Source organism: Amycolatopsis acididurans (assembly GCF_012328925.1).
In the GTDB taxonomy this organism is placed as follows: Bacteria; Actinomycetota; Actinomycetes; order Mycobacteriales; family Pseudonocardiaceae; genus Amycolatopsis_E; species Amycolatopsis_E acididurans.
The window spans coordinates 1-56,049 of record NZ_JAAXLS010000018.1 but is presented as its reverse complement, the minus strand read 5'-3'; the positions used below and the strand labels follow the sequence as shown (position 1 = coordinate 56,049).

Genomic DNA, 56,049 nt, shown 5'->3' with positions numbered 1-56,049 from the left:
TGCACCCGCAGGACGCGCGACGCCTCGGCCTCACCGACGGCGGGCTCGCGGTGGTCAACTCCAAGACCGGGAAACTGGAGGTGCCGGTCGAGGTGAGCGACGAGATCCGGCCCGGCGTGGTGAGCATTCCGCACGGGTGGGGCCACGACCAGCCGGGCACGAAAGCCGCCGTCGCCGCCGCGCACGCGGGGGTCAACAGCAACCTGGTCGCCGACGAAACGCTGCTCGACGCGCTGTCGGGCACCGCGGTGCTCAACGGAATCCCGGTGGAGGTGTCACCAGGCCTTGGCTAGATCGGCGTGCTGCCGGATCCAGGTGTGCATCACGATGCCGGCCGCGACACCGGCGTTGATCGACCGCGTGGTCCCGAACTGCGCGATGGACACCACGAGCGAGGCCGCCTCCTGCGCCTCCGCCGACAGGCCCGGCCCCTCCTGCCCGAACAGCAGGACGCAGTCGCGCGGCAGTTCCGCGGTTTCGACGGGCCGAGCGCCCGGGGTGTTGTCCACGGCGACGATCGCGAGGTCCCGCGCGGCCGCGAACGTCAGCAGGCCGGCGACGTCCGGATGGTGCTCCAGATGCTGGTACCGGTCGGTGACCATCGCGCCGCGCCGGTTCCAGCGCCGCCGACCGACGATGTGGACGGCGGCCGCGGCGAACGCGTTCGCGGTACGGACCACCGTGCCGATGTTGTGGTCGTGCTGGAAGTTCTCGATCGCCACGTGGAAGGGATGCCGCCGCGTGTCCACATCGGCGACGATCGCCTCGCGCCGCCAGTAGCGGTAGGCGTCCACCACGTTGCGGCGGTCGCCGTTCGCGAGCAGTTCCGGGTCGTACCGGTCCTCAGCGGGCCATTCGCCGGTCCAGGGCCCGACGCCGACCTCTTCGCGTCCGGTCCACTCGGTAGGTCCGGCCTCATCCAACTCCACCGGACGATTTTCGCTCAGTGTCACGCGAGGTGCCGCACCCGGCCGGTCGCGCCGTTCCCCGAGGTGCTCAGACCTGACGGACCCGGTGCGCCGGAGCCCCGTCACGGTGGCGCCAGCGGTGGTAGGCGCCGACGTAGGAGAAGACCAGTATCGCCAACGCGGCGGCCGCGACCAGCGGCAACATCGACTGCGGGAAGATCGTGCCGTAGATGTAGTAGGCGTTGAACCCGCCCGGGAGCGGCCCCAGCCCCTGCACACTGCGGAAGTAGTCCTCCAGCGCGGTCAGCGGGCACTGAATGGGGAAGACGTTCACCGCGACGCCCCACACCGCGAAGAAGATGTGCACGAAAATGCTTTTCGGCCATCGCCACGCAAGAAAACCACCAAGGCCGATGTACAGCAGCGCCAGTATGTGTACGCCGACCGTGACATCGGCCAGCACTCTCGCGATGGACACCCCAGCCCGCCCCCTTTCACAAACCCCTTACATCCGACGTTACTCCGGATTCCCTGAGACACGTCGATAAATTGATCTGGGGTCCACTCCAGGGGGTGGTGTTGATCACCCGGGATATGGGTTTACTTCAGTCCGAGATCGTCCAGATCCAGAAGGTAGCGATAGGCCAGGCCTTCCTTCTCGATGGCCTCGCGCGCACCGGTGTCGCGGTCGACCACGGTGGCCACGCCGACGACGGTCGCGCCCGCCTCGCGCAGCGCCTCGACCGCGGTGAGCACGCTGCCGCCGGTCGTGGAGGTGTCCTCGACCGCCAGTACCCGCTGCCCGGCGACCTCCATGCCCTCGATCCTGCGCTGCATCCCGTGCTCCTTGGCGCTTTTGCGGACCACGAACGCGTCCAGCACCATGCCGTCGGCCGCGGCGGAATGCAGCATCGCGGTGGCGACCGGGTCCGCGCCGAGGGTGAGCCCACCGACGGCGACGTAGTTCCAGTCGGCCGTCAGCTGGCGCAGCAGCTTGCCGATGAGGGGCGCCGCCGCGTGGTGCAGCGTCGCGCGCCGCAGATCGATGTAGTAGTCGGCTTCCTTGCCCGAGGACAGCGTGACCTTGCCGTGCACCACCGAAAGCTCGGTGACGAGCCTGGCCAGTTCGAGTTTTGCCGCTTGATCCAACCCGGGAGTCTGCACACCGCGAGTCTTGCACGAACCGGGTCTAGGTCCGGTCGCGACCCGCGACCAACCCGCTGATGCGCCGCAGCAGTGTCCTCGGCAGCAGGCCGCCGACGAAGACGACGACCTTGTACTGGACGCTCGGGATCGAGATGACCTTGCCGCGCCGCAGATCCGCGAGCGCGTCGGCGACCACGCGGTCCGCCTTGAGCCAGAACCACTTCGGGCCCGCCTTTTCCAGCCCGGCCCGGTCGTGGAACTCGGTGCTGACGAAGCCCGGGCACAGTGCCATCATCCGCAGTCCCGGCGGCAGCGCGGCCGCGATGCCCTCGGTGAACGCGGTGACCCAGTTCTTGCTCGCGGTGTAGGTGGAGCCGCGGCCGGAGAAGAACCCGGCCACGCTGGAGACGTTGATGATGTCGCCGCTGCCGCGTTCGATCATGCCCGGTAGCACCGCCCGCGTCAGCTGCTGCACGGCGGTCACGTTGATGTCCAGCTGGCGTTGCAGGTCTTCCTGCGAAGCGGTCCAGAACTCGCCCGCGAGCCCGATCCCGGCGTTGTTCACGAGCAGGTCCACCGGGTCCTTCGCGAGCCGGTCGGCGACCAGCGCGCGCCCCTCGGCGGTGGCGAGGTCGGCGGGCAGCACGGTCGCGTTGACGCGGTAGCGCTCGGACAGTTCGTTCGCCAGCGCTTCCAGCCGCTGCTTGTCGCGCGCCACGAGCACGAGGTCACTGCCCTCGCGCGCGAGTTTGCGGGCGAACTCGGCGCCGAGCCCGGAGCTCGCGCCGGTGACCAGCGAGGCGGTCACGCCGGACCCTGCTGGTGGTCCTGGGGGTTTTGCGGGGGCTGGTGCGCGGTGGCGGAAGAGGGCGCCGGGGCCTGCTGCCAGTGCCGGCCGCTGCCCTCATCGTCGAAAGGGTCGACGATGTCGGCGATCTCGCCGAGGTCGCGCAGCAACCGCTCCAACCTGGACGGTCCGGCCTGCGGGGCGACGCTCGCGAGCACCCACTCGTTCTCCAGCCACGCCACGCCGACGTCACCGCCGAGCGCGTCCGCGGCGTCCACGAGCTCCTGCGTGATCACGCGGCGGGCGCCCTCGGGGTCGTCGGCGAACGCGTACCGCTGGCCGACGGGTCCGAGCAACTCCGGCATGTCGGCACGCTGGAACGGCACGCTCGCCAGCCACAGCTCCACGAGCACCGGGTGCACGCGGTTGCAGCGCACGGCGACCACGACGGCGGGTATCTGGCCGTCGGCCTCGATGTCGAACACGAACACCGGACGGCGGCCGTCGGAGGTGAAGGTCGAACCGGCGACGACGTTGACCGCCGTCTCGGCGCCGAAGTACCCGATCGCGCCACCGGACCACTGCCTGGCGAGCCGCTCGTCCTCCTCGACGAACTGCCATCCGCGCAGGTCGGCCCAGCGCTGGCGCTCGCGGTTACGCGAACCCTCTCTGGTCCGGTCGGCGGCGAGCAGCACCAGCCCGGCCACCAGTGCGACGGCGGCGATGACGAACCAGACCCACGCTGGAATACCCACGCGCCCAGGGTATCGCCACGGCCCGCTGAACCAAGATCAGCGGGCCGTGTCGTCACCACTCGTTAGTGTGCCGGCCTGACCGGCCGAACGAACTGCCGCGCAGACTGATTCGTCACCTTTGCTCGATGCGGTAAGTCTGGCGACTGCTGCGTTCCGGACGAGTGGGTGCGATTACCCCCCGGCGGGTCAGCTCGGCCAAGCGGCGTGCCAGGGTTCGCTGGCTGATCCCCAGCCGTTCGCGTAAAGCTGCCGGCGTAACGTCGCCGGCACGAATGGCCTGGACCACGGCATCAAGCTCGGCCTCGATGCCGACGGCGGTGGCCCGGCCGTCCGATGCGCCCGCCGTCGTGAGGGAATCGAAGAGCGTGGGCAGGTCTTCCACCAAGTGGTAGCTGGCGTAACGGCGTCCCCCGCTGCGCACCGCGATACCGCGCGAGACAAGATCGTGAACCGCCCGTCCGGCGGCGAGTACGTCAACACCCCAGGCTTGCAGCATCGCGTTCGTGACCCGGCCGGTGTTGCGCATCATCGCGAGTGCGAGGTGCTGCTCGTCGGTAAGCCCGGCCAACCCCAGCGAACCGATCCACTCAATGGTTTCGGGAGCGAGTAGGGCGTGTTGAGGGAGCTTCACGGTCACCTGGCCGGGACCAATATCGAACTCCGGGGGGCTCATGCCTACTCGCCGGAGCTCAGCCATGACGCTCGGTAGGCCAGAGCCGCGGTTCTCACATAGTGACTCTCCGCGAGATCCGGGCAAGGTGATATCCACAAGCAACGCGGCCAGGGTCTGATTACGCGAGGTGTTCACCTGGTCGTCGGTGCCGAGTTGTTCGGGGGTGATGGGCCCGTACAGGCCACCCGGGCTCTTGACCACAAGGCGGTCGGGATAGAGCTCGATCTGAACCTGAGCGCCTCGTGCTTCCGGACTGTAGTCACGGTGCATCAACGCGTTCACCAGGAGCTCACGGATTACATCGAGGGGGTAGTCGTACCGGTCCTCCCGGCCGATGCCCCGGATGACCGCCGCCTTGCGCATGTTCTGGATCGCGGCTGCGATGCCATCGGCCACCATGGTCGGGATCGGGCCGGTGATGGTCCGGTTGTCCAGGAACCGGGCTCCGTCAGGCGACGTCTCGCCCATGGTCGATCCCGGCAGTACGACGAACGAGAGGAACAGTTGCGGGAAGAACTCCTGTGGGTACTCGCCAAGGCAGAGCAGTCCCGCGACGGTCGGGCGCAGTACGCCGTCGACATCGCGACGCAGCACACCCAGGCGACGCAGCAGTGTCTCGTCCTCGATCTCGCGGAAGGCCGGAGATCCCTTGCGCACGCGCGCCAGATATTCGGCTAGGAGATCGGTGTCCAGGTCTTGGGTGGTTGCCTCGGCAACGGGCTCGCGATCGTGCGTTGGCTGGCTCTTATTGGACAGCAGCTGAGTTGTTTCATAATGCGTGAGCCGACGATCCCCGTCGCCGGAACGGATGAACGAGCCACCGTAGACTCCGCGCGTTTTGACGAACGACGGTTTTTCGACCGGATCCAGTTCGGCTACGTCGAGCCGAACGATCGTGCCGCCCTCGAACTCCTCCACCTCGATCGGTGCTCGTACCGGCGGCTCGAGCTTGTCCGCGCATGCGCCGGCGAGCGCGTCTCGGATGGCCCTCGCGTCGAACCCTGGAGCCGGGTGGAACCCTTTCTCCTCGTCAATACCGAGAAGAAGGGTGCCGCCCGACCCGTTCGCGAATGCGCTCACCGTCTCGGGCACCGTAGCCGGTAACCCGCCCACCGCGGCTTTCACCTCGACATCGGCCAGCTCGGCGTCAACCCGCCGCATGCGTGCGATCAGCGTCGCGGTATCCAAGGGTCACCTCTTGGTCACTCTTCACACTGTGGCCATGTGTGTCTGAGTGTGGCCAAGTGTGGCCAAGTGTGGCCAAGGTTGGCAGATCGCCTCGGCGACGACGGAACCTCCCGGGTTTACGCGCGAACCACCGTCAGCGTGTCGCTCGCCTCCAGGGCGGGGACGTCCACCCGGACGGTGTCGCCGTCGCGGATCTCGCCCGCGAGCAGCTTCTTCGCCAGCTGGTCGCCGATCGCCGACTGCACCAGCCGCCGCAGCGGACGAGCGCCGTAGATCGGGTCGAAGCCGTTGAGCGCGAGCCATTCGCGTGCACCGTCGGTGACGTCCAGAGTGAGCCGCCGCTGCGCGAGGCGCTGGGCGAGCCGCCGCACCTGGATGTCCACAATAGACGTCAGCTGCTCGGTGTCGAGCGCGTGGAACACCACGATGTCGTCCAGCCGGTTCAGGAACTCCGGCTTGAAGTGCCGCTGCACCACCGAGAGCACCGCGTCCCTGCGCTGCCGCTCGTCCATCGCCGCGTCGGCGATCGCCTGCGAGCCGAGGTTCGAGGTCAGCACCAGGATCGTGTTGCGGAAGTCGACCGTGCGGCCCTGACCGTCGGTCAGCCGGCCGTCGTCGAGCACCTGCAACAGCACGTCGAACACGTCCGGATGCGCCTTCTCGACCTCGTCCAGCAGCACGACCGAGTACGGGCGCCGGCGCACGGCCTCGGTGAGCTGGCCGCCCTGGTCGTAGCCGACGTAGCCGGGCGGCGCGCCGACCAGCCGCGCGACGCTGTGCTTCTCGGAGTACTCGCTCATGTCGATGCGGGTCATCGCCCGCTCGTCGTCGAACAGGAACTCCGCGAGCGCCTTCGCCAGCTCGGTCTTGCCGACACCGGTCGGGCCGAGGAACAGGAACGAACCGGTCGGCCGGTCCGGGTCGGCCACGCCGGCACGAGTGCGGCGCACCGCGTCCGAAACCGCGGTCACCGCCTCCCGCTGCCCGACGACCCGCTTGCCCAGCTCCTCCTCCATCCGGAGCAGCTTGCCGGTCTCGCCTTCGAGCAACCGTCCGGCGGGGATGCCGGTCCACGCGCTCACCACGTCGGCGACGTCGTCCGCGCCGACCTCTTCCTTGAGCATCACGTCGGCGCGTTCGGCCGTCGAAGCCTGCGCGAGTTCGAGGTCCTTCTCCAGCGCCGGGATCTTGCCGTAGCGCAGTTCGGCCGCCCGGCCGAGATCCGCATCGCGCTCTGCGCGGTCCGCCTCGCCGCGCAGCTGCTCCAGCTGCTCCTTGAGGTCGCGGACCTTCTCGATCGAGCCCTTCTCGTTCTGCCAGCGCGCGGTCAGCGCGGACAGTTGCTCGCGCTTCTCCGCCAGCTCGGCACGCAGCGCGTCCAGCCGTTCCTTCGAAACGACGTCCTCTTCCTTTTCCAGCGCCATCTCTTCGATTTCGAGCCTGCGCACGGCACGCTCGACCTCGTCGATCTCGACGGGCCGGGAGTCGATCTCCATGCGCAACCGGGACGCGGCCTCGTCGACGAGGTCGATCGCCTTGTCCGGCAGGAAACGCGCGGTGATGTAGCGGTCGGACAGCGTCGCCGCCGACACCAGCGCGGCGTCGGTGATCCGGACACCGTGGTGCACCTCGTAGCGCTCCTTGAGGCCACGCAGGATGCCGATGGTGTCCTCGACCGACGGCTCACCGACCAGCACCTGCTGGAAGCGCCGTTCCAGCGCCGCGTCCTTCTCGATGTGCTTGCGGTACTCGTCCAGCGTGGTCGCGCCGACCATCCGCAGCTCACCGCGGGCGAGCATCGGCTTGATCATGTTGCCCGCGTCCATCGCACCGCCCTCGCCGGTCGCGCCGGCGCCGACGATCGTGTGCAGCTCGTCGATGAACGTGATGACCTGGCCGGCCGATTCGGTGATCTCCTTGAGCACGGCCTTGAGCCGCTCCTCGAACTCACCGCGGTACTTCGCGCCGGCCACCATCGAACCGAGGTCCAGCGCGACGACCTTCTTGCCCCGCAGCGATTCCGGCACGTCGCCGGCGACGACCCGCTGGGCGAGGCCCTCCACGATCGCGGTCTTGCCGACACCGGGTTCACCGATCAGCACCGGGTTGTTCTTCGTGCGGCGCGACAGCACCTGCACCACGCGCCGGATCTCGGTGTCGCGCCCGATGACCGGGTCCAGCTCGCCCTTGCGGGCGCGCTCGGTGAGGTCGACGCCGTACTTCTCCAGCGCCTTGAACGTGCCCTCCGGGTCGGGGCTGGTGATGCGGGCCGAGCCGCGCACCTTGGTGAACGCCTCGCGCAGCGCGTCGGCCGTGGCACCGTGCCGGTTGAGCAGGTCGGCGACCTGGCCACCCTCGGCGGCGAGGCCGACCATGAGGTGCTCGGTGGAGACGTACTCGTCGCCCATCTCCGTGGCGAGCTTCTGCGCGTAGGTCAGTGACTTGAGCGCGTAGGTGTCGAACTGGGGGGTGGACACGGTCGCGCCGGTGGCCGAGGGCAGTCCGTTCGTGATCGGTTCGAGCTCCTTGTGCACCTGAGCCGGATCGGCGCCGACCGCTGTCAGCAGCGGTCCGGCGATCCCGTCGCTCTGCGCGAGCAGCGCGCCGAGCAGGTGCGCCGGTGCGATGCTCGGGTTGCCCGCCACGGTCGCCGCCTGTGCCGCCGACGAGATCGCCTGCTGGGTCTTCGTCGTCGGGTTGAAAGCGTCCATCCCCACACTCCATGTCGAAGTCTTGCCTGCTGACAGCCTGCAACACCGGCCGTCGCTATGCATAACGTCAGAAAAGTTGAGTGTGTTCCGCTCAAGTCTGCCGATATCGCAGAAAGACCACCCCATTCGCGAACCGGTGCTGGTCGAGCAGTTCCAGCTCCCGGTGCATGCCGCTGGGCAGGTACGGCTTGCCGCCGCCGACGACGACCGGGTTGAGGAACAGGTGGTACTCGTCCACGAGGCCGGCGCGTACGGCGTGGGCCGCCAGTTCCGGACCGCCGATCTCGATGTCGTGGCCGGTCCGCTCCTTCAGTTCGCGGACCGTGTCCGGCTCGAACGTGCGCTCGATCCGGGTCCGTTTCGTCAGCGGCTCGAGCAGCGTGCCGGAGTAGACGATCTTCTCGGCGGCCTGCCAGATCTGCGCGAAGTCGCGCATCACGGGCGGGCCTTCGGCGAGCGAGGGGTCGGTCTCCCAGACCGCCACCGTCTCATACATCCGGCGCCCGTAGAGGTAGGTGCCGATCGGGCGCTCGAGGTCGTTGATGAACGCGTGCACCTCCTCGTCGGGCGCACTCCAGTCGAACTCGCCGTCGCGGTCGGTGGTGTACCCGTCCAGCGACATGATCCCGCTGTAGATGAGTCGGCCCATGGACTCCATCTTGGCGCAGAACGGAAGTGCGGCGCCCGCCACTTTCTGTTGCCACGAAATAATTGCTCATGACAACATTTGCCGTCGTGAAGACCAGAGATGATGTGGCGGCGTTCGAGGTCCTGACCCGTGCACTGGTCGGGATCTCGCTGGAGAGTCTCGACGTGCTGGACGGGCAGGTGAGCCTGCCCCAGTTCCGTCTGCTGCTCACCCTTGCCGGTCTCGGCCGGGTCCCGTCCACGAAGCTGGCCGGTGAGCTGCGGCAGGGCGCCTCCGCCGTGACCCGCACCGTCGACCGGCTGGCCAAGGCCGGCCTGGTGGAGCGGGGAACCGACGAGCGCAACCGCAGTGTGGTGACCCTCGACGTGACCGAGCGCGGCAGGCGGCTGGTCACCGACGTGCTGGACCGACGGCACGAAATGCTCGCCGCGGTGCTCGACCGGATGTCGCCGGAGCACCACGCGGCGGCCGTCGAAACGGCCGTCGAGTTCTGCCGCAACAGCGACCACGTCCCGGCCGTCGGTGCCGCCGGGCCCCTGCCGCTGTGAGCGCCGTACCGAACCGGGCCGCCCACCTCGGGGACTTCACCCTGCGGCCACGGGTACTGCTGATCACCGCCATCGCCTTCGGCATCGGCGCCGCCTCGGCGGGTGCGGCCTGGACGCTGCTGCACCTCATCGGCCTGGTCACCAACCTCGTCTTCTACCAGCGCGTCGCGTTCGGGCTGGTCTCGCCCGCCGACGCGCATGCGCCGCCGTGGCTCGTACTGCTGGCCCCCGTCGCCGGTGGCCTCGTGGTCGGGCTGATGGCCCGGTTCGGTTCGGAGAAGATTCGCGGCCACGGAATGCCCGAGGCCATCGAGGCGATCCTGGTCGGCGGCAGCCGGGTCTCGCCGCGTGTCGCGGTGCTCAAGCCGGTGTCCGCGGCGATCAGCATCGGCTCGGGTGGCCCGTTCGGTGCCGAGGGACCGATCATCATGACCGGCGGCGCGGTCGGCTCGATCCTCGCCCAGCTGCTCAAGCTGTCCGCGGACGAGCGGAAAACCCTGCTGGTGGCCGGTGCGGCCGGCGGGATGGCCGCGACGTTCAACGCGCCGCTGGCCTCCGTGTTGCTCGCGGTCGAGCTGCTGCTGTTCGAGTGGCGTCCGCGCAGCCTGATCCCGGTCGCCGCCGCCGTGTCGGTCTCCACGGTGTGCCGCGGCTGGCTCCTCGGCGGCAACCCGGTCTTCCCGGTTTCGGCCACCGTGCACCCCGGCGCGCTGCCGACCGCGCTGACGGTGGTGGTCGGGCTGACCGGCGGTGTGCTGGCCATCGGCGCCACCGCGCTGGTCTACCTGGCCGAGGACACGTTCGCCAAGCTGCGGCTGCACTGGATGTGGTGGCCGATGATCGGCGGCGCGGTCATCGGGCTGGGCGGCCTGTTCGAACCCCGCGCGCTCGGCGTCGGCTACGACGTCATCGACACCCTGCTCACCGGCCGCGCGACCATGGGCCTGATCGTCGGCATCCTCACGGTCAAGACGCTGATCTGGGCACTGTCACTGGGCTCCGGCACCTCGGGCGGCGTGCTCGCGCCGGTGTTCATGATCGGCGGGGCGCTGGGTGCGCTCGAAGGAATGGTGCTGCCGCAGGTCTTCCCCGGCTTCTGGGCGCTGGCCGGCCTGGCCGCGGTCGTCGGCGGGGTCATGCGCTCGCCGCTGACCGGGGTCGTGTTCACGCTGGAGCTGACCCACGCGTGGAGCGATCTGCTGCCGTTGCTGATCGCCTCGGTGTCGGCCTACCTGGTGTCGGCGCTGGTGCTCAAACGGTCCGTGCTCACCGAGAAGATCGCGCGCCGTGGCCTGCACCTGACCCGCGAGTACAGCACGGACCCGCTGGAGACGTTCTTCGCGCACGAGGTCATGACCGAGGGCGCGGGGCGGCCGGCCGAGGGCGAGACGGTGGTGTTCCCCGAGAACACGCTGCGCGAGGTGGCGAACATCTTCGCCGAGCATTCGATCACCGAGGCACCCGTCGTCGATCCCGCCGAACCGGGCCGGACGCTGGGCGTCATCACGCTCGATCAGCTCCTGCACGCGCGGCGGCACGACCTCGAAGAGGAACGGCGTCGTGAGCGCCTGCTGCCCGCCGCGACCGGGTGAGCGGCGGGTTCAGGCCATCCCGCCGACGGGGCGGACGGCGGCGCGCAGCGCCTCGTTCATCAGCTCCAGCCGCTGCGTCAGCGCGGTGACCTCGTCATCGGTCCAGTCGTGCAGGGCGCCGCGGACGAAGTCGATGTGCTGCTGACGCCAGCGCTTCATCATGGCCTCGCCGGCCGCCGAGACACTTACCAGTGCGGCGCGGCCGTCCTCCGGGGCGGGGCGCCGGTCGATCAGGCCGGCGGCGGCAAGCTGCGCGATCTGCCTGCTCACCACCGAGATGTCGACCATCTTGCGTTTCGCCAGCTCGGACGGCCTGGATTCGCCGTGCTGCATGAGATCGCTCAGCAGCATCGCGGCCGCGGGATGCAGCCCGCCCTCCTCGCTCTGCCAGGACTGGCTGATCCAGGCGTGCTGGAGCTGTCCGGCGACGCGCAGTTGCCGCATCAGTTCGAGGCTCGCGTCCTCGCTGAGGGTCATCCGGGCCTCCGCTGAAGCATTATTGGTTGTCACATACAACTATACTGCTGCTAACAGGATAAAGCGGGCATCGTATAGGTGAGGCGGGTCACCCAGTCGATATTGTTCTGCCACCCGGACGGAGCAACTCTGCGGGCAAAACGCCCAGGTGCGGTTACTCTGCGACCTAAACCCTTCCCACTTTCAGGCAGATTATTGACTGATGAGGGTGGAATATTCGTGATCGTTTCACGCAGTAGTCGCCCTCCTGGCCTGCTGCTGCGCTGCGAACCGCTGCTATTGCGCGTTCGTGAATAATCGAGCCCGAGCATGAACGCGCACCCCGGAGCACTACGACAGCCATGACCGCCGAACCCGTCAGTCCCGTCCCCCGGTCCGTACACCGGGTGGCGCCGCCGGCCGTTACCGCAATGGTCCGGCTCATTCGGGATTCCTGGGCGAAGGCCGAGCCGTACCTGCCGGAAGTGACGCAGTTCTTCTACGGGATGCTGTTCACCCTCGCCCCGGCCACGCGCGACTTCTTCCCCATCAACATGGAAGTGCAGCGCAACCGGATGGTGCGCGCACTGGTGCACGTGGTGCAGATGGTCGACCAGCCCGACGATCTGGTGCCGTTCCTGCGCCAGCTCGGCCGCGACCACCGCAAGTTCGGCGTCATCCCCAAGCACTACGAGGCGATCGGCACGGCGCTGCTCGCCGCGATGAAGACCCAGCTGGGCCCGGACTGGACGCCCGACGTCGAACGGGCGTGGGCCGAGGCGTTCACGATCATCGCGCGGCAGATGCAGGAGGCCGCCGCCTCCGACACCAACCCGCCGAACTGGTCCGGGCTGGTCGCCGATCACCGCAGGCTGAGCTGGGACCTGGCGATGGTGCGCGTGGAACCGGAGGCGGAGATCCCGTTCTTCGCCGGGCAGTACCTGAGCGTCGAGGTGCCGCAGCGGCCGCGGCTGTGGCGCTACCTGTCGCCGGCGAACGCGCCGCGGCCCGACGGCTCGCTGGAGTTCCACGTCCGCGCGGTCGACGGCGGCTGGGTGTCGCGTGCGATCGTGAGCCACACCCAGAAGGGCGACGTCTGGCGGATCGGGCCGCCGGTGGGACGGCTCTCGATCGACCGGGAGTCCGGCCGGGACGTGCTGATGGTGGCGGGCGGCACCGGGATCGCGCCCATGCAGTCGCTGCTCGACGGGCTGGCCCAGTGGGGCGAGAACCCGAAGGTGCGGTTGTTCTACGGCGGCCGCACGCGCGACGACCTGTACGCGCTGGAGGGCCTTCGCATGATGGCCTCGTGCAATCCGTGGCTGACGATCACGCCCGTGGTCGAGAGCGGCCCGGCGCCGGCCGGGGGCGAGCAGGGCATGCTGGCCGACGTCGTCACGAAGTTCGGCGCCTGGCCGGGATGCGACGTACTGGTGTCGGGTTCTCCCGCGATGATCAGGGCGACGGTCTCGCGAATGCTCGTCGCGGGCACCGCGCTGGACCAGATCCGCTACGACCCGTTCACGATCGACTGACGACCTGCTTCGCTCATTCGAGCACCAGTTGGTGAATCACTTTCAGGTGAAGATCAAGAACCGCTACGATCCGGTTGAACACGGTTCGTAGTAGTTCTGCCCTCATCTGGAGGACCCTGTATGCGTTTGCGCGCCGCGCTGTCCGCCGCTCTGCTCACCGCCGGTGTCGTGCTGGCCACCGCCGCGCCCGCCGGCGCCGTCGCGAACGGCGCGGACGTGCCGGAGGGCAGGTACGAGTTCGCCGCGAAGCTCACCATGCCCGAGATCCCGAACGCCGACGGCACGACGTACGCCAGTGCCTGCTCGGCCGCGCTGATCGCGCCGCAGTGGATCATCACCGCCGGGCACTGCTTCCACGACGTCGACCGCAACCCGGTCTCCGGGCCGGTGCCGTACGCGACCTCCGTGCTGCTCGGCACGACGGCGCAGGAAGACGGCGCCGGCGAGACCCGCAACGTCACCGAGGTGCGGCAGTCCGGCAAGAACGACGTCGCGCTCGCGAAACTCGACAAGCCCGTCACCGATATCGAGCCGCTGTCGGTCGACGGCTCGGCGCCGACCGTCGGCCAGCGGGTCACCCTCGCCGGATGGGGCAGCCTGACCTCGACCAACCCCGCCCCGTCGACCAAGCTGCAGCAGGGCATCATGCGCGTGTCCGAGGTCGCCGCGACGTCCGTGGGCGTGGTGGGCCTCGCCCCGCGGCGCACCACGAGCGCCTGCCCCTACGACTCGGGCGCGCCCTATTTCGTGCCGGACGGCGACGGCGGCAAACTCGTCTCGGTCGAGTCCACCGGCCCGGACTGCCCGCACGCGGACGCCGAGACCACCTCGCGCGTCGACGTCATCGCGGACTGGATCGCCTCCTACACCGAGTGAGAGTCTCTGGCCATGGACATTCCCGTGAAGGACGGCACCATCCGTGGTTACCTCGCCCAGCCCGTCAAGGAGGCGGCGGGTGATCCGCCGTGGCCGGGCGTGGTGGTCGTGCACGACGCACTCGGGCTGACCGACGACGCGCGCAACATCACCGACCGGTTCGCCACGGCCGGGTTTCTGGCGCTGAGCCCGGACCTGTACTCCCGCGGCGGATTCGTGCGGTGCGTCAAATCGGTGTTCAGCGAAATGGCCGCGGGCAAGGGACGTGCGTTCGACGACCTCGACGCCGCGCGCGGAGCGCTGGCCGGCAGGCCGGACTGCACCGGCAAGGTCGGTGTGGTGGGGTTCTGCATGGGCGGCGGCTTCGCGCTCGTCGGCGCGACCCGCGGCTTCGACGCCTCCGCGCCCTACTACGGGCAGCTGCCCAAGGATCTGTCCATTCTGGACGGTGCGTGCCCGGTGGTGGCGAACTTCGGGAAGAAGGACCCATCGTTGCGGGGCGCCGCCGCGAAACTGGAACGCGAGCTGTCCGACCGCGGGATTCCGCATGATGTCAAGGAATATCCCGACGCCGGGCACAGCTTCGCCAACCAGTTCCATCTCGGCCCGCTCAACGTGCTCGGGAAGATCGTCGGCTTCAGCTACCACCGCGAATCCAGCGAGGACTCCTGGCGCCGGGTCCTCGCCTTCTTCGCCGAGCACCTGCGTTAGCGCCTGCGGCGGCCCGGCTTCCAGACGACGAGTGCCGTCTCCTGCCGCACCGGGACCAGGTCCTTGCGGTAGGAGGCGTGCACCGCGGCGGCGGCCTGTTCGGCCGCCGCGTACGCGGCCGCCAGTTCTTCGGTGAGCTCACCGATCCGGGCGCGCAGCGCATCGACCTGGTTCTCCAGCTCGATGATGCGTTTGACCCCGGCGAGGTTCACCCCGTCCTCTTGGGACAGTCGCTGCACCTCGCGAAGCAACGCGATGTCCCGCATCGAGTAGCGGCGGCCGCCACCGGCGCTGCGGCCCGGCGAGACCAGCCCGAGCCGGTCGTAGGACCGCAGCGTCTGCGCGTGCAAGCCGGACAGCTGTGCCGCCACCGAGATCACGAAAACCGGAGTGTCCTCGTCGGCCCCGTGGGGCAGCCCACCGAACGTCATCACCGCTCCCCGAGCATCTTCGTGATTTCCGGCCTCGGATCGTGCTTGGCCGCGGCCTCAGCGAACTTCTCGAGCGCTTCCTGCTCGGCCGCGTCCAGCCGCGACGGCACCGCGACCTGAAGCGTCACCAGCAGGTCGCCCTGCGAACCGTCGCGCTTGTGGATGCCCTTGCCGCGCACCCGCAGCACCCGGCCGTTGCCGGTACCGGCGGGCACCTTCAGCGACACCCTCCCGTCCAGCGTCGGCACGGTCACCGTGGCGCCCAGCGTCAGCTCCGGGAAGCTGACCGGCAGGGTGATCGTCAGGTCGTTGCCCGACCGGCCGAACACCGGATGCGGGGCGACGTGCACGCGGACGTAGAGGTCACCGGCGGCCGCGCCGCCGCGGCCCGGCTCGCCCTGACCGGCCAGCCGGATCCGCTGGTTGTCGTCCACACCGGCGGGCACCCGGACGGTGAGCGTCCTGGTCTGCGTGCTGATGCCCTCGCCGCCGCACTCCGGGCACGGGTCGTCGATGATCTTGCCGCGGCCACGGCAGTCGCGGCACGGCTCGGAGAACGCGAACGCGCCCTGGCTCCGGCTCACCAGCCCCGAACCACCGCAGGTCGGGCAGGTCCTCGGCGTGGTGCCCGGCCGCGCGCCGTTGCCGTGGCACGTGCCGCAGGTGGCCGGGCTCGACAGCCGCAGCGGCAGGGTCGCGCCCTTGACCGCCTCGGCGAAGTCGATCCGGACGTCGGTCTCGACGTCCGCGCCCCGCTGGCCCCTGGCCGCGGTACCGGCCGCACCCGCCGAACCCCGGCGCCCGAACAGGCCGCCGAGGATGTCGCCGAGCCCGCCGAACCCACCGCCGCCGGCACCACCGGCCGCCTGGCCGAACAGGTCGCTCATGTCGAACGTGCCCGAACCGCCGCCGCCGGGGAAGTTGAACGTGCCCGTGCCGGCACCCGCGCCGAACAGGCGGCGTGCCTCGTCGTACTCCTTGCGCTTGGCAGGGTCCGACAGCACGCCGTAGGCCTCGGACACCGCCTTGAACTTCTGCTCTGCCTCCGCGTTACCCGGGTTGGCGTCGGGGTGGTTCTCCCGCGCCAGCTTGCGGTAGGCCTTCTTGATCTCGTCCTGAGACGCGTCGGAGGAGACGCCCAGCTCTCGGTAGAAGTCCTTACCGATCCACTCACGAGCACTCACCGGACGTCTCCTCCTTTCCGCTATTGCTGGTTGTTCTCATTCGACAGTTGCTCCACCGGCAGCTCGCCCTCGACGGGCGCGTCGACCGGCGCCGCCTCGGCCGCGCCCGGCTCGTGGTCGGTCACCCCGACCAGCGCCGCACGCAGCACGCGGTCACCGAACTGATAGCCGCGGCGAAGCACGGTGGTCACCGTCGGCCCGGACACCTCCGGTGAGGTGCTGTGCTGCACGGCCTCGTGCACGCTCGGGTCGAAGGGCTCGCCCTCCGTGCCGAACGGAGTGAGGCCCGCGCGCTGCAGGCCGGCCACGAGCTTGTCCGCGACCGCCTTGAACGCACCGGTGAGATCACCGTGCTGCTCGGCTCGTTCGAGGTCGTCGAGCAGTGGCAGCAGGTCCGCGACCACGCCGGCCTTGGCGTTGTTCACCACGGTCTCGCGGTCCCGGTCGACCCGTTTGCGGTAGTTGGCGTACTCCGCCTGCAACCGCTGCAGATCGGCGGTGCGCTCGGCCAGCTGCTTCTCGACGTCCGACTCGGCGGCGACCGCCTCGTCCACGATGGACTCCCCGAGGGACGGCCCGGAGCCCTCCGTGGGCTCCGGAGCCGCCGTCTCGGGCTGCTGGCGCACCTGACCGGTCTCGGGGTCTATCTTGCGACGATCCCTTACCACCACAGGCTCGGCTACCTCCCGTTCCTGTTCCTCGGTCTCCCGGAAGTGCTTGCCAGTCACTTCTTCTCGTCCTCGTCGACGATCTCGGCGTCCACCACGTCGTCGGCCTTGGCCGAGGAGGAGGATCCGGCGTCGGCGCCACCGGCCGCACCGGCCTCACCCGACTGCTGGGCGTTCGCGTAGAGGGCGGTGCCCAGTTCCTGCGAAGCGCTGTTCAGCTTCTCGATTGCCGCGGAGATCGCCGCCGTGTCGGTGCCCTTGAGCGCCTCGTTGGCCTCGTCGATCGCGGTCTTGACCTTGCCCTTGATGTCCTCGGGCAGCTTGTCCTCGTTGTCCTTGACGAACTTCTCGGTCTGGTAGACCAGCGTCTCGGCCTGGTTGCGGGTCTCGGCCTCCTCGCGGCGCTTCTTGTCCTCCTCGGCGTGCGCCTCGGCGTCCTTGACCATCCGGTCGATGTCATCCTTCGGCAGCGCGGAGCCACCGGTGATGGTCATCGACTGTTCCTTGTTGGTGCCGAGGTCCTTCGCGGTCACGTGCACGATGCCGTTGGCGTCGATGTCGAAGGTGACCTCGATCTGCGGCACGCCACGCGGGGCCGGGGGCAGCCCGGTCAGCTCGAACATGCCGAGCTTCTTGTTGTGCGCGGCGATCTCGCGCTCGCCCTGGAAGACCTGGATCTGCACCGACGGCTGGTTGTCGTCCGCCGTGGAGAAGATCTCCGACCGCTTGGTGGGAATCGTCGTGTTGCGCTCGATGAGCTTGGTGAACACGCCGCCCTTGGTCTCGATGCCCAGCGACAGCGGGGTCACGTCCAGCAGCAGGACGTCCTTGACCTCACCCTTGAGCACGCCGGCCTGCAGCGCCGCGCCGACCGCGACGACCTCGTCCGGGTTCACGCCCTTGTTGGGCTCCTTGCCGCCGGTCAGCTCCTTGACCAGGTCGGTGACGGCGGGCATACGGGTCGAGCCACCGACGAGCACCACGTGGTCGATCTGGCCGACCGAGATGCTCGCGTCACGGATCACGTTGTTGAACGGCGCCTTGGTGCGGTCCAGCAGGTCGGAGGTGATCCGCTGGAACTCGGCGCGCGAGAGCGTCTCGTCCAGGAACAGCGGGTTCTTGTCCGCGTCGACCGTGATGTAGGGCAGGTTGATGTTCGCGCTGGACGAGCTGGACAGCTCGATCTTGGCCTTCTCCGCGGCCTCGCGGATGCGCTGCAGCGCCATCCGGTCCTTGGTCAGGTCGATGCCGTTGGAGGCCTTGAACTTGTCCACCAGCCAGTCGACGATGCGCTGGTCCCAGTCGTCACCACCGAGGTGGTTGTCACCGCTGGTGGCGCGGACCTCGACGACACCCTCGCCGATCTCCAGCAGCGACACGTCGAACGTACCGCCACCGAGGTCGAAGACCAGGATGGTCTGCTCCTTCTCGCCCTTGTCCAGCCCGTAGGCCAGCGCGGCCGCGGTGGGCTCGTTGACGATGCGGAGCACGTTCAGCCCGGCGATCTGCCCGGCCTCCTTGGTGGCCTGCCGCTGTGCGTCCTCGAAGTAGGCGGGGACCGTGATGACCGCGTCGGTGATCTCCTCACCGAGGTAGGACTCGGCGTCGCGCTTGAGCTTCATCAGCACGCGGGCGCTGATCTCCTGCGCGGTGTAGCCCTTGCCGTCGATCTCGGTCTTCCAGTCGGTACCGATGTGCCGCTTGACCGAACGGATCGTGCGGTCCACGTTGGTGACGGCCTGGTTCTTGGCAGGCTGCCCGGTCAGCACCTCGCCGTTCTTGGCGAAGGCGACGATCGACGGGGTGGTCCGGGAGCCTTCGGAGTTGGCGATGACCGTCGGCTCGCCGCCCTCAAGGACAGCTACGACCGAGTTAGTCGTACCGAGGTCGATGCCGACCGCTCGCGCCATGTTCTTTCCTCCTGATATACGCTGCTTGAGCTGCGGTATCGCGCCCACGTTGAGCGGGCCTCGCTCAAGTTCTATCTCGGCGTCCCGCTCCCGTCAAACCAGACTTGAGCCGGGGGCGCTCAACCTTTCTGCCAGTCTAACGATGGGGTTCGCGATGTTGTTCCCGGCTAGGCCGGGCTCAGCGTCACGCGTCCGCTGTCGGCCTGCAGGTGCAGCGTGTGGGTGCCCGCCGGGTCGTCGCCGATGCCGACCTGCTGCTCGCCCGAGTCGGTCGTGACCTGCACGCGGTAGCGATCCCGCGGCACGACGACGTTCACGTCCCCGCTGTCGGCCTCGGCCGTCACGTCCTGCGGCGAACTCAGCCGGACCTGGATCCGGCCGGAGTCGGCGCGGACGTTGACCGGACCGGTGCTGTCGAGCACCGTCACGTCCCCCGAACGTGCGGTTACGTTGGTCGCGGCCAGGCCCTGGAGCCGGATTTCACCGGAGTTGCCGTCTCCGCTCACCGTGGTGCCGCGCGGCACGACCACGTCGTAGTCCACGCTGCAGCCGCCGCCGCAGCCGGCGAGGACGAGCTGGTTGCCGGTGACCTGGAAGGCGTCGCCGGGCGTGCCGTGCCGGTACCGGAAGCTCTGATGCACGGTCGTGCCTCCGACGTCCCCGGCGTGAATGCGGACGTCGGAGGAGTCGACGTCGAGGCGCACCGAGGTGATGGCCTGGCCCACCCTGCTGTCGAGGATGCTCGAGGAGGCCGGCGACCACCAGCCGAACCCGATGGCCGCACCGACGCCGATCAACGCGACGCCACCTATCGCAAGTACCGGCCTTGCCATTGCGTCCTCCCCAGTGTCTTGCGGGACACCCGCACCCGTTTCGGTCCTCCTCGCGATCGCTCCTTCGTCGCGCTCGCTACGTGCGGGCCTCGGTGTCAGCTTTGATGTGCGGCCAACGCTAAAACCGGGTAAGCAGGCAGGGCATCAGGGAACGCCCCCGGTTCCACCCTGGGGTTACCCCTACTCACTAGGGTTCCTGCTGCAACAGGTAGCGCGAAGAGGAGGATCGATGGCACAACCGCCCAACCCGTACGACTTCCTGCCCACCGTGCCGAGCTTCACCGTCCGCAGTGACGACGTCGCCGACGGCCAGACGATGGCGGCCCCGTTCCTGAGCGGGATCTTCGGCGTCCCCGGTGGTGAGGACCGTTCGCCGCACCTGGCGTGGGAGGGCTTCCCCGCCGAGACGAAGAGCTTCGCCGTCACCTGCTACGACCCGGACGCGCCGACCGCCAGCGGCTTCTGGCACTGGGCCGTGTTCAACATCCCCGCCTCCGTCACCGAGCTGGCCTCGGGCGCCGGCGACGCGAACGGTTCGGGTCTGCCCGCCGGCGCCGTCTCGCTCAACCACGACGGCGGGATCAAGCAGTACCTCGGCGCGGCGCCGCCTCCCGGCCACGGCGCACACCGCTACATCTTCGTCGTGCACGCCGTGGACGTGGACAAGCTCGACATCCCCGAGAACGCGACGCCCGCGTTCCTCGGCTTCAACCTCTTCGGCCACACCCTCGCCCGCGCGGTGATCACGCCGATCTACGAGAACAAGGGCTGAGGCTCACGTCGGTGGTCACCACTGGTACGGCAGGAACTTGCCGTCCAGGGTGACCACCACGCGGTCGCCTGCCGGGTCCGGCACGCGCTTGACGTCGAGCCGGAAGTTGATCGCGCTCATGATCCCGTCGCCGAACTGCTCGTGGATCAGTTCCTTGATCGTCGGGCCGTAGACCTGCAGCACCTCGTAGAAGCGGTAGATCGTCGGATCGGTGGGCACGGGCGAGTCCAGCGCGCCGCGCGTCGGCTGGAGCCGCAGCGCCGTCACGGTGTCCGCGTCGAGTTCGAGGATCTCCCCGGCGCGCGCGGCCTGCTCCTTGGTCAGCGGATGCTGGCCGAGCAGTGCCGCGGTGGTCCAGGCGAGCGGCGTGCCGAGCGCCTCGGCGAGATCGGCCCAGGTCAGTCCGAGCCGCACCTTGGCGGCGAGCACGGCGTCGGCGGCTTCTTTCTTCGTCGTCATGCCCGCTGATGTTGCCCGATTCAGCGCGGCCTCAACAGGTACTCGACCGCGGGACGCAGTTCTTCCGCCGTTGGTGGCTCGTCGTCGATGAGGCCCTGGATGAGCAGCCCGTCGATACCGGCGAGGAAGGCGCGCAGCGCCACCAGGTCGTCCGGCCGGACCATCGACGTCAGCACGTCCAGCCAGCGCCGCGCAGCCGGGCGCAGTTCGGGCCGCCGCGCGGCCAGCAGGTACAGCTCGTACTCGGCCATCGTGCGGCCGCGCCGCGGTCCGAGCGCCTCGGCGAGCAGCGAGGCGACCTCGTCGGCGCCGAGGCTGCCGCGCGAACGGGCCCGGTCGATCGTCCAGTAGACCTCGGTGGCCATGTCCTTGGCGCACGCGATGAGGGTCGCCACGAGCAGGTCGTTCAGGCTCGCGAAGTGGTAGGTAGTCGACGTCGTCGGCACCCCGGCCTCGGCGGCGACCGTGCGGTGCGTGACCCCGGCGACCCCGTCCCGCTCGATCACCCGCAGCGTCGCGTCGATGAGCTCCTGACGCCGCTTGTCGCCGCGCACCTTGCGCCCGTCGCGCTGCCCCTTCATTGCGCGGCCCCCAGTTCGAGCAGCACCACCCCGCCGATGATCAGCACGAGCCCGCCGATCATGGTCAGCGTCATCTGCTCCTTGAGGAAGACCGCGCCGATGATCGCGACCAGTGCGACCCCGGCTGCGGACCAGATCGCGTAGGCGACGCCGATCGGCATGCCCAGCTTCAGTACCAGCGACAACGCCGTGAACGCGACACCGTAGCCGATCACCACGATGATGGATGGGCCGAGTTTCGAGAATCCCTCGGACAGCTTGAGCGACACGGTGCCGATGACCTCGGCGACGATCGCCAGCGCGAGCAGCAGATATGGAGCCACGGTGCCAAACTACCGGTACGATCGTCCCGATTTCTAGGGAGTCGTACACCACATCGGTGGGACTTGGGGCGCGTTTATCGATTACTCATCGGTAAGCCCGGTTAGGCTCCCGCCAACCACCACGTACACGGACGAAAGGCCCCTGATCATGGGTGCTCTGCAGATCACACTCGGTGTGGTCGGCGTCGCCATAAGCATCGTCGCTTGGATCATTTTCGTCGCGGGCGTCGTGCGGATGGTCCGCATCATTCGCCTCGGCCAGCCCGATCCGACCCGCAACGGCCCGTTCGGTCCGCGACTCGGCACGCTGATCAAGGAGTTCGCCGCGCACACGCGGATGAACAAGTTCCGCCATGTCGGCCCCTGGCACTGGATGGTCATGTGGGGCTTCCTCATCGGGTCGCTGGCCTGGTTCGAGGCCTACGGCGAGACGTTCAGCCCGCACTTCCACTGGCCGATCATCGGCGCGTGGGAACCCTGGCTGCTGCTGACCGAACTGCTCGGCCTCGGCACCGTGATCGGTGGTCTCGTGCTGGTCGTCATCCGCCAGCTCAACCACCCGCGCCGCGCCGACCGGCAGTCTCGCTTCGCCGGTTCGAACTTCGGGCAGGCCTACTTCGTCGAGGCCGTGGTGATCATCGAGGGCCTCGGCATCCTCGGTGTGAAGGCGTTCAAGATCTCCAGCGGGATCGAGGACCCGGCGCTGTGGAGCAGCTTCGTCACCAAACCGCTGGCCGAGATCCTGCCCGCCAGCACGACGGCGGTGACGATCACCGCGCTGGTCAAGCTGCTGTCCGGCATGGTGTGGCTGCTCGTCGTCGGGCGCAAGCTCACGATGGGTGTCGCCTGGCACCGGTTCAGCGCGTTCTTCAACATCTACTTCAAGCGCGAGGACGACGGCGCCGTCGCGCTGGGCAAGCTCAAGCCGATGATGAGCGAGGGCAAGCCGCTCGACTTCGAAGAGGCCGACCCGGAGAAGGACGTCTTCGGCGCCGGCCAGATCGAGGACTTCAGCTGGAAGGGCTGGCTGGACTTCACCACCTGCACCGAATGCGGCCGCTGCCAGTCGCAGTGCCCCGCGTGGAACACCGGCAAGCCGCTGTCCCCGAAGCTGGTCATCACGCAGCTGCGCGACCACGCCTATGCGAAGGCGCCGTATCTGCTCGCGGGCGGCAAGCGTGACATGGCCGGTGACGAGATCGGCCTGACCGGCGACAACCCGCACGCCGGTATCGACGTGCTCGCGCTGGCCGAGTCCGAGCGCCCGCTCATCGGGGGGCCCGACGAGAACGGCGTGATCGACCCCGATGTGCTGTGGTCGTGCACCACGTGTGGCGCCTGCGTCGAGCAGTGCCCGGTGGACATCGAGCACGTCGACCACATCGTCGACATGCGCCGCTACCAGGTCATGATCGAGTCGAACTTCCCGACCGAGCTGAACGGGATGTTCAAGAACCTGGAGAACAAGGGCAACCCGTGGGGCCAGAACGCCAAGGACCGGCTGGCCTGGACCGAGGACCTCGAGTTCGAGGTGCCGGTGTTCGAGGGCGAGCTCGGCGACGCCGAGTACCTGTTCTGGGTCGGCTGCGCCGGGGCGTTCGAGGACCGCGCCAAGAAGACGACGCGGGCGGTCGCGGAGCTGCTGCACATCGCCGACGTCAAGTACACGGTGCTCGGCCCGGAGGAGACCTGCACCGGTGACCCGGCCCGCCGCGCGGGTAACGAGTTCCTGTTCCAGATGCTCGCGCAGCAGAACGTCGAGGTGCTCAACTCGGTGTTCGAGGACCGGCCGCCGCTGGAACGCAAGATCGTCGTCACGTGTGCGCACTGCTTCAACACGCTCGCGAACGAGTACCCCGAGCTGGGTGGCCAGTTCGAGGTCGTGCACCACACCCAGCTGCTGAACCGGCTGGTGCGGGAGAAGCGCCTGGTGCCGGTCGCGCCGATCGCGGACGACGTGACCTACCACGACCCGTGCTACCTGGGTCGCCACAACAAGGTCTACGACGCGCCGCGTGAGCTGGTCGGGGCCTCGGGCGCGCAGTTCCGCGAGATGCCGCGGCACGGCGACCGCTCGATGTGCTGTGGCGCAGGCGGTGCGCGCATGTGGATGGAAGAGAAGATCGGCAAGCGCATCAACATCGACCGCGTGGACGAGGCACTCGGCACGGCGCCGTCGAAGATCGCGACCGGTTGTCCCTTCTGCCGCGTGATGCTGACCGACGGTGTGACCGCGCGCCAGAGCGACGGCAAGGCGAGCGAGAAGGTCGAGGTCGTGGACGTCTCGCAGCTGCTGCTGCAGGCCGTGAAGCGCCGCCCGCAGCCGGAGTCGGAAGCCGTCGACGCCGGTTTGCCCGCCCCGGAAGCGGATCCGCTCGAGGCCGACGTCTCCACCGACAAGGTTTCGACCGGCACACCGCTCCCCACCGAAGACAAGTGAGGCTGCCCCCTCCAGGGCGCGTTCGCGCTCTGGAGGGGGTCGACAGCCGGGTTATTCTGGTCACCTCGCAGCCACCGCTGTCCGCGAGCCATTTCTTGATCGTGTGCGAACGGGGCCCACACAATGCGCCAACCTGCAGAGGACGGATCGGCTGAGCAGCCGCCCGCCGCTCGTGCCGGTGCGCGCTTTCCCTCCGCCAAAGCACTCGAACGCTACGCCGAGGAGCCCATGCGGGTCCCGCGTGGCGAACGTCACCCCGAAGAAGAGTCCCACCTTTCCGGTGCTCGTTTCGCGACGGAGAAACAAATAGAGAAGCTGGACAGCACCGAAGAACTTCCGCCGGCGCCGGAGATCAAACCGTCGCCGGTGCCGCGGCAGCGTCCGCAGCCGCGATTCGACGTGGTCGAGGACATCGACGGGCCACGCGTGCGCCCCTACGTGCTGACCGGCGGACGCACCCAGGCGAGCTACGAACTCGCGCTGGAGACGATGGTTTCCTTGCGTGCGGACGGAAACTGGACCGGTCCCGCGCTCAACACCGAGTATCAGCCCGTGCGCGTGCTGTGCCGGACCCCGCAGTCGGTCGCCGAGGTCGCCGCCTCGCTGTCGGTTCCGCTCGGCGTGGCCCGCGTGCTCATCAGCGATATGGCCGAACTCGGACTGCTGCACATCCACGGCACCGAGCGCACCGCCGAGGGCCGCCCGCCGATGGCGCTCATGCGCCGCGTCCTGGACGGCCTGCAACGGCTCTGACGCCGAAATAGGATCGCCAGGTGACCGACCAAGCGGCGCCCAAGGGCGAGAGCACCCTTACCGTCGTCCTTGCCGGGGGTGTGAACCTGGCGATCGCGATCATGAAAGCGGTCGCGGGCATCCTGACCGGTTCCGGAGCGCTGTTGTCCGAGGCGGCGCATTCGGTCGCGGACACCTTCACCGAGATCCTGTTGTTGACGGCCCTGCGCCGCTCCGCGAAGCCCGCCGACCGGCTCCATCCCTTCGGTTACGGCAAGGAGCGGTACTTCTGGTCGCTGCTCGCCGCGGTGTCGATCTTCGCGTCGGGCGCGATGTTCTCCTTCTACGAAGGCTTTTCGACGGTGTTCGGCGAGCCGAAGCCGCAGGAGAACCCGCTGATCGGCTACATCGTGCTGGCGCTTGCCTTCGTCATGGAAGGGGTGTCGTGGCTGCAGGCGTCGCGGCAGGTGCGGCGCGAGGCGGCCGAACAGAAGCGCACCATCTGGGAGTACCTGCGCCTGGTGGACGATCCGGCGCCCAAGTCGGTGTTCCTGGAGGACTCCGCCGCGCTGATCGGTCTGGTAATCGCCTTCCTCGGGCTGTTCCTGCACCACGTGACCGGTTCGGCGGTGTGGGACGGGCTCGCCTCGATCATGATCGGTCTGCTGCTGGCATGCGTCGCCTACAGCCTCGGCCTGACGAACCTGCGGCTGCTCATCGGCAGGCAGGCGGATCCGGTGGTCGTGCGCGGGATCCGGGAGCAGCTCGCGGCGGCGCCGGAGATCGAGGCCGTCGTCGATCTGCAGACGATGCTGCTGGGCACCGATCTGATCCTGGTGTGCACGCGCGTCGACTTCGACGACTCACTCGGCGCGTCCGATGTGGAGCGCGCGTGCGTGCGGATCGCCGCGGAGCTGCACGAGAGGTTCGACGACGTCAACGAGGTGTTCATCGAGCCGGTGCCGCGCACCGACCCCGAGCTGCGCGCCGCGGTGCTGGCCCGCTACGGCGACCTGGCACACCGCTTCGGCCACCCCACCCCCTAACCCCCGCGAGTCCACCCTTCCGCGCGCCCGAGTCGGGCTTTCCGTGCGCCCGAGTCGGGTGTTGTGTGGGTGCGAGTCGGGCTTTCCGTGCGCCCGAGTCGGGCGTTCTGCGCGCGCGAGTCGTGGTTGACCTTCCACTCAGCGGCCCCGCGAATACCGTTCGTGCACCCTTGCCTGAAGCTATGAATCAGTGGTTCACTTCTTGCGTGCCGTACCGACGAACCCCGCGGGTCCAGGCCCGGCTGGACGCACAGCGAGCGGCGATCCTCGACGCCGCCGGTGAGCTGCTGGCCGAGCGCGGCTACGCGGGCTGCTCGGTCGCCGCGGTCGCCGAGCGGGCAGGTGTGGCCACCGGCAGTGTGTACAAGCACTTCCCCGGCAAGGCCGACCTGGTCGTGGAGCTGTTCCGCGGCATCGTCAACCACGAGGTCGACGCCGTCACCGCCGCCGCCGAACTGCCCGGCGACCCGGCCGAGCGCGTGGTCGCGGTGTTCGAGACGTTCGCCAACCGTGCGCTCAAGGCGCCACGCCGCGCCTACGCGCTGCTGGCCGAGCCGGTCGACCCGGCCATCGAGGCCGAGCGCATCGTGTTCCGGCGGGTGTTCCGCGACGTCGTCGCCCGGCACATCAGCGAGGGCGTCCGCACCGGCCAGCTCCCGGCGCAGGACGCCGGGCTGACCGCCGCGGCGCTCGTCGGCTCGGCCACCGAGGTCCTCATCGGGCCGCTCACCACCGACAGCACCGACGCGATCGGCGCACTGCGCACGTTCATCCTGCGTTCCTTGGGAGGTTCCCATGCCTGACACCCACGAGGTCCTCAACCAGGTCCCGCGGCTGGTCGACTACGACGTCGCCGAGGACGCCGCCCTGCTCGCGGGGCTGCGCCGCGAGGGCGCGGCCTGGGCCGAGGACGAGGTGCACGAACTCGGCCGCCTCGCCGGCAGCGCGAAGGGGCAGGAGTGGGGCCGCGTCGCCAACGAGAACCCGCCGAAACTGCTTACGCACGACCGATACGGGCACCGGATCGACGAGGTCGAGTTCCACCCGTACTGGCACGAGCTGATGAACGTCGCGGTGTCACACGGCCTGCACGCGGCGCCGTGGCGGGACGACCGCGCGGGCGCGCACGTCGCGCGTGCCGCGAAGGTGCTGGTGTGGAACCAGGCCGAGGGCGGGCACGTCTGCCCGATCTCCATGACGTACGCGGCCGTTCCGGCGCTGCGGTTCAACCCGGAACTGGCCGCGGTGTACGAACCGCTGCTCGCCTCCCGCGAGTACGATTTCGGCCTGCGCGTGCCCACCACGAAACGCGGACTCATCGCGGGCATGTCGATGACGGAAAAGCAGGGCGGCTCCGATGTCCGCGCGAACACCACCACGGCCACGCCTTCCGGGGACGGCAGCTACACCCTGACCGGGCACAAGTGGTTCACCTCCGCGCCCATGTCGGACGTGTTCCTGACGCTGGCGCAGGCCCCGGGCGGGCTGTCCTGTTTCCTGCTGCCGCGCGTGCTGCCTGACGGCTCCCGCAACCGGATCTTCCTGCAGCGCTTGAAGGACAAGCTCGGCAACAAGTCCAACGCCTCGTCCGAGATCGAGTACGACGGTGCCGTCGGCTGGCTGGTCGGCGAGGAGGGGCGCGGGGTTCCGACGATCATCGAGATGGTCAACAACACCCGGTTGGACTGCGTTCTCGGCACGACTTCCCTGATGCGCCAAGGGGTCGTGTACGCGACGCACCATGCGGCGCACCGCCGCGCGTTCGGTGAGCGGCTGATCGACCAGCCCGCGATGGCGAACGTGCTGGCGGACCTGGTGGTCGAGTCCGAGGCGGCCACGACGGTCGCGATGCGGCTGGCCGGTGCCACCGACGATCCGGCCCAGGCCGAGTTCCGCAGGCTGGCGCTCGCGGTGACGAAGTACTGGGTGTGCAAGCGGGGTCCCGCGCATTCCGCGGAGGCGCTGGAATGCCTTGGCGGCAACGGTTACGTCGAGGACTCGGGTATGCCCCGGCTCTACCGCGAAGCGCCACTGCTGTCCATTTGGGAGGGTTCGGGCAACGTCGCGGCACTGGATGCCCTGCGCGCCATGGGCAAGCAGCCGGAGACGGTCGAGGCGTTCTTCGCCGAACTCGACCTCGCCGCCGGTGCCGACGCGCGGCTGGACGACGCGATCGCCCGGCTGCACAAGGAAATGTCGGATCTGGACGACATCCAGTTCCGGGCCCGCCGCCTGGTCGAGATGATGGCGCTGACGTTGCAGGGTTCGCTGCTCGTGCGTTTCGCCCCGAAGGCGGTCGCCGACGCGTTCTGCGCCTCCCGCCTCGGCGGCGACTGGGGCATCGCGTTCGGCACGCTTCCGGCGGGCACCGACACCGCCGCGATCGTCGAACGGGCTCGCGTGTGACTGTCGCCGTAGTCGGCATGGGCGCGGTCGGTACGGCACTCGCGGGCGCGCTGGCCGAGGCCGGTCATCGGATACTGGCCTGCGGCAGCAAACCCTTGGAGCGCATCGAAATCATCGACCACGACGGGACTCGCCAGTACCCGGTGCGCTGGCTCGCGTCGGCCGAGCAGGCCGAGCCGGTCGAGTGGGTCGTGCTGGCCACGAAGATGCACCAGACCGCGTCGGCCGAACCGTGGCTGCGCGCGCTCACCTCGCGGCACACGCGCGTTGTGGCGGCGCAGAACGGGGTGGATCACGTCGACCGCGTCGGGCCGCTCGTCGCCGGCGCCGTCGTACCCGCGCTGGTCTACATCAACGCCGAACGGACCGGTCCCGGCCAGGTGCGCGCCCGGCACACCGATCGCGATCTCGTGGTGCCCGGCGACGACGACGGCCGCGCGACGGCGGAGCTGTTCGCGACCAGCGGCCTGCGAGTCGAGGCGGACCCGGACTTCCGCACCGCGGCGTGGCTGAAGCTGCTGACCAACGTCGTCGCCAACCCGATCACCGCGCTCACCGGACGCCGGGTCGAGGTGCTTCGCGAACCCGAGGTCGCGACGCTCGCCGAAAAGCTCCTGCGGGAGACGGTCGCGGTGGGCCGGGCCGAGGGTGCCTCGCTGACCGAACAGGATGCGGACAAGGCGCTGTCGTGGCTGCGCGGGATCGCGCCGGACAGCACCTCGTCGATGTTGCAGGACAGGAAGGCCGGCCGGACGCTCGAGTACGACGGGCTCACCGGGGCGGTGGTCCGGCTCGGCGACAAGCACGGCCTCCCTGTCGAGGCCAACCGGGCGCTGCTGGCCCTGCTGTCGGCGCTTTAGTCGATCTCCTCCAGCGCGGTGCCCTTGGTCTCCCGCACGAACTTCAGCGCGAACGGGATCGACAGCAACGCGAAGGCGGCGTAGATCCAGTACGTCACCGACAGGTTCCAGCCCGCCATGCTCGGGAAGCTGACGGTGACCACCCAGTTCGCGACCCAGTTCGCCGCGGTGCCGATAGCCAGCGCGGCGCTGCGGATGCGCAGCGGGAACATCTCGCCGAGCATCACCCACAGGATGACGCCCCAGGACATCGCGAACGAGATCACGAAGACGTTGGCGAACACCAGCGCGATCGGGCCCCACGCCCCCGGCAGGCTCAGCTCGCCGTTGACGGTCTGCGCGTTGCCGAACGCGATCGCCGCGACACCGAGGCCGACGAGCATGCCGACCGAGCCGATGAGCAGCAGCGGTTTGCGGCCGACCCGGTCGATGAAGGCGATTGCGATGAACGTGCCGATGATGTTGATGACCGGGCTGACCATCGAAATCAGCAGCGAGTCGGTGTTCTGGCCGACCGAGTGCCACAGCGTGTCCGAGTAGTAGAAGATGACGTTGATGCCGACGAACTGCTGGAACACGGCGAGCGCGATGCCGACCCAGACGATCGGCAGCAGCCCGAACTTGCCGCCCACGAGGTCGCGCACCTTCGACTTGCGCTCGGTGCGCAGGCCGGCGCGGATGTCCTCCAGCTTGGCGTCGACGTCGCCGCCCTCGACCTCGGCCAGCACCTTGCGTGCCCTGGCGGTCTTGCCGATCGAGAGCAGATAGTGCGGCGACTCGGGGATGGTCGAGGCGAGTACGAAGTAGATGATCGCGGGGACGGCGGCTGCACCGAGCATCCACTGCCACGGTTCGATCCCGCCGAGCGAACCGTTGAGATCGTGCGAACCGTCCGCACCCAGCGGCGCGAGATCCTTGATGACCCAGTTGACCAGCGCGGACACCCCGATGCCGAGCACGATCGCGAGCTGTTGCAGCGACGCGAGCCTGCCCCGGTACGCGGGCGGGGCGACCTCGGCGATGTAGGCCGGGCCGATCACCGACGCGACGCCGATCGCGATGCCGCCGACGACGCGCCAGATCGCGAGGTCCCACACGCTGAACGGGAACATCGCCCCGATCGCGCTGACGAGGAACAACACCGCGGCCAGCTGCATCGTGCGGATGCGGCCGATGCGGTCGGACAGCATCCCGCCGAACCAGGCGCCGACCGCGGATCCGATCAGTGCGCTGGAGACGGTCAGCCCGGTGACGCCGTCACCGACGTTGAAGTGGTTCTGGATGCCGAGTACTGCGCCGTTGATGTTCGAGCTGTCGTAGCCGAACAGGAACCCGCCGACCGCCGCGGCACCGGCGATGAAGACGACGTGGGCGAGATGTTGTTGACCGGCTCGCTCCCCGGTCGTGCTGAGACTCACGGTCCCTGCCTCCCTTGCCCCGAGACTTTCCTCCTTTCGGAGCAACAGAGGAATTGGTCCAGTCCATACCGGACCAATGGGTGACAAGTTTCACCGCATCAGGGAGGTTTCAGCGCCAGGTGTCGACGCGGTGGAAGTTCTTGTAGGCGCGGCTGGGCGTGGGGCCGCGTTGTCCCTGGTACCGCGAGCCGACCTCGGCGGAGCCGTAGGGGAACTCGGCCGCGCTGGTCAGCCGGAACAGGCACAGCTGGCCGATCTTCATGCCCGGCCACAGCGTGATCGGCAGGTTGGCCACGTTGGACAGCTCGAGCGTGATGTGGCCCGAGAAGCCGGGGTCGATGAACCCGGCGGTGGAGTGCGTGAGCAGCCCGAGGCGGCCGAGCGAGGACTTGCCCTCGAGCCGTCCCGCGAGGTCGTTGGGCAGGCTGACCAGCTCGAACGTCGAGGCGAGCACGAACTCGCCGGGGTGCAGGACGAACGGGTCGTCGCCCTCCTTCTCGACCAGCGACGTCAGCTCGTCCTGCTGCCGGGACGGGTCGATGTGGGTGTACTGGCTGTTGTTGAACACCCGGAAGAAGCGGTCCAGCCGCACGTCGACGCTCGACGGCTGCACCATCGTGGGGTCGAACGGATCGATCCCCAGCCGTCCGGCTTCGACTTCTTTACGCAGGTCGCGGTCACTGAGCAGCACCGGCATACCCTACATACCTAGGCGGCCCGCATGTGCCTCGTGTAGGTGGGATCGAGCTGGAAAATCTTGGACAGCTGGGTCACGTAGCGGCGGCGTTCCATCCGGCCGATCAGTTCCTGGACGCTGGTAGCGCCGGGGACGCGACGGCGCACGGTCTCGGCCGCGAAGTTGACCGCGGCCGCGGCGAGTACGGCACCTTGGGCGAGCGGGTCGTTGGGCAGTTCGAGGAAGTCGGCGTTGGTGCGGCCGAGCACGAGACGGCTGATGGAGGAGTGCACGCGCACCGAAACGTGGGCGAGCACCTTGCCGAACGCCCCCCGGCCGACGCCGATGCCCTCGTGGGTGACCAGAAGGGCTTTGGCCAGGCGTTTCGAGTCGTCGTCGGGGATGAACTCGGTGGTCGCGAGCAGCCAGAGCAGGCGCCACGCGTCTTCCTCGGTGGCGGGCAGGAGCTCCTCGTCGATGCCGAGCAGCCAGCCGACGTAGCGCCAGAGGTGGATGATGTCGGCGCGCTCGCGCTCGGTGTAGCGAATCCCGAGGAACTGGGTGCCGAGCACGAAGACGAGGGAGAACAGCAGGAGCGTGCCGACGGTCTGGAGCTGGTTGATCGGGCGGTCCCAGGCCTCGTAGTCCCAGTCCTGGCGGCGGTTCATGGCGTCGCGGACGTAGGCGTGGACGAGCCGGACGCGCAGGGAGGAGGCGTAGCCCTTCCCGTGCGGGCGGAGGCTGCCGGGAGTGGTGACGTCGATCCACCACGCCGCGGTCTCGACGAGGCGCTGGCCGGCCATGTGCTCGATCTCGCCGGTCGCGACGAGCGGCTTGGTGGCGCGCGAGGCGAGGTAGCCGCCCATCAGCGACATGTCGCCGAGGGGGAAGAGCCCGAGCAGCCCGGTGCGGGTGATGGCCTTGGCGCCGCGTTCGATGCGCGTGTGGTCGACCCAGTAGGGCGTGGCCTCGACGTCGGTGAAGAAGTCGCGCAGGGCCTTGGGCGGCCGGTTTATCGAGCCGATGCCGTGCTCGAGCGCCTGGTCGAACAGCTTCCTGGTCTGGGGGCGCTGCCTCATGAGGGCGACCAGCGCGTCCGCCGCCGGGTCCTCTTGGTCCGCGAAGGCCCGGAACCGGGCGAGCTGCTCCGGCGTGGCTCTGATGTCGCCGATGCCGGCCAGTCCTCTGGCCAGCTTGAAGGTCCCCTGCCGGAAGAAGTCGGGATCAGGCAGCCGCTCGTCCATGACAACAAGTGTTGTCAGTTGTGGCCGACACGTCAAGCGAGTGTCCTTGAAGTGGGGGATGCGGCACCGTGTATATTCGTGGTCGCACTGCGGATGTAGTTCAATGGTAGAACATCAGCTTCCCAAGCTGAATACGCGGGTTCGATTCCCGTCATCCGCTCTTGTCGCGAAGGCCCAGGTCAGAAGGTGTCAACTTCGGACCTGGGCCTTCGTCGAGCTGCGCCGGGCTGTAGCTGAAGACCTGGACGACTACCCCGCCCAGCTGGGCAGTAGCGCAGCCGACGACATTGCCCTTGTCATCCGGCGCCGGCCAGTAGACCGACTCCACCGACGGCGCGGTGATCGGCAACGAGACCGCCTTGACCCGCGGATCGGTGGATCGTCCGCTGTTCACATGCCGGAACTCACTTTGCGCTTCGCTTGCGGTAAGGCAGTGGTCAGGTTCGCTTCGTTGCGCGAGGCCGAGGCGGTGGGAGGCGTCGAGGTGCTGACAGCTCCAGCCTGGCCCCCACTGGCCGTCGCCCCGGTTTCGTTCACGCACCCGGAAGTCCACTCCGGACACTCACGGCGCCATTTCCAGCTCCAGTCCCATGATCCGCACCGTGCGGCGGCGGCGTAGCCAGCCTCGCTCGGGCGGGCCGTCCGGCAGCTCGTCGAGGAAAGCCTTGCGTTGCAACGACGTCGCCGAGCGCCAGCGCAGCGACAGTACCGGGCGCACCGGCGCGATGAAGGGGCGCACCTTCTCGTGTGCCTCGTTCAGCCGCGTGTGATAATCGCGGTCCGGCCGGTACGCGAGGTTCAGGTCGATCAGTGGGTCCGCGCCGCCCGCGCGGTGACGGCACCGCGAGAGCATCCGGGCGAGCTCGTCCAGCGCGACCCGCACCGTGCAGGGCATCTGGTCCTGCCAGCGGCCGAGGTGCGGGGCGTTCACCGACGCCCCGGTCATCTCGTCGGCGAGCACGATGAGTGCCCGGACCCGGGTTCCGGCGAGTTCGACACCGATCCGCTGCCCCCTCGCGTCGATGAAGAAGCGAGGCATGCGCCCGGCCAGGACCCTCCCCGACCGCTCCTTCGCCCACTGCTCGATCTCGCCGGACGACGGGCAGGACGACACGAACGTGAACACCAGCTCGTCGCCGGCGAGGGTCATCGCCACCGGGAACAGGGAACCGAGGTCGTGCATGAACGCCGAGCCGGCGAGGAGTGCGGCCTTCGAGCCGCCTTCGGTCATCGCCGCCTCCTCCTGTGCTGGCGCGGGCTACACCTGCAGGTCGGTTTCGATGCGCTTGAGGTAGTGCCTGGCCAGCGCCAGGTTCGCCCGTTCCCGGTCCAGCACCAGGTACAAGAACATCGAGCTTCGGGAACCGGGTGTGCTGAGCAGCCGGATCAGGTGGTACTGGCGGTGCAGCGTGATGAGGATGTCCTCGATGCTGTCGTTGAGCGCGAGCGAAGCCATCACCCGCATCTTCGCCCGCACGACCTCGGTGTTGCCGGCCGCGGCGATCTCCAGGTCGAGCCAGTCGCCGCCACCGCTGGTACCGAGCGACATCCCACTTTCGTAGTCGACCAGCGCGACGCCGACGGCGCCGGTGATGGACATGGCTTCCTTGAGCGCGGTATCGATGTTGAGCATGGTTTTCCTCCTGTGAAAGGGTTTTCCCTGCGGGGCTAGGCGGCCAGGATCGAGGCGATCCGTTCGATGACGGGCCGGGTTTCGAACAGCAGGCGCCCGACGTTCAGTCCCTTGTCGCCCAGCACCACCATCAACGCGACCCGGCCGATGGCGTAAACGGCCATGTAGCCGTCGCTGCTGAACACGACGGTCTGGTTCAGCGTGCCGTGGCCGGTCACTTCGGACGCCTGACGCGCGATGCCCAGATCGGCAGCGGCGAGGGCGGAGATCTTGGCGGGGTCGATGTTCTCGTCCGCGTCGGCGATGATGGGTATTCCGTCGACCGCGGCCAGCACCGTGTCGGTCACCCCGGCGACACTTTCGCGGAGGCCGCGCAACTCGCCGGCCAGTGCGTCGAAGTCCACTTATCCGTCTTTCTCCGTCGGCAGGCGCGACGGTTTCATGAACGCGATCCCGCGTTCACACAGCGTTGGTGCGTGGTGCGAAAAAAAGGCAGCCGAACGGAACGGCCAGCCATTCGAGTCATCGAACAGGCGCAGACCTTACCTGGATCATTACTCAACGCCTACAACGACAGACTTGTTGAATTTAGTACTACACGAACGGCCTAAATATGTTTTTTCTTGTGCCGATAATCGCGCATGGACGTTCGATAATAACCGTGACAGCGGATGTGCAGTGATCAAATTCCTGGCAGTGGCCCATAGGTGCTGTTGGATATTTTGCGCCTGCGAGAGCGGTCGGGAATGTACCGTGATCCGCTGCGGCCCGCTCGCTCCGGGCGGATCATAGTCGCATGCACAGGATCCCCGAGGAGCTGCGCGCCGACGTGGAGACGCTGTGGCAGTACCACGATCTGGGGCACCGGCTCACCAAGGCCGACGTCGGCATCGGGCTCGGCAGTCACGATCTCGGCGTCGCGACACATGCGGCGGAACTGTTTCACGCCGGGCTTTTTCCGCTGATCGTGTTCACCGGTGCCAACGCGCCCACGACCGTTGACCTCTTCCCCCGCGGCGAGGCCGTGCACTTCCGCGAGCAGGCGCTCAGCCTCGGCGTGCCCGACGACGCGATCCTCATCGAGACCGAGGCCGCCAACACCGGCGAGAACTTCGCCTTCACCAAGCGACTGCTGGCCGACCGGCCCCTCCGGTCGGCGGTGCTCGTGTGCCGGCCGTATCAGCAGCGCCGGGCGTACGCGACCTGCCGGAAGGTGTGGCCGGAGATCGAGGTGACGTGTGCGTCGAGCCGGTTGACGCTGGACGATTACGTCGCGTCGATCGGCGATGTCGAACGCATCATCACGATGCTGGTCGGCGACACCCAGCGCATCACGGTTTACGCCGAGCGCGGATTCGCCATTTCCCAGGAAATGCCCGACACGGTCCGGGATGCATTCCGCCGCCTGGTCGAAGCCGGTTACACGCGCCGCCTGATCTGAGTAACGTGCGGGGCGGGAGGGCATTATGGCGAAAACACCCATCACGGCACCGCCCCGGTGGCTCAAACTCGTCAACCGGCTCGTCATCGGCCTGCAGAAGCTCGGGCTGCCGCTCGGGACGATGCGCCTGCTGACCGTCCGCGGCCGCAAATCAGGTCAGCCGCGCACCACCCCCGTCTCGCCGCTCACCGTCGACGGAAAGCGTTACGTCATCGGCGGTTTCGCGAACGGCGACTGGGTCGCGAACGCCCGCGCGAACGGCGACGCGGTGCTGGCGCGCGGGCGGCACCGGGAGAACATCCGGCTGGTCGAACTTCCGCCCGACGAACGGGGCCCGATCATGCGTGCCTTTCCCCGGGAAGTGCCGCACGGCGTGCCCATGTTCGTCAAGGCCGGAATAGTGGAGAACCCGACACCGGACGAATTCGAGAAAGGCGCCGCCAAGGTGGTCGTTTTCCGTATCGAGGCACGCTGAGCCCTACTCCACCGTCACGCTCTTCGCCAGGTTGCGGGGTTTGTCGATGTCCCGGCCGAGATGATGGGCCAGGTGGTAGGCGAAGATCTGCAGCGGCACGGTGAACAGGATCGGGTCCAGTTCGGGCTCGCTGTGGGGGACTTCGATCACCGAATCGGCCAGGCCCTCCGGTAGCGAGGCGTTGGTCACCGCGATGACCGGGCCGCCGCGGGCCTTGATCTGTTCGATCGTCCCGATGTTCTTCGACAGCAACTCGTCGTCGGGCACGATCACCACCGACGGCATGTCCGCGTCGATCAGCGCCAGCGGCCCGTGCTTCAGCTCCCCGGCCTGGTACGCCTCCGCGTGCACGTACGAAATCTCCTTGAGCTTCTGCGCACCTTCCCGCGCGACCGGCCAGCCACGCACCCGCCCGATGAAGAACATCCGTGACGCGCCGCCGTGCTCCTTGGCCACGTCGGAGATGGCGCTTTCCGTCGCCAGCACCTCCGATATGCGCTGTGGCAAGGAATCCAGCGCCGACACGATCCGGGAACCGTCCGAAACGGACAGATCTCGGACGCGCGCCAGGGACAGGGCCAGCATCGCGAAGCACACCGTCATGTTCGTGTACGCCTTGGTGGACGCGACCGACACCTCGGGTCCGGCGTGCAGGAACACCCCGCTCCCGCACTCCCGCGCGATCGCGCTGCCGACCGTGTTCACCGCGCCGATCACCTGACCGCCCTTGCGTCGCAGCTCCTGCACGGCCGCGAGCGTGTCCGCGGTCTCGCCGGACTGCGACACCGCCACGTACAGCGTGTCCTCCTCGACCACCGGGTTGCGGTACCGCAGCTCCGACGCCGGTTCGGCGTCCGCGGGCAGCCGGGACCACTCCTCGACCAGGTTCGCGCCGATCTGCCCCGCGTAGTAGGCCGATCCGCAGCCGATGAACTTGACCCGCCGGATCGCCCGCAACGCACGCGCGTTCATGTTGATCCCGCCGAGCCGTGCCGTCCCGAACCGCTCGTCCAGCCTGCCGAGCAGGGTGCGCCGCACCGATTCCGGCTGCTCCCAAATCTCCTTGTGCATGAAGTTCGAGTACGAGCCGAGGTCGTAGTCGGCGTCGGCGAGGTCCACCGTCATCGGTGTCTTCGCGGTGCGGTGCGCCTGCAGCGTGCTGGTGACGAAGTCGTCCGCGGTCAGCGTCGCCAGCTCGCCGTCGTCGAGGTACACCACGCGCTGGGTGTAGCGGACCAGCGCCGCGACGTCGGACGCGACGAACATCTCCCCGTCGCCGATGCCGAGCACGATCGGGCTGCCGTTGCGCGCGACCACCAGTTGCTCGGGGTTCTGCGCGTCCAGCACGACGATCCCGTACGCGCCGTTGACCTCCCGCAACGTGCTGCGCACCGCGTCCTCGAGCGACGTGGCGTCCCGGCGCAGCGCCGCCGCGATCAGGTGGGCCAGCACCTCGGTGTCGGTATCGGACGTGAACGTGACGCCCTGCTCGGTCAGCCGCTCGCGCAACCGTCCCGCGTTCTCGATGATCCCGTTGTGCACGACGGCGACCCGTTTCGTCGCGTCGGTGTGCGGGTGCGCGTTGTTGTCCGTCGGCTCGCCGTGGGTGGCCCACCGGGTGTGCGCGATGCCGATCGCGCCGGGCTGGTTGTCCTCGACCAGGTCACGCAGCTCGTCCACCCGCACCGCGGCCTTGGTGACACGCAGCCTGCCGCGGTGCACGACCGCGAGCCCGGCCGAGTCGTAGCCGCGGTACTCCAGCCGGTGCAGCCCCTCCAGCAGCACCGGCGTCGCCCGGCGTCTTCCGACGTATCCCACGATCCCGCACATGTCCGCACTCCTAGCCGTAGACGATCCTGCGCAGCTGGCGCTCGGTGAACTCCCCCGCACCGACAGGCCGCTCGGCCAGCTCGGTGGCGATGACCTGCCAGATCTCCGCGTTCTTGCGTCCACGGCGCTGCAGTTCGGCATGCCGGCGGCGCACGAAGGCCTCGGCCGTCTCGCTGAAGTAGGCGATGACGTCCGCGATGACCCGTTCCGCGACCGGCGCCGGCAGGCCCGTCGAGCTCGCGACGTGGCGGACCAGCTGCTGATCCATCCCACGACAGTTACAGCAGAAACGGCTTACGGCAAGTTTCCTGCCCGATTTCGGGCAACATCACCCGCCGGAATGCATGTCCTCGGCCTCGGGCACGCAGTCGTCGTCCGGATCGTCGAGCCAGCCGTGCGGGAGTGTGACCTTTCCGGGCGAGCCCTGGCGGCCACGCGGGCCGAGCGCGTCGGCGGGGAACGGTGCGCTGTGATCGAGCTGCGCGATCAGTTCGTCCAGCTCGTCCAGCGCGGACACCATCGCGAACCGGCGGCGCAGCTCGGAGCCGACCGGGAAGCCCATGAAGTACCAGGCCATGTGTTTGCGCAGGTCACGCATGGCCTTGGTGGCGCCGTCGTGCTCGACGAGCAGCTCGGCGTGACGACGCAGGACCCGCGCGACCTCGCCGAGATCCGGCCCCTCGGGGATCTCGCGTCCCGCGAACGCGGCCTCCAGCTCCCCGAACAGCCAGGGCCGCCCGAGGCAGCCGCGGCCGACGACGACCCCGTCGCAGCCGGTCTGCTCGACCATCCGCAACGCGTCCTGCGCGGTGAAGATGTCGCCGTTGCCGAGCACCGGGATACCGGTGACGGCCTCCTTCAACCGGGCGATCGCCGACCAGTCGGCCTGGCCCGAGTAGCGCTGCGCCGCGGTACGGGCGTGCAGCGAGACCGCCGCCGCGCCCTCGGCCTCCGCGATGCGCCCGGCGTCGAGGAAGGTGTGGTGGTCCTCGTCGATGCCGATGCGGAACTTGACGGTGAACGGCACGCCGGCGGACTCGGCGGCCTTCACCGACGACGACACGATGTCGGCGAACAGGCGCCGCTTGTACGGCAGCGCCGCCCCGCCGCCCTTGCGCGTGACCTTCGCGACCGGGCAGCCGAAGTTGGAGTCGATGTGGTCGGCGAGCCCCTCGCCGACGATGATCCGGACCGCCTCGGCCATGGTCTTCGGGTCGACCCCGTACAGCTGCATCGAGCGCGGGTACTCGCCCTTGTCGAAGGCCATCATGTGCATGGTGCCGGGATGGCGCTCGACCACGGCGCGGGCGGTGATCATCTCGCAGACGTACAGGCCGGCGCCGTACTCGCGGCACAGCCTGCGGAACGCGACGTTCGTGATACCGGCCATCGGAGCAAGCACGACTGGCGGATCGACCTGGTAGGGGCCGATCTTCAGGGCAGGCTTGGTCAAGGTGGCTGTCACGTGCTCCATTGTCGCCGATGATGTCGGTCACAGCGGGACGGCCCTCGGCCCGGCCCGGGCCGCGGGGTCCTGCTCAGGCGAGTAGTTCGCCGAGCGCCCGCTGGGCGTCGGTGCCCCTGCCCGCCGGGTCCTTGCGCGCCAGATGACGGGGCAGGTCCGTGGCCGGGGCGTCGAAGAAGACCGCCGACTGGGCCGCGGCCTCGGCGGCGTCCTTCGCCAGACCGTGCTCCACCAGTACCGCGACGGCCTGGTCCCACAACCGGGGATGGTCGATGAGGTCGCGCACGGTTTTGACGGGGCTGCCGCTGGTGCAGGGGTCCTCTACGGTCCAGCTGTGCGTGCCGTGCCCGATGTCGATGGGCGCGGCGCCCGGGAGGTGAACGGTGGCGCGGGTGCCTGGCGGCACCGTGACGTCGACGGTGAACCGCCCGTTCTCGCGTTTCCAGGCGACGGCGGCTTCGCCGTAGGGGGTGTGGTGGCGGGCGGCCGCGTGCGTGAGTGCGTGGTTGGGTACGGGTTTGACGACGATGTGGCGGTACCCGGGTGCGGCTGGGGCGAGTCCGGCGACGCTGCGGTGCATCCAGTCGGCGACGGCGCCGAGGGCGTAGTGGTTGAAGCTGGTCATCTGGCCGGGGTTGATGGTGCCGTCGGGCAGCATGCTGTCCCAGCGTTCCCAGATGGTGGTGGCGCCCATCGTGATGGGGTAGAGCCACGAGGGGCAGCTCTTTTCGAGCAGGAGCCGGTAGGCGAGGTCGGGGTGACCGGCGGTGGTGAGGGCGTCGGTGATCAGCGGGGTGCCGACGAACCCGGTGGCGATGCGGAAGCCGTTGGCGCGCACGAGATCGGCCAGGCGGTGCCCGGCGTGGCGGCGTTGTTCCTCGGTGGGCAGGAGTGCCCATTGCAGTGCGAGGGCGTAGGCGGTGGGCGCGTCGGAGAGGACGCGGCCGGCGTGGGTGACGTAGTGCCGCGCGAAGGCCTCGCGAGTGGTGGCGGCGAGGGTGTCGTACGGGGTGGGGTCCTGGCCGATGACGCGCGCGGTGCCGGCGACGATTTCCGCGGAGCGGGCGAGGTAGGCGGTCGCGACGACGTCCGGGTCGGCCTTGGCGGCGAACGGGTTGTCGGGCGGTGCGGCCGGGTCGAGCCAGTCGCCGAACTGGAAGCCGCCCGTCCAGACGCCGTCGGTGGTGAGGGAGGCGATCTTGTCGACCCAGGCTTTCATCGAGTCGTACTGGCGGCGCAGGATTTCCGGGTCGCCGTAGCGCTGGTAGAGCACCCAGGGGACCACGACGGCGGCGTCGCCCCAGGCGGTGGCGGCGGGTTCGTGGTCGTAGAGGACGTCGGGGATGACGTAGGGCACGGCGCCGTCGGGGTGCTGGTCGCAGGCGAGGTCGGCGAGCCAGTTGGTGAGAAAGCCGGCGGTGTCGAAGAGGTAGCCGGCGGTGGGCGCGAAGATCTGGATGTCGCCGGTCCATCCGAGGCGTTCGTCGCGTTGGGGGCAGTCGGTGGGGACGTCGAGGAAGTTGCCGCGCATGCCCCAGACGACGTTGCGGTGGAACTGGTTGAGGTCGGCATCGGAGCAGTCGAACCAGCCGGTGCGGCGCAGGTCGGTGCCGACCACGACGGCTTCGGCCTCGAATGCCGCGGCGCCGGTGACTTCGGCGTAGCGGAAGCCGTGGAAGGTGAAGCAGGGCTGCAGGGTGTGCGTGCCTTCGGGCAGGACATAGGTGTCGGTGGCCTTGGCCGAGCGCAGCGGTCGCACCCCGAGTTCGCCGTGTTCGAGAACTTCGGCGTGGCGGACGGTGACCGTGCCGGGTCCGGAGACCCGCAACCGGACCCAGCCCACCAGGTTCTGTCCGAAATCGACCAGGGTCTTGCCGGACGGGGACTGCCAGGTCTTCACGGCGGGCAGGGTTTCGGTGACGCGCACGGGCGGCCCGTCGGGCGCCACGAGCCGGCCGAGATCACCCTCGACCACCTCGACCCGATCGGACACCGGGGTGGCGGTGAGGTCGGCGGTCTGGCCGTCGTAGATGTCGTCGGACCGGATCGCTGCGGTGCGGGCGGTCCACTGCTCGTCGGTGCCGACGACCTCGCGGGTGCCGTCGGCGTAGGTGAGTTCGAGCTGAGCCAGCAGCGCGAGGCGGTCGCCGTAGAAGGCGCGCTCGCCGGACCAGGTCAGCCGCCCTCGGTACCAGCCGTTGCCCAGCACCACGTCGAGGGCGTTCTCGCCCTCGGTCAGCAGCGAGGTGACGTCGTAGGTCTGGTAACGCAGGCGGTGCTGGTAGGACGTCCAGCCCGGCGCGAGGATCTCGTCCCCGACGCGGTGCCCGTTGAGGGTGGCCTCGTACACGCCGTGGGCGGTGGCGTACAGGCGAGCGGACACCACGCCGGGGCGCACGGTCAGGGTGCGGGAGAGGATCGGGGCCGGGCCGTCGATCGTGGCCGGGCTGAGAAACCGCGCGTGCCAGTCCGATTCGGACAGCAATCCGGCCTCCACAGTGGACGGTTCACTCCACTCCGACCACGACTCACCCGAGGCGACCCGCACCCGTACCGACGCCCGCTCCCTCGACGACAACGGCTCGAACGGCCACGGCACCAGCACCTGCTCGGCGGACTCGACCCGGACGACGACCCCGTCGCGCTCCAGCTCATACGCCGTCTGCGACCACGACGGATCATCCGTGACCACCTGCCACGACAACCGGGGCCGCGCCACCCCCACACCCAGCGCGCGGTCCCGGTGCTCAAAACGAACAGGACTGACAGTCAACGGATGTCCTCCTTCGAAACGACAACGAGCCCGAGGCCGAGCAGGTCGGCGACGGCTTGCAGATCGGCACGCCGGTGTCCGGTGCCGAGCGCCCAGTGATGGCCGATACCGGACATGCTCCACGCATCGGTCCATTCGCCCGGGTGGCAACCGAAATCCACCCGCGACGTGGTGTTGCCGATGCGCAGCAACGGACCGTCGACGACGGTGCCCTCCGACACCACGAACCGGAACGACCCGTCCAGTTCCTGGCCCAGTCCGAACGCGGTGACCGGGCCGTGCTTGACGTCGAACTCCACGGACACGCCCCAGCCGCGTTTTCCGTGATACACGCCGAGCCCGCGCAGGATCGGCTTGCGGTCGCTGATCGCCAGATGCGCCGGACCGTCGTGACCCATCTCCACGACGCCGTCGTCGAAATTGAGCGCCTGCAATTCGGTGAACGAACCGCCCGCACCGAGCTGGTCGAGAATCAGCTGTGCCAGCGACGTCCGCAGCTCGTACTCGCCGGCGGCCGGAATTCCACGCGCGGTCAGCAGCGAGGCCCCGAGAATGAGGCCCGCGCCGACGCGTTCGTGTGTCTCGCCGTTCAGGCCGCGGTGGTAGTAGGCCAGGCTGTCCAGTTCGAAGTCGTCGACCAACTGGTCCAGCGCCACCGAAACCCGGGCCGCCCACCGCAGGTCCTCGGCCACGACGCTGGAGTCCACGGTGAACACTTCGCGCGCGTACGCGACCCGTTCGTCGGTTTCTGTCTCGCTGACCTGCTCCACCCGGACCCGCAGGTCGTCGATCTCCAGCACCTCGACGTGCCCGCCGAACTGGCGCGGCACCAACGTCAGATCGATGGAGACGTCGAGCATCCCGGGATACAGGTGGCCCATCAGGCCGTGGCGCCCGTGCCGCAGCTTGGCCCGCACACCCGCCGCCCGCACCCAGCGGCCGATCTTCTCCCACGCCGCCGGTTCCTCCAGGTACCCGCTCACGCATCGGGTTTCCACGCCGCAACGCCGGAACGCGTTGACCATCTCCGGCATCGGGCAGGCGCCGCAGTAGGCGAGCCACGCTCCGGTGTCGAACGTCTCGTGGTCCATCGACGGGCCGGGCTGCAGGTTGAGCAGCAGCACCGGCGCACCGCTGCGCTGCGCGACCGGCATCAGCATGTTCGAGGTCATGTACGTGGTCAGGAACGCGACGATGATGTCGCATCCTGCCGCTCGCAGGGTTTCGGCGGCGCGGGCGCCCTCCTGCGGATCGGAGACGAACCCGGCATCGACCACCTCGCAGTCGAACTCGCGCATCCGCTGCGAGACCCGCTCGGCGGAAAGCTTCAACTGCGGCAACAGATCCGGAAACTGCGGCCAGTACGCGCCGAGCCCACCCGCGACCAGACCGACCTTGGTCATGCTTCCTCCCCGTAGTGCACAAGCCGAACCGGCCCGAACAATCCCGTACGCACCTGCCCGGCCGCGACCGCCGTCGTGGGTGAGGCGTCGTCGAGATACCCGGCGAGGGTGCCGCGCACGACGACCTCCAGTTCGTTCACGCCGGGTCGCGGTGTGATCTCGGTGCGCCACGGCGCCCACACCAGCCGGTCCACGAGTTCCCCGTTGACCAGCACGTCGGCGGTGCCGCGCACCTCGCCCAGATCGAGCACGGTCCGGCCGGACGCGGTGAACGTGGTGCGGTACCGGACCTGCCCGCCGAGCGTGCGCAGCCCCAGCTCTTCCCAGCTCAGCAGGGTTGTTCCGGTCTCGGTGACCTCGACGGCCACCGGTCCGTCGAGCAGCGCGCCGCCCCGCCTGCCGTCAGTCGCGCTGATGCGCAGGACCACCGGAGTGCCGCCGCGCAGCGGTTCGGGCAGGCGCACCACGCCGTCGAGGACCTTGTACTCGGCGTCCTCGATGTGCACCACGGTGTCGAGCGTCGTCGGGATGCCCATCGATGTCGTGCCGAGCGGCGCGGGGAAACGGAGCTCCTCGATCCGCTCGCCTCCCGGCGCCATGTCCGGGATCACGGGCACGACCACGTTTCCCTGCGCGGCTTCGGGTTCGAGCCAGTGCGCGCCGGGCAGCGGATGCGGCCTCGGCCGCGCACACAGGAACCGCGAGGTGGTGCGACGGTGCACCGTCCCCCACCCGGCGTCGCTGATCAGCCCGAGGCCGGGACCGTCGACGGCGGCGGCGCAGTCCACCAGCCGCAGCTCGATGACGTTGCGTCCCGGCCGCAGGTATTCGCGCAGGTCATAGGGGTGCACGCGGATTTCGCGGAATCCCGGGTACGGGCTGAAGTCGCCCTGCCTGCCCACTTCGACGCCGTTGACGAGCACACTGCACGCGCCGTCGGCGGCCACCTGCACCACGGTGTCCTCGGGTATCCCGGCCGGCTCGAACTCGCGGCGCGGGGAGCCGGTCACCCACTCCGGCCTGCGGTAGGCGTCGGGGTCGGTGACCACCGCGAACGACGCCCGCACCGGCCCGCCGTCCCCGGTGAACTCGATCTCCAGCGACACCGTGCGACCCGCGGTTTCCGGCGGCAGGGTGCTGAACGTCTGGTAGCCCTCGCCCGGCGCGGGCAGTTCGCGCCCGTCGACCAGCACCCGGCGCGCCGCGCTCGAACCGACCGCGAGGAACAGCCCGGTGCGCTCCGGCAGCGGGAGGTGGGTCCGCACCGACACGCGCTCACCCGCCGCCACGTGCCGCCAGTCGAGGAACTCGTCGGGCACATAACCCTTGGGGCCCAGCGTGTCGTTGTGCACCGGGTCCTTGCGGATTCCGCGCGAGAGCGACCATTGCTTGCCCTCGGCGAACGGGCCGAACGTCGCGATCCGGCCGCCTTCGAAGCGCCACACCTCGATCGGCAGCACGCCCGGCCGGTCCGCCGCGGCGAGGTCGCCCTGTGAATTGTCCAGTGTGGACCCCGCTACGGCGCGCCACGGGCCGTCGAGCACGGTGGCGCCGACCGGTTCGCCCAGCGGTGCGCGAGTGGCGGGCGGAAGGTCGGCACCGAACACCACCAGCGACATCGGCCCGTCCGTGAACGGCACCTCGGCGACACCGTCCACAACGGCCAGTTCCGTGCGCGCACCGGTGCGCGGGTCCCATCGCTGCGCGCGGGCGGGCAACCCTTCGACGCGGGCGACCCGGCCGGCGGGCGGCACGAAGTCGTACCCGTTCTCGCGCAGCTGCCGCCAGTACTCCTCCCAGGGGAATCCCGTGTTGTGCCAGTCGTCGTTGTCCAGGCGCACGATCGGCGCCCGGGTGCCGGTGCGCTCGTCGTGCGCGGTCAGCAGCAGGACGAACGTGTCGCCGTAGCGCCGCAGCAGCGAGGGCGCGTCGGCCCGCACCGGCGGCGGCGGAAGCCGGACATCCTCCGGGCGATCGACCTGCGTCGCGCCGGTCAGCCCGTCGGGTACCGAACCGACGCAGAACACCGTCCCGCCTGCCGCTGCCAGCTCGGACAGCCGTTGTGCGGTTTCCGGCAGCAGGAGGGCGACCTCCGGCAGGACCACGGTCCGGTAGGTCTCCTCGCCGATACGGAGTCCCTTGTGGTCGGCCGTGCCGGAGGCGATCGTGGCCTCGTCGAGCGTGTCGTGGTCGATCCCGGCCTGCTCCAGCACGCCGCGTTCCTCGGCGTACCAGGTGCTGACGCCGTTCAGCCGGTGAAAACAACGCGCCGATCGCAGTGCCGGTTCGAGCGGGCCTTCCGGTGTGGTGTAGGCCTGCGCGGTGCTCGTGGGGGACAGCAGAACCGTGTCACAGACGTGGGTGCCGCCGGCCAGCACCGAGCACAGCCGGGTGACCGCGGTGGCGAACTGGTGGTAGGAGGGCCAGTACGGCTGCCGCCAGCAGGTCGACGGCGGCGCCCACTCCCACCAGCCGCCCGCCGTCGAGTAGTACACGGCGTGCGGGTCGTACAGGTTCGCGCCGCGACGCAGGAACGGGGCGAGCCAGTCGTAGGTCTCCTCCAGCGAACCGCCCCAGCCCGAGGAGTGGAACGCCTCGATCCACGTGCGCGGATGCCCGTGTGCGTGCGCGAGCGAGCTGTGCACCTTCGGGTCTCCCCAGTGGTCGCTGCCCGGCGCCCCGAATCCCTTGTGCGTGCCCAGATAGTCGCCGTAGAGCGTGACACCGCCCGCTGGATCGCCTTCCCGGGCGGGCGAGGCCTGGTCGAAACCGCAGACGAGACCACGGTCGGCGAACCACTTTTCGAGCGGGTCGAAGAAGGCGCGCCGTGCCAGTCGCGCCCTGTGCTGCTGGTAGTCGCGCCGCACCAGCGGATCGCCGTCCTCGAACAGTTTCGCGGGGTCCAGGTCGTAGCCGTAGCGCGCGGCGAACGTCTCCGCGAAGTCGTGGCCCCAGGTGGGCATCGCGGGCAGTTCGTCCTGGAAGAAGCCGGGGATCACGGTGCCGAACCAGCGGCCGACCTGCCGGTCCAGCTCGCCGTGCACCTGGTCCAGCAGCGCGGCGCAGGCCTCGACGCCGAAGTAGTCGAAGCCGCTGACGCTGATCCCGTCGCGGGAGAGGGCGAGCCCGGCGAACTCCGGGTTGGCCGTGGTCAGCCTGCCCTGGAAGTTCGCGCCGGAAAAGCCGATCTGGTCGTACATCCACAGCGAGAACCCGAGTTCGGCCGCGTCCTCGCAGGCGCCGTCGAGCAGCCCGATCCACTGTGGACTCAAGAACGGCGGGTCATCGGCGAGCGAACCGAACAGCGGGCCGGTGGGCGCCAGGCACATCACCACCGCCTGCCGCACGCCCTGCGAGATCAGCTGTTCCATCTGCCACCGCAGCCGGTCCCGCCGGACCCTGGCCCCGCTCCACCACCAGATCGGCAGCGGGCTGAACTCGGGGCCAGGGTCGGTGAACCTTGCGTGCAAGGTCATGCGGCGGCCCGCTCCGCCTCGATGTCCTCGAGCGACTTGCCCGCGGTGTCCGGCATGAAGAAGTAGCCGACGACACCGCTGATCAGCAGGCAGAGCATGAGTAGCAGCGCGACCGGCCGGATGCCCGTGCTCGCGAGGGTGGGCACGAAGAAGCTCCAGATGCCGAGGAACGTCCGCGCGATGCCGAACGTGAAGCCCTGCGCGGTGCCGCGCAGCATGGTCGGGAACAGCTCCTGGCTGAAGATCTTGTACATCGCCTCGCCCGCGAACGACGAGCCGACCCCGAACAACACGATGTTCACGATGATGACCGGGATGTTGAACGGCAGCACGAGGTAGGCCAGGAACGCGGCCACCTGCATCACCGCGCCCGCGCCCCACATCACCTTGCGGTTGAGGTGCCCCCGGTCGGCCATGCGCATGAACGGGATCGTCGCGAGGATGCCGATGACGAACCCGGCGCAGGACAGCGCCACACTGGCGGCCTGGCTGCCCGCGTGCAACGTCTTGATGATGTACGGGGTGAAGATGCCGTTGGTGCCTGCCGCGATGTTCCAGAACAGATAGATCACGGCCGTCCATACCAGCGCCTGCAGGTTGCGGCCGTTGAACAGTGCCCGCACCTTGTGCTTGACCGGCGCCGTCGAGGCCGTCTCCCACCGCGCGGATTCGGACAGCCCGCGCCGCAACGCCCAGGTGACTATCGCGACGACGAACAACATGCCGAACACGATCCTGATCCCCAGCACGTCCAAAGAGGACAAGGCCAGCGCGAGCAGCAGCACGATCACCGGACCCGCGTACCAGGCGATCTGGGTGAAGGCCAGCAGTTTCCCGCGTGCCTTCGACGGCGAGAACTCGCCGACCAGCGCGAGCGAGGTGGGCACGTCCGCGCCGACCGCGACACCGACGATGAACGTGCCGATGAACAGCATCGGTGCGTTGACCGCCAGCATGATCAGCAGGATGCCGACCGCGTAGACGAGCAGGTCGTACTTGTAGATCCGTTTCCGGCCCAGCTTGTCCCCGAGCCGTCCGCCGATGAACGCTCCGACGGCGCAGCCGAGCGCGTTGGGGCCGATGGCCGCGACCGCGCCGACCGCACCGTCGCTCAGGCCCAGATAGGTCTGGAACAACGCGAGGCCCGATCCCAGCGCCACGATCGAACCGGCGTCGAGGTAGGACGCCATGCCGGCGAGAACCGACCATTTCCACTGCTGGCGGGTAACGGTGCCGCTGTCCTCGGCCGGGCTTAGGCCGACCGTGTCGCGCGGGGTCATGCGAACCTCCGAGTCTCCGTTGACGTGGGTCACATTTTGAAACGTATTAATACCGGAGGATAGCCAAGGTCAGAGACTCGTTCAACCCTTGATGGACAGCTTTTAAGACAAAAATGAATCGTTTCACTGCGGCCGGTACACGTGTGGGCGCTGACTGTGCGCGAGCAGATCTCGCATGGCTGCCAGGTCCCCGCGGACCGCTCCGTGCGCCCTGGCCTGGACAAGCAGGTTACCCAGGGCCGTGGCTTCGACCGGTCCGGCGATTACGGACAGTCCGCACGCGTCGGCGGTCAGCTGGCACAACAATTCGTTGCGCGCGCCGCCACCGACCACGTGCACCACCTCGACTCGTTTACCGGAAAGCCGCATCGCGTCCTCGAGCGTGCGCCGGTAGGCCTCGGCGAGACTGTCGAGCACGCACCGCGTGAACTCGCCCGGCGTTCGCGGGACCGGCTGACCGGTTTCGGCGCAGGCGGCGGCGATCCGCCCGGGCATGTCACCGGGTGGAAGAAACCGCGGATCGTTGGCCTCGATCACCGACCGGCGCGGCAGCGCGGCGGCCTCGTCGAGCAGCCTTTCGGTGTCGGGGATTTCCCATACCCGTTGGCATTCCTGCAACAGCCACAGCCCGGTCACATTGCGCAGGTAGCGGACCGTGCCGTCCACACCGAGTTCGTTGGTGAAGTTGGCCGCGCGGCTTTCCTCCGTCAGTACGGGTTCCGGCAGTTCCAGACCGACCAGCGACCAGGTTCCCGAGGAGATGTAGGCGAAGTTCTCGCTCGTCGCGGGCACCCCGGCGACGGCGGACGCGGTGTCGTGCGAACCGACCGCGTACACCGGGGTTCCGTCGTAGGTTCCGGCGGGATCGCCGGGTTTTCGCAGTGGCGGGAACAGGTTCGTGTCGACCACGGCCCGCTTCGCGACCTCTGCGGACCAGGTTCGGGTGCGCGGATCGAGCAGCGCGGTGGTGGACGCGTTCGTCACCTCCGTGCCCGCGACGCCGGTCAGCCAGTACGACAGCAGGTCCGGAATCAGCAGCAGGCGTTCCGCAAGCCGCGTCCTGGATTCGGCCGCGAGCTGGAACACCGTGTTGAACGGGAGGAACTGGATACCGGTCTCGGCGTAGAGCCGCTCGGGCGGAATCCTGGCCAGCACCTCGTCGATCGCCGGCTCGGTGCGGGTATCGCGATAGTGCACGGGATTGCCCAGCAGCATGCCGTCCGCGTCGAGCAGCCCGTAGTCGACGCCCCAGGTGTCGATACCGATGCCGTCCACCGGCCCCGCCTTGCGCAGCCCGTCGAGAACTCCTCGGTACAAAGCGAGTATGTCCCAGTACAGGACGCCGCCGACGCGCACCGGCCGGTTGTCGAACCGGTGCGCCTCGGTCAGCTCGATCCCGCGCGTGAAGTCCCCGACCATCACCCGGCCGCTCGACGCGCCGAGGTCGACGGCGGCGAAGGCGCTCATCGCAGGAACGCGGCCGCGACCCCGGCATCCACGGGCACGTGCAGACCGGTGGTGTGGGACAGCTCGCCGCCGGTCAGCACGAACACCGCGTTCGCGACGTGTTCGGGCAGTACCTCACGCTTGAGCAGGGTGCGTTGCGCGTAGAAGGCGCCCAGCTCCTCCTCCTTCACGCCGTACACGGCGGCCCGCTGCGCGCCCCAGCCGCCGGCGAAGATGCCCGAACCCCGCACCACACCGTCGGGATTGACGCCGTTGACGCGGATTCCGTACTCGCCGAGTTCGGCGGCCAGCAGCCGGACCTGATGCGCCTGGTCGGCTTTTGTCGCGCTGTAGGCGATGTTGTTGGGGCCCGCGAAAACCGAGTTCTTGCTGGCGATGTAGACGATGTCACCGCCGAAGCCCTGCGCGATCATCGTCCGCGCGGCCTCGCGCGACACCAGGAACGAGCCGCGCGCCATCACGTCGTGCTGCAGATCCCAGTCCCGCGCCGTGGTTTCCAGCAGTGGCTTGGAAATCGAGAGACCGGCGTTGTTCACCACCAGGTCCACCCCGCCGAACGCGAGCGCGGCGGCCTTGAACGCGGCGGCGATGCCGTCCTCGTCGGTGACGTCCGCGACCACCGAAATCGCCTTGTCGCGGCCGCCGAGTTCCCCGGCCACCTCGTCGGCCTTGGTGAGGTCCGCGACCACCACGCAGGCACCCTCGGCCGCGAGCCGCCGCGCGATCGCCCTGCCGATGCCCGATGCGGCACCGGTCACCAGCGCGACCCGCGTGGCCAGCGGTTTCGGCTTGGGGCGCCGCTGCAGTTTCGCCTCCTCCAGCGCCCAGTACTCGATGCGGAACTTCTCGCTCTCGTCGATCGGTGAGTACGCCGAGACCGACTCCGCGCCGCGCATCACGTTGATCGCGTTGACGTAGAACTCGCCCGCCACCCGCGCGGTCTGTGCGTCCGCGCCGAAGGAGAACATGCCGACGCCGGGCACGAGCACGATCGCCGGATCGGCACCGCGCATGGCGGGGCTGCCGGGCGACGCGTGCCGCTCGTAGTAGGCGCGGTAGTCCTCGCGGTATTGCTCGTGCAGTTCCTTCAGCCGCTCGATCGCGTCGTCCAGCGGCGCGGTCGGCGGCAGGTCCAGCACCAGCGGCCGGACCTTCGTGCGCAGGAAGTGGTCCGGGCAGGACGTGCCGAGCGCGGCCAGCCGCGGATGTTCCGCGCGGGACAGGAAGTCCAGCACGACCTCGGAGTCGGTGAAGTGCCCGAGCTGCCTGCGGTCGGTGGATGCGAGCCCGCGGATCACCGGTGCCAGCGCGGCCGCGCGCTCCCGGCGTTCGGCCTCGGGCAGCGGTTCGTGCACGACCGGCCCGAACGGTTCGGCGCGGCCGTGCTCCTCCAGGAACCGCGCCGCGGTGTGGATGATCTCCAGCGAATGCGCCTCGGCCTCGTCGGAGGTCCAGCCCCAGGCGGTGATGCCGTGCCCGCCCAGAATGCAGCCGATCGCCCGCGGGTTCTGCGCCTTGATCTCGGCGATGTCCAGGCCGAGCTGGAATCCCGGCCGCCGCCACGGCACCCACACCACGCGATCGCCGAAGCACTGCTCGGTCAGCTTCTGCCCGTCGGCCGCCGTGGCCAGCGCGATTCCCGAATCGGGGTGCAGATGGTCCACGTGTGCGGCGTCGACGAGTCCGTGCATCGCGGTGTCGATGGACGGCGCCGCGCCGCCCTTGCCGTGCAGGCAGTAGTCGAACGCGGCGACCATCTCGTCCTCGCGCTCGACACCGGGGTACACCTCGACCAGCGCGCGCAGCCGGTCGAGCCGCAGCACCGCGAGCCCGGCCTCGGTGAGCGTACCGAGGTCGCCGCCGGATCCCTTGACCCACAACAGCTCCACGGGCTCGCCGGTGACCGGGTCGGTGTCGCTGCCCTTCGCGGAGGTGTTGCCGCCCGCGTAGTTGGTGTTCGCCGGATCAGCCCCCAGCCGGTTCGACCGTGCGATCAGGTCCTCGACAGTGCTCATGCTCCCCATCCAGCCTGGTTCCCGCCGACTCGTTCGGCGTTGATGCGGTCCTGATAGCCCGACCGGCGATACGCGGCCACCGGATCGGGATCGATGCCCATCTCCTCGCGCAGCTCGGCGAGAATCGGCCGGACATCGGTCGAGTACGCGTCCATGAACACGTCGTTCGCCGCGATCACGTCACCGGAAAGCTGCGCCTCGGCCAGCGCCTCCCGGTCCACGAGCAGCGCCTTCGCGGTGGCCTCCTGGACGTTGCACACCGAGCGGATCTGACCGGGGATCTTCGCCTCGATGTTGTGGCACTGGTCGAGCATGAAGGCGATGCCCGCCTCCCGTTCGTACCCGCCGCCGCGCACGACTTCGTACATGATCCGGAACAGCTGGAACGGATCCGCGGCACCGACCATGAGGTCGTCGTCGGCGTAGAACCGCGAGTTGAAGTCGAAGGCGCCGAGTTTGCCTTCGCGCAACAGGAACGCGACGATGAACTCGATGTTCGTCCCGGGCGCGTGGTGCCCGGTGTCCACACACACCTTCGCCTTCTCGCCCAGGCGCAGGCAATGCGCGTACGCGGTACCCCAGTCCGGCACGTCGGTGGTGTAGAACGCGGGCTCGAAAAGCTTGTACTCCAACAGCATCCGCTGGTTCGCGCCCAGGCGCGCGTACACCGCGTCCAGCGCCTCGGCGAGCCGGTCCTGGCGCTCGCGGATGTCGTCCTGGCCGGGGTAGTTGGTGCCGTCGGAAAACCACAGCTTCAGATCGCGCGAACCGGTGGCGTCCATGATGTCGACGCATTCCAGCAGGTGGTCCAGCGCCTTGCGGCGGACGCGCGGATCGGGGTTGGTCACGCTACCGAGCTTGTAGTCGTCGTCCTGGAAGACGTTGGCGTTGATGGTGCCGAGCCGGATGCCGGCGGATTCGGCGTACTTGGCGAGCTTGCCGTAGTCCTCGACCTTGTCCCACGGGATGTGCAACGCGACGCTGGGAGCGATGCCGGTATGGGCGTGCACCTGCGCGGCGTCGTCGATCTTCTCCTCGACCGTTCTCGGCACCCCCGGCTGGGCGAAGACCTTGAATCGCGTGCCGGAGTTGCCGTAGGCCCACGAGGGGGTTTCGATCTGCTGCGCGAGCAGTCGTTGCTTGATCGCGATGTGCGCGCCCATGACTGTGTCTCCCCGTCGAGATGCTGTTTCGTGGAACTTGAAACGTTTCATCCGCATGGTAGGCTGTGAGTCTGGTCAGAGCAAGGGGGCCAATGGTCGGCATCAAGGATGTGGCGCGGCGAGCCGGGGTTTCCATCGGCACCGTGTCCAATGTGGTCAATCGTCCGCAGGTGGTCTCGGCGGCGACGCGTTCGCGCGTGCTGTCGGTGATCGAGGAACTGGGCTATGTGCGCGACGAGTCGGCGCGGCAGCTTCGTGCGGGCCGCAGCCGGATCATGGCGCTGCTCGTGCTCGACCTCGCCAACCCCTTCTTCGTCGACGTCGCCCGCGGTGCCGAGGAGGCCGCACACAACGAGGGCCTCAACGTGATCACCTGCAACAGCGGCCAGCGCGTCGACCTGGAGGCCTCGTACCTGTCGATGCTGGCCCAGCAGCGGGTGCGCGGCGTCCTGCTGAGCCCGGTCGACACCACCGGCGAGGCGCTGGAGACGTTCCGCCGCAGCGGTATCCCGTACGTGTTCGTCGACCGCAAGGTCCCCGCCGTCGAGGCGAGTTCGGTGTCCGTGGACGACGTCGCCGGCGGTTCGCTCGCGGCCAGGCACCTGCTGGAGACCGGGCACGAGCGCATCGCGTTCGTCAACGGACCCGCGATCCTGACCCAGTGCCGCGAACGCGAACGCGGTGTGCGGGCGGCGCTGGAGGGCTCCGGCGCCCACCTGTCGGTACTGGAGACGGCCGCCTTGGACGTGGCCTCCGGACGTGACGCGGGTGCCCGCCTGCTCGGGATGAGCCCGCGGCCGACGGCGGTGTTCTGCGCCAACGACCTGCTCGCGCTGGGCGTGTTGCAGGCGATGGTCGGCGCGGGCGTGCGGGTCCCGGCGGAGATGGCGATCGTCGGCTACGACGACATCGAGTTCGCCGGCGCGGCCGCGGTACCGCTGACCTCGGTGCGGCAGCCCGCCAAGCGGCTCGGCAGGACCGCCGCGGAGCTGCTGATCGCGGAGACCACGGAATCGGACGAACCGTTCGAACATCAGGAAGTCGTGTTCGCCCCGGAGCTCGTGGTCCGCGATTCGACGCGGGTTTCGCGGTAAAACGTTTCAAGGTGAAGCGCTGCCGTCGTGGTCTGCTGCTCGTAATCTGATCGAGTGGCCCGAACCGACGAGGAGACGCCGAACCAGCGGCTCACCCGCAATGTGAACGAGCTGCTCTCGGAGCTGCGCGTGGCGCAGGCGGGCGTGCAGATCCTCTTCGGTTTCCTGCTGTCGGTCGTGTTCACCGCCCAGTTCCGCCAGGCGAGCGGGTTCGAGAAGGGAATGCACCTCGCCGCGGTCGTGCTGGCCGCGTCCGCGACGGCGCTGCTGGCGGCCCCCGCGGCGTGGCACCGGATCCTGTTCCGCGGGCGGCGGCGGGAGGAGATCCTGAGTGCGGGAAACCGCGCCGTCCTCGCCGGTCTCATCTGTCTCGCGGCGGCGGTCACCGACGTGGTGGCCCTGATCGCCAAGGTGGTCTACGGGCCGGTCGCGATGGGTTTCGTGGGCGGTTTCGTGGGGCTGCTGTTCGCTGCCCTCTGGTTCTTCGTCCCGCGGGTGCTCGCCCGGTCCTAGGCTTAACCCGGACGGGCTAGCGCAGCCGGTGCAGCCAGAGCCGCCACGAAATCGCCGTCGGCACGGCACAGGAGAGCGCCGTGCCGAGGATCATCAGGAAGACCTGCTGGGTCTGGGCGCCGGCGACGAGGATGAACAAACCCGCGACCATCGAGCAGAGGGCGCCCAGCACGGCCAGCACGACACCGGGAATGCGCATTGGCCGCAACTCAGCGAGCCGCTGAGCCAAGCGCGGATTCTCCTCGGCGAGCTGTCGTTCGATCTCGGACAGTCGCCGCTGCTCTTCGCCATGAAGTGCCATCGCCCGCACCGCCTCTTTTTCATTATGGGCCCGGAAGGTGGCGGTTGTCATGACAGTGATCCGTGTGAACTTTTTTCGGTTGCGAGGCAGTTGCTCACTGTGAGTAGGTAACATAACCTGCGGTTAACACTCTTGTGGGACAAAAGAGCGAGGGATGGGCGCTTGACCTGCGAGAACGGACCGTACGAAGAGTGCGCGTGCGGGTGAGGAGGAGAAGAATGAGCGTCAAACAGCAGGAGTTGGAGAACACTCCGATCTTCGCTGCCCTGACCGAGGAGTTCGACCTCGAACGTCTGCTCAGCGACACTGCTGAGGAGCCGGAGAAGGGCTCCGAGCAGGAAAAGTGACCAAGGCGGGTCCGCGGATGTCACCGTGACCCGGGACGCCGGAGAAACCCGTCGAACGACTGTTGCGGCACCGAACGTGGTCACAATCACGGTCCGCGAGTTCCAGACTTCCTCGGCCTCGTCGAGCCCGGCGGGGCCGAGTCCTTTGTCGCCCCTTGCCGGATTCGCGACAGCGCGAGCACCGCTGTCCTAAGGTGGCTCGCATGATCGATGCGATGCGGGCCGAGACGATCACGATCTCCGGCCACGGTGGGGATCAAATCGAGGCTTATCTGGCGAGGCCGCTGGACGAACGGCCACATGCGGGGGTGGTCGTCATCCACCACATGCCCGGCTACGACGCGGCGACCAAGGAGATCGTGCGCAAATTCGCGGTCAACGGCTACAACGCCCTGTGCCCGAACCTGTACTCGCGTGAGGCGCCGGGTGCCGATCCCGACGACGCCGCCGCGGCCGTGCGTGCCGCGGGCGGGGTGCCGGACGAGCGGCTGGTCGGTGACGTCGACGGCGCGGCGAAGTACCTCGACGCGCTGGACGGGGCCAACGGCAAGATCGGCGTGATCGGGTACTGCTCCGGCGGCAGGCAGACGTTCCTGTCCGCGTGCAGCCTCCAGATCGACGCGGCGGTGGACTGCTACGGCGCGTTCGTGGTCAACGAGCCGCCCGCCGGCATGCCTGCCTCGATGAAGCCGATTCTCGGGCTGGCGCCGCAGCTGTCCTGCCCGCTGCTAGGGCGTGTCTGACAAAGATCTTGGTTGTCGGCTGGGATGCTGCTGTCGTGTCGCGGTTTCGGTTGTTGTCGGATGAGCAGTGGGCGTTGATCGAGGATTTGTTGCCGGTGCGGACGGGTAGACC

Annotated in this window: 53 protein-coding genes, 1 tRNA gene and 1 pseudogene (1 of these 55 only partly in view); 20 read left to right on the top strand and 35 right to left on the bottom strand. The window is 68.8% G+C overall.

Annotated features, from left to right (window positions below; all coding sequences use genetic code 11):
* Window positions 1-293, top strand: partial view of a molybdopterin-dependent oxidoreductase gene (locus HFP15_RS23655; RefSeq protein WP_168518924.1) — the 3' end only. 1,897 nt of this gene lie to the left of the window's left edge; only the last 293 of its 2,190 coding nucleotides appear in the window; the start codon falls outside the window, past its left edge; its stop codon occupies window positions 291-293.
* Here HFP15_RS23655 and HFP15_RS23650 read toward each other — a convergent pair.
* The 8 genes from HFP15_RS23650 to HFP15_RS23615 all read right to left on the bottom strand — a co-directional run bounded on the left by HFP15_RS23650 (window position 276) and on the right by HFP15_RS23615 (window position 8,817).
* Window positions 276-929, bottom strand: coding sequence for a TrmH family RNA methyltransferase (locus HFP15_RS23650; protein ID WP_168518923.1), 654 nt, complete (start codon window positions 927-929; stop codon window positions 276-278). The two genes, HFP15_RS23655 and HFP15_RS23650, sit on opposite strands and share 18 nt — an antisense overlap.
* 67 nt (window positions 930-996) lie before the next feature.
* Entirely contained in the window at window positions 997-1,380 is a 384-nt protein-coding gene (locus HFP15_RS23645) for a DUF2784 domain-containing protein (protein ID WP_168518993.1), read from the bottom strand.
* Window positions 1,381-1,508: 128 nt separating this feature from the next.
* Window positions 1,509-2,072: an orotate phosphoribosyltransferase gene (gene pyrE, locus HFP15_RS23640; RefSeq protein ID WP_168518922.1), complete on the bottom strand. Its 564-nt coding sequence runs from the start codon at window positions 2,070-2,072 to the stop codon at window positions 1,509-1,511.
* A 25-nt stretch (window positions 2,073-2,097) separates the two neighbouring features.
* The gene (locus HFP15_RS23635; protein ID WP_168518921.1) at window positions 2,098-2,862 is read right to left on the bottom strand and encodes an SDR family NAD(P)-dependent oxidoreductase; all 765 of its coding nucleotides are present in this window, start codon (window positions 2,860-2,862) and stop codon (window positions 2,098-2,100) included.
* Window positions 2,859-3,596 carry a TtfA family protein gene (locus HFP15_RS23630; RefSeq protein ID WP_168518920.1) on the bottom strand — a complete coding sequence of 246 codons (738 nt, stop codon included), beginning with the start codon at window positions 3,594-3,596 and terminating at the stop codon, window positions 2,859-2,861. Before HFP15_RS23630 ends, HFP15_RS23635 begins: the two co-directional genes overlap by 4 nt.
* A 112-nt stretch (window positions 3,597-3,708) precedes the next feature.
* Window positions 3,709-5,457: an ATP-binding protein gene (locus HFP15_RS23625; protein WP_168518919.1), complete on the bottom strand. Its 1,749-nt coding sequence runs from the start codon at window positions 5,455-5,457 to the stop codon at window positions 3,709-3,711.
* A 116-nt stretch (window positions 5,458-5,573) separates the two neighbouring features.
* Entirely contained in the window at window positions 5,574-8,168 is a 2,595-nt protein-coding gene (gene clpB / locus HFP15_RS23620) for an ATP-dependent chaperone ClpB (protein ID WP_168518918.1), read from the bottom strand.
* A gap of 91 nt (window positions 8,169-8,259) precedes the next feature.
* Complete coding sequence (locus HFP15_RS23615; RefSeq protein ID WP_168518917.1) at window positions 8,260-8,817, bottom strand: dihydrofolate reductase family protein; 558 nt, start codon at window positions 8,815-8,817, stop codon at window positions 8,260-8,262.
* A gap of 86 nt (window positions 8,818-8,903) precedes the next feature.
* Between HFP15_RS23615 and HFP15_RS23610 the strand changes: the two genes are divergently transcribed.
* Together HFP15_RS23610 and HFP15_RS23605 are read left to right on the top strand one after the other, a co-directional pair.
* Window positions 8,904-9,365, top strand: a complete 462-nt coding sequence (locus tag HFP15_RS23610; RefSeq protein WP_210717762.1) for a MarR family transcriptional regulator — start codon at window positions 8,904-8,906, stop codon at window positions 9,363-9,365.
* Window positions 9,362-10,957 (top strand): chloride channel protein, encoded by a 1,596-nt coding sequence (locus HFP15_RS23605; protein WP_168518915.1) that lies wholly within the window; start codon window positions 9,362-9,364, stop codon window positions 10,955-10,957. Before HFP15_RS23610 ends, HFP15_RS23605 begins: the two co-directional genes overlap by 4 nt.
* 9 nt (window positions 10,958-10,966) lie before the next feature.
* On the opposite strand, the gene HFP15_RS23600 is transcribed toward HFP15_RS23605, so the two are convergent.
* A complete protein-coding gene (locus HFP15_RS23600; RefSeq protein ID WP_168518914.1) occupies window positions 10,967-11,434 on the bottom strand; it encodes a MarR family winged helix-turn-helix transcriptional regulator in 468 nt (155 codons plus the stop codon).
* Window positions 11,435-11,775: 341 nt separating this feature from the next.
* Between HFP15_RS23600 and HFP15_RS23595 the strand changes: the two genes are divergently transcribed.
* The 3 genes from HFP15_RS23595 to HFP15_RS23585 all read left to right on the top strand — a co-directional run bounded on the left by HFP15_RS23595 (window position 11,776) and on the right by HFP15_RS23585 (window position 14,535).
* A complete protein-coding gene (locus HFP15_RS23595) occupies window positions 11,776-12,948 on the top strand; it encodes a globin domain-containing protein (protein WP_210717761.1) in 1,173 nt (390 codons plus the stop codon).
* 120 nt (window positions 12,949-13,068) lie between these two features.
* Window positions 13,069-13,824, top strand: a complete 756-nt coding sequence (locus tag HFP15_RS23590; RefSeq protein WP_168518912.1) for a S1 family peptidase — start codon at window positions 13,069-13,071, stop codon at window positions 13,822-13,824.
* 12 nt (window positions 13,825-13,836) lie between these two features.
* The gene (locus tag HFP15_RS23585; protein WP_168518911.1) at window positions 13,837-14,535 is read left to right on the top strand and encodes a dienelactone hydrolase family protein; all 699 of its coding nucleotides are present in this window, start codon (window positions 13,837-13,839) and stop codon (window positions 14,533-14,535) included.
* Here HFP15_RS23585 and HFP15_RS23580 read toward each other — a convergent pair.
* The 5 genes from HFP15_RS23580 to HFP15_RS23560 all read right to left on the bottom strand — a co-directional run bounded on the left by HFP15_RS23580 (window position 14,532) and on the right by HFP15_RS23560 (window position 19,561).
* Entirely contained in the window at window positions 14,532-14,966 is a 435-nt protein-coding gene (locus tag HFP15_RS23580) for a heat shock protein transcriptional repressor HspR (RefSeq protein ID WP_168518910.1), read from the bottom strand. The genes HFP15_RS23585 and HFP15_RS23580 overlap by 4 nt on opposite strands.
* Window positions 14,966-16,150, bottom strand: coding sequence for a molecular chaperone DnaJ (dnaJ, locus tag HFP15_RS23575; protein WP_168518909.1), 1,185 nt, complete (start codon window positions 16,148-16,150; stop codon window positions 14,966-14,968). Before dnaJ ends, HFP15_RS23580 begins: the two co-directional genes overlap by 1 nt.
* Before the next feature lie 20 nt (window positions 16,151-16,170).
* Window positions 16,171-16,878: a nucleotide exchange factor GrpE gene (grpE, locus tag HFP15_RS23570; protein WP_168518908.1), complete on the bottom strand. Its 708-nt coding sequence runs from the start codon at window positions 16,876-16,878 to the stop codon at window positions 16,171-16,173.
* The gene (gene dnaK, locus HFP15_RS23565; protein ID WP_168518907.1) at window positions 16,875-18,728 is read right to left on the bottom strand and encodes a molecular chaperone DnaK; all 1,854 of its coding nucleotides are present in this window, start codon (window positions 18,726-18,728) and stop codon (window positions 16,875-16,877) included. The genes grpE and dnaK overlap by 4 nt, the downstream gene beginning before the upstream one ends.
* A 167-nt stretch (window positions 18,729-18,895) precedes the next feature.
* Window positions 18,896-19,561 carry a DUF4097 family beta strand repeat-containing protein gene (locus tag HFP15_RS23560; protein WP_168518906.1) on the bottom strand — a complete coding sequence of 222 codons (666 nt, stop codon included), beginning with the start codon at window positions 19,559-19,561 and terminating at the stop codon, window positions 18,896-18,898.
* 229 nt (window positions 19,562-19,790) lie between these two features.
* Between HFP15_RS23560 and HFP15_RS23555 the strand changes: the two genes are divergently transcribed.
* The gene (locus HFP15_RS23555) at window positions 19,791-20,333 is read left to right on the top strand and encodes a YbhB/YbcL family Raf kinase inhibitor-like protein (RefSeq protein WP_168518905.1); all 543 of its coding nucleotides are present in this window, start codon (window positions 19,791-19,793) and stop codon (window positions 20,331-20,333) included.
* Between the two features lie 15 nt (window positions 20,334-20,348).
* Here the strand turns inward: HFP15_RS23555 and cynS are convergent, their stop codons facing one another.
* From cynS to HFP15_RS23540, 3 genes are read right to left on the bottom strand one after another with little or no spacing between them, the layout of a single operon-like run.
* The gene (cynS, locus tag HFP15_RS23550) at window positions 20,349-20,792 is read right to left on the bottom strand and encodes a cyanase (RefSeq protein WP_168518904.1); all 444 of its coding nucleotides are present in this window, start codon (window positions 20,790-20,792) and stop codon (window positions 20,349-20,351) included.
* A gap of 20 nt (window positions 20,793-20,812) precedes the next feature.
* Complete coding sequence (locus HFP15_RS23545; protein ID WP_168518903.1) at window positions 20,813-21,373, bottom strand: TetR/AcrR family transcriptional regulator; 561 nt, start codon at window positions 21,371-21,373, stop codon at window positions 20,813-20,815.
* Window positions 21,370-21,696, bottom strand: a complete 327-nt coding sequence (locus HFP15_RS23540) for a DMT family transporter (RefSeq protein ID WP_168518902.1) — start codon at window positions 21,694-21,696, stop codon at window positions 21,370-21,372. Before HFP15_RS23540 ends, HFP15_RS23545 begins: the two co-directional genes overlap by 4 nt.
* Window positions 21,697-21,844: 148 nt before the next feature.
* Between HFP15_RS23540 and HFP15_RS23535 the strand changes: the two genes are divergently transcribed.
* The 6 genes from HFP15_RS23535 to HFP15_RS23510 all read left to right on the top strand — a co-directional run bounded on the left by HFP15_RS23535 (window position 21,845) and on the right by HFP15_RS23510 (window position 29,180).
* The gene (locus tag HFP15_RS23535) at window positions 21,845-24,136 is read left to right on the top strand and encodes a (Fe-S)-binding protein (protein WP_168518901.1); all 2,292 of its coding nucleotides are present in this window, start codon (window positions 21,845-21,847) and stop codon (window positions 24,134-24,136) included.
* Between the two features lie 123 nt (window positions 24,137-24,259).
* Entirely contained in the window at window positions 24,260-24,889 is a 630-nt protein-coding gene (locus tag HFP15_RS23530) for a DUF742 domain-containing protein (protein ID WP_168518900.1), read from the top strand.
* A gap of 20 nt (window positions 24,890-24,909) precedes the next feature.
* Window positions 24,910-25,914 (top strand): cation diffusion facilitator family transporter, encoded by a 1,005-nt coding sequence (locus HFP15_RS23525; protein ID WP_168518899.1) that lies wholly within the window; start codon window positions 24,910-24,912, stop codon window positions 25,912-25,914.
* 206 nt (window positions 25,915-26,120) lie between these two features.
* Entirely contained in the window at window positions 26,121-26,717 is a 597-nt protein-coding gene (locus tag HFP15_RS23520) for a TetR/AcrR family transcriptional regulator (protein WP_168518898.1), read from the top strand.
* A complete protein-coding gene (locus tag HFP15_RS23515; protein ID WP_168518897.1) occupies window positions 26,710-28,320 on the top strand; it encodes an acyl-CoA dehydrogenase family protein in 1,611 nt (536 codons plus the stop codon). The genes HFP15_RS23520 and HFP15_RS23515 overlap by 8 nt, the downstream gene beginning before the upstream one ends.
* Window positions 28,317-29,180, top strand: a complete 864-nt coding sequence (locus tag HFP15_RS23510; protein ID WP_168518896.1) for a 2-dehydropantoate 2-reductase — start codon at window positions 28,317-28,319, stop codon at window positions 29,178-29,180. The genes HFP15_RS23515 and HFP15_RS23510 overlap by 4 nt, the downstream gene beginning before the upstream one ends.
* On the opposite strand, the gene HFP15_RS23505 is transcribed toward HFP15_RS23510, so the two are convergent.
* The 3 genes from HFP15_RS23505 to HFP15_RS23495 form a co-directional block, all read right to left on the bottom strand.
* Window positions 29,177-30,598, bottom strand: a complete 1,422-nt coding sequence (locus tag HFP15_RS23505) for a sugar porter family MFS transporter (RefSeq protein ID WP_168518895.1) — start codon at window positions 30,596-30,598, stop codon at window positions 29,177-29,179. The two genes, HFP15_RS23510 and HFP15_RS23505, sit on opposite strands and share 4 nt — an antisense overlap.
* Before the next feature lie 109 nt (window positions 30,599-30,707).
* Window positions 30,708-31,289: a dCTP deaminase gene (gene dcd, locus HFP15_RS23500; protein WP_168518894.1), complete on the bottom strand. Its 582-nt coding sequence runs from the start codon at window positions 31,287-31,289 to the stop codon at window positions 30,708-30,710.
* A gap of 17 nt (window positions 31,290-31,306) precedes the next feature.
* Complete coding sequence (locus HFP15_RS23495; protein WP_168518893.1) at window positions 31,307-32,518, bottom strand: oxygenase MpaB family protein; 1,212 nt, start codon at window positions 32,516-32,518, stop codon at window positions 31,307-31,309.
* 89 nt (window positions 32,519-32,607) lie between these two features.
* Here HFP15_RS23495 and HFP15_RS23490 point away from each other — a divergent pair.
* Window positions 32,608-32,678: transfer RNA gene (locus HFP15_RS23490), tRNA-Gly, on the top strand.
* Here HFP15_RS23490 and HFP15_RS23485 read toward each other — a convergent pair.
* From HFP15_RS23485 to HFP15_RS23470, 4 genes are read right to left on the bottom strand one after another with little or no spacing between them, the layout of a single operon-like run.
* Window positions 32,670-33,080 carry a hypothetical protein gene (locus tag HFP15_RS23485; RefSeq protein WP_168518892.1) on the bottom strand — a complete coding sequence of 137 codons (411 nt, stop codon included), beginning with the start codon at window positions 33,078-33,080 and terminating at the stop codon, window positions 32,670-32,672. The two genes, HFP15_RS23490 and HFP15_RS23485, sit on opposite strands and share 9 nt — an antisense overlap.
* Window positions 33,081-33,749 carry a hypothetical protein gene (locus HFP15_RS23480; RefSeq protein WP_168518891.1) on the bottom strand — a complete coding sequence of 223 codons (669 nt, stop codon included), beginning with the start codon at window positions 33,747-33,749 and terminating at the stop codon, window positions 33,081-33,083.
* A gap of 27 nt (window positions 33,750-33,776) precedes the next feature.
* Entirely contained in the window at window positions 33,777-34,151 is a 375-nt protein-coding gene (locus HFP15_RS23475) for a hypothetical protein (RefSeq protein WP_168518890.1), read from the bottom strand.
* 35 nt (window positions 34,152-34,186) lie between these two features.
* Complete coding sequence (locus HFP15_RS23470; RefSeq protein ID WP_168518889.1) at window positions 34,187-34,555, bottom strand: roadblock/LC7 domain-containing protein; 369 nt, start codon at window positions 34,553-34,555, stop codon at window positions 34,187-34,189.
* Between the two features lie 392 nt (window positions 34,556-34,947).
* On the opposite strand from HFP15_RS23470, the gene HFP15_RS23465 reads away from it, so the two are divergent.
* Together HFP15_RS23465 and HFP15_RS23460 are read left to right on the top strand one after the other, a co-directional pair.
* The gene (locus HFP15_RS23465; protein ID WP_168518888.1) at window positions 34,948-35,592 is read left to right on the top strand and encodes a YdcF family protein; all 645 of its coding nucleotides are present in this window, start codon (window positions 34,948-34,950) and stop codon (window positions 35,590-35,592) included.
* A 25-nt stretch (window positions 35,593-35,617) separates the two neighbouring features.
* Window positions 35,618-36,067 carry a nitroreductase family deazaflavin-dependent oxidoreductase gene (locus HFP15_RS23460; protein ID WP_168518887.1) on the top strand — a complete coding sequence of 150 codons (450 nt, stop codon included), beginning with the start codon at window positions 35,618-35,620 and terminating at the stop codon, window positions 36,065-36,067.
* A 3-nt stretch (window positions 36,068-36,070) separates the two neighbouring features.
* Here the strand turns inward: HFP15_RS23460 and glmS are convergent, their stop codons facing one another.
* From glmS to rhaI, 10 genes are all read right to left on the bottom strand, one after another.
* Window positions 36,071-37,897: a glutamine--fructose-6-phosphate transaminase (isomerizing) gene (gene glmS / locus HFP15_RS23455; protein ID WP_168518886.1), complete on the bottom strand. Its 1,827-nt coding sequence runs from the start codon at window positions 37,895-37,897 to the stop codon at window positions 36,071-36,073.
* Window positions 37,898-37,907: 10 nt separating this feature from the next.
* The gene (locus tag HFP15_RS23450) at window positions 37,908-38,165 is read right to left on the bottom strand and encodes a hypothetical protein (RefSeq protein ID WP_168518885.1); all 258 of its coding nucleotides are present in this window, start codon (window positions 38,163-38,165) and stop codon (window positions 37,908-37,910) included.
* Between the two features lie 60 nt (window positions 38,166-38,225).
* On the bottom strand, window positions 38,226-39,371 hold the full coding sequence (gene dusB, locus HFP15_RS23445; protein ID WP_210717758.1) for a tRNA dihydrouridine synthase DusB: 1,146 nt from the start codon (window positions 39,369-39,371) through the stop codon (window positions 38,226-38,228).
* Window positions 39,372-39,435: 64 nt separating this feature from the next.
* Window positions 39,436-42,135, bottom strand: a complete 2,700-nt coding sequence (locus HFP15_RS23440) for a family 78 glycoside hydrolase catalytic domain (protein WP_168518883.1) — start codon at window positions 42,133-42,135, stop codon at window positions 39,436-39,438.
* Complete coding sequence (locus tag HFP15_RS23435) at window positions 42,132-43,538, bottom strand: L-fucose/L-arabinose isomerase family protein (protein WP_168518882.1); 1,407 nt, start codon at window positions 43,536-43,538, stop codon at window positions 42,132-42,134. Before HFP15_RS23435 ends, HFP15_RS23440 begins: the two co-directional genes overlap by 4 nt.
* Window positions 43,535-47,014 (bottom strand): hypothetical protein, encoded by a 3,480-nt coding sequence (locus HFP15_RS23430; RefSeq protein WP_168518881.1) that lies wholly within the window; start codon window positions 47,012-47,014, stop codon window positions 43,535-43,537. The genes HFP15_RS23435 and HFP15_RS23430 overlap by 4 nt, the downstream gene beginning before the upstream one ends.
* Window positions 47,011-48,294 carry an MFS transporter gene (locus HFP15_RS23425; RefSeq protein WP_168518880.1) on the bottom strand — a complete coding sequence of 428 codons (1,284 nt, stop codon included), beginning with the start codon at window positions 48,292-48,294 and terminating at the stop codon, window positions 47,011-47,013. Before HFP15_RS23425 ends, HFP15_RS23430 begins: the two co-directional genes overlap by 4 nt.
* Before the next feature lie 123 nt (window positions 48,295-48,417).
* Window positions 48,418-49,761, bottom strand: a complete 1,344-nt coding sequence (locus HFP15_RS23420; RefSeq protein WP_168518879.1) for a rhamnulokinase — start codon at window positions 49,759-49,761, stop codon at window positions 48,418-48,420.
* Entirely contained in the window at window positions 49,758-51,776 is a 2,019-nt protein-coding gene (locus HFP15_RS23415) for a bifunctional aldolase/short-chain dehydrogenase (RefSeq protein ID WP_210717757.1), read from the bottom strand. The genes HFP15_RS23420 and HFP15_RS23415 overlap by 4 nt, the downstream gene beginning before the upstream one ends.
* Window positions 51,773-52,939 (bottom strand): L-rhamnose isomerase, encoded by a 1,167-nt coding sequence (rhaI, locus tag HFP15_RS23410; protein WP_168518877.1) that lies wholly within the window; start codon window positions 52,937-52,939, stop codon window positions 51,773-51,775. The genes HFP15_RS23415 and rhaI overlap by 4 nt, the downstream gene beginning before the upstream one ends.
* Before the next feature lie 92 nt (window positions 52,940-53,031).
* Here rhaI and HFP15_RS23405 point away from each other — a divergent pair, with 92 nt between their 5' ends.
* Window positions 53,032-54,033 carry a LacI family DNA-binding transcriptional regulator gene (locus tag HFP15_RS23405; protein ID WP_168518876.1) on the top strand — a complete coding sequence of 334 codons (1,002 nt, stop codon included), beginning with the start codon at window positions 53,032-53,034 and terminating at the stop codon, window positions 54,031-54,033.
* 54 nt (window positions 54,034-54,087) lie between these two features.
* On the top strand, window positions 54,088-54,546 hold the full coding sequence (locus HFP15_RS23400; protein WP_168518875.1) for a DUF6328 family protein: 459 nt from the start codon (window positions 54,088-54,090) through the stop codon (window positions 54,544-54,546).
* A gap of 16 nt (window positions 54,547-54,562) precedes the next feature.
* On the opposite strand, the gene HFP15_RS23395 is transcribed toward HFP15_RS23400, so the two are convergent.
* On the bottom strand, window positions 54,563-54,898 hold the full coding sequence (locus HFP15_RS23395) for a DUF3040 domain-containing protein (RefSeq protein WP_210717756.1): 336 nt from the start codon (window positions 54,896-54,898) through the stop codon (window positions 54,563-54,565).
* Between the two features lie 167 nt (window positions 54,899-55,065).
* Between HFP15_RS23395 and HFP15_RS43565 the strand changes: the two genes are divergently transcribed.
* Both HFP15_RS43565 and HFP15_RS23390 read left to right on the top strand, forming a co-directional pair.
* The gene (locus HFP15_RS43565) at window positions 55,066-55,194 is read left to right on the top strand and encodes a hypothetical protein (RefSeq protein ID WP_281355625.1); all 129 of its coding nucleotides are present in this window, start codon (window positions 55,066-55,068) and stop codon (window positions 55,192-55,194) included.
* Between the two features lie 203 nt (window positions 55,195-55,397).
* Window positions 55,398-55,928: pseudogene (locus HFP15_RS23390) on the top strand (dienelactone hydrolase family protein); the annotation flags it as partial.
* Window positions 55,929-56,049 lie beyond the last annotated feature (121 nt).

What these genes read in the sequence shown, in the direction of transcription:
- HFP15_RS23600 (WP_168518914.1), bottom strand. Translation starts at nt 11,434, where the DNA reads ATGACCCTCAGCGAGGACGCGAGCCTCGAACTGATGCGGCAACTGCGC.
- HFP15_RS23450 (WP_168518885.1), bottom strand. Translation starts at nt 38,165, where the DNA reads ATGGATCAGCAGCTGGTCCGCCACGTCGCGAGCTCGACGGGCCTGCCG.
- HFP15_RS23580 (WP_168518910.1), bottom strand. Translation starts at nt 14,966, where the DNA reads ATGACGTTCGGTGGGCTGCCCCACGGGGCCGACGAGGACACTCCGGTT.
- HFP15_RS23560 (WP_168518906.1), bottom strand. Translation starts at nt 19,561, where the DNA reads ATGGCAAGGCCGGTACTTGCGATAGGTGGCGTCGCGTTGATCGGCGTC.
- HFP15_RS23480 (WP_168518891.1), bottom strand. Translation starts at nt 33,749, where the DNA reads ATGACCGAAGGCGGCTCGAAGGCCGCACTCCTCGCCGGCTCGGCGTTC.
- HFP15_RS23615 (WP_168518917.1), bottom strand. Translation starts at nt 8,817, where the DNA reads ATGGGCCGACTCATCTACAGCGGGATCATGTCGCTGGACGGGTACACC.
- HFP15_RS23430 (WP_168518881.1), bottom strand. Translation starts at nt 47,014, where the DNA reads ATGACCTTGCACGCAAGGTTCACCGACCCTGGCCCCGAGTTCAGCCCG.
- HFP15_RS43565 (WP_281355625.1), top strand. Translation starts at nt 55,066, where the DNA reads ATGAGCGTCAAACAGCAGGAGTTGGAGAACACTCCGATCTTCGCTGCC.
- HFP15_RS23395 (WP_210717756.1), bottom strand. Translation starts at nt 54,898, where the DNA reads ATGACAACCGCCACCTTCCGGGCCCATAATGAAAAAGAGGCGGTGCGG.
- HFP15_RS23545 (WP_168518903.1), bottom strand. Translation starts at nt 21,373, where the DNA reads ATGAAGGGGCAGCGCGACGGGCGCAAGGTGCGCGGCGACAAGCGGCGT.
- HFP15_RS23435 (WP_168518882.1), bottom strand. Translation starts at nt 43,538, where the DNA reads ATGACCAAGGTCGGTCTGGTCGCGGGTGGGCTCGGCGCGTACTGGCCG.
- HFP15_RS23595 (WP_210717761.1), top strand. Translation starts at nt 11,776, where the DNA reads ATGACCGCCGAACCCGTCAGTCCCGTCCCCCGGTCCGTACACCGGGTG.
- HFP15_RS23535 (WP_168518901.1), top strand. Translation starts at nt 21,845, where the DNA reads ATGGGTGCTCTGCAGATCACACTCGGTGTGGTCGGCGTCGCCATAAGC.
- HFP15_RS23460 (WP_168518887.1), top strand. Translation starts at nt 35,618, where the DNA reads ATGGCGAAAACACCCATCACGGCACCGCCCCGGTGGCTCAAACTCGTC.
- HFP15_RS23515 (WP_168518897.1), top strand. Translation starts at nt 26,710, where the DNA reads ATGCCTGACACCCACGAGGTCCTCAACCAGGTCCCGCGGCTGGTCGAC.
- HFP15_RS23495 (WP_168518893.1), bottom strand. Translation starts at nt 32,518, where the DNA reads ATGGACGAGCGGCTGCCTGATCCCGACTTCTTCCGGCAGGGGACCTTC.
- HFP15_RS23590 (WP_168518912.1), top strand. Translation starts at nt 13,069, where the DNA reads ATGCGTTTGCGCGCCGCGCTGTCCGCCGCTCTGCTCACCGCCGGTGTC.
- HFP15_RS23415 (WP_210717757.1), bottom strand. Translation starts at nt 51,776, where the DNA reads ATGAGCACTGTCGAGGACCTGATCGCACGGTCGAACCGGCTGGGGGCT.
- cynS (WP_168518904.1), bottom strand. Translation starts at nt 20,792, where the DNA reads ATGACGACGAAGAAAGAAGCCGCCGACGCCGTGCTCGCCGCCAAGGTG.
- HFP15_RS23465 (WP_168518888.1), top strand. Translation starts at nt 34,948, where the DNA reads ATGCACAGGATCCCCGAGGAGCTGCGCGCCGACGTGGAGACGCTGTGG.
- HFP15_RS23425 (WP_168518880.1), bottom strand. Translation starts at nt 48,294, where the DNA reads ATGACCCCGCGCGACACGGTCGGCCTAAGCCCGGCCGAGGACAGCGGC.
- HFP15_RS23405 (WP_168518876.1), top strand. Translation starts at nt 53,032, where the DNA reads ATGGTCGGCATCAAGGATGTGGCGCGGCGAGCCGGGGTTTCCATCGGC.
- glmS (WP_168518886.1), bottom strand. Translation starts at nt 37,897, where the DNA reads ATGTGCGGGATCGTGGGATACGTCGGAAGACGCCGGGCGACGCCGGTG.
- dnaK (WP_168518907.1), bottom strand. Translation starts at nt 18,728, where the DNA reads ATGGCGCGAGCGGTCGGCATCGACCTCGGTACGACTAACTCGGTCGTA.
- HFP15_RS23585 (WP_168518911.1), top strand. Translation starts at nt 13,837, where the DNA reads ATGGACATTCCCGTGAAGGACGGCACCATCCGTGGTTACCTCGCCCAG.
- HFP15_RS23555 (WP_168518905.1), top strand. Translation starts at nt 19,791, where the DNA reads ATGGCACAACCGCCCAACCCGTACGACTTCCTGCCCACCGTGCCGAGC.
- dusB (WP_210717758.1), bottom strand. Translation starts at nt 39,371, where the DNA reads ATGGAGCACGTGACAGCCACCTTGACCAAGCCTGCCCTGAAGATCGGC.
- HFP15_RS23475 (WP_168518890.1), bottom strand. Translation starts at nt 34,151, where the DNA reads ATGCTCAACATCGATACCGCGCTCAAGGAAGCCATGTCCATCACCGGC.
- HFP15_RS23420 (WP_168518879.1), bottom strand. Translation starts at nt 49,761, where the DNA reads ATGAGCGCCTTCGCCGCCGTCGACCTCGGCGCGTCGAGCGGCCGGGTG.
- clpB (WP_168518918.1), bottom strand. Translation starts at nt 8,168, where the DNA reads ATGGACGCTTTCAACCCGACGACGAAGACCCAGCAGGCGATCTCGTCG.
- HFP15_RS23530 (WP_168518900.1), top strand. Translation starts at nt 24,260, where the DNA reads ATGCGCCAACCTGCAGAGGACGGATCGGCTGAGCAGCCGCCCGCCGCT.
- rhaI (WP_168518877.1), bottom strand. Translation starts at nt 52,939, where the DNA reads ATGGGCGCGCACATCGCGATCAAGCAACGACTGCTCGCGCAGCAGATC.